Raw genomic sequence first — 56308 nt, forward strand, 5'->3', positions numbered from 1 at the left:
GGGGGGGGGGGGGGGGGGGGGGGGGGGGGGCCCCCCCCCCCCCCCCGCCCGGTGACCGGACGTGTGCGTGACGTGTGCGTCAGGCCCAGAGCTGGCCGTGCAGGGCCTCGACCGCGGCCTCGGTGGACTCGGCGGTGTAGATGCCGGTCGACAGGTACTTCCAGCCGCCGTCGGCGACGACGAAGACGACGTCCGCGGGCTCCCCCGCGGCCTGCGCCTTGCGGGCCACGCCGATGGCCGCGTGCAGGGCCGCGCCGGTGGAGACGCCCGCGAAGATGCCTTCCTGCTGCAGGAGTTCACGGGTACGGGTCACGGCGTCCTGCGAGCCGACGGAGAACCGGGTGGTGAGGACCGACTCGTCGTACAGCTCGGGGACGAAGCCCTCGTCGAGGTTGCGCAGGCCGTAGACCAGGTCGTCGTAGCGCGGCTCGGCGGCGACGATCTTGACGTCGGGCTTCTGTTCGCGGAGGTAGCGGCCGACGCCCATGAGGGTGCCGGTGGTGCCGAGGCCCGCGACGAAGTGGGTGATGGACGGCAGGTCGGCGAAGATCTCGGGGCCCGTGCCGGCGTAGTGGGCGCCCGCGTTGTCCGGGTTGCCGTACTGGTAGAGCATCACCCAGTCCGGGTGCTCGGCGGAGAGCTCCTTGGCGACGCGTACGGCCGTGTTGGAGCCGCCGGCGGCGGGGCTGGAGATGATCTCCGCGCCCCACATGGCGAGCAGTTCGCGGCGCTCGGACGAGGTGTTCTCGGGCATGACGCAGACGATGCGGTAGCCCTTGAGCTTGGCGGCCATCGCAAGGGAGATGCCGGTGTTGCCGCTGGTGGGCTCCAGGATGGTGCAGCCGGGCGTCAGCCGGCCGTCCTTCTCGGCCTGTTCGATCATGTGGAGCGCGGGGCGGTCCTTGACCGAGCCGGTCGGGTTGCGGTCCTCCAGCTTGGCCCAGATGCGGACGTCGTCGGAGGGCGAGAGCCTGGGCAGCCGTACGAGCGGGGTGTTGCCGACGGCGGCCAGAGGCGAGTCGTACCGCATATCAGACCATTCCGCCCGCGACGGCGGGGAGGATCGTGATGCTGTCGCCGTCGGCGAGCTTGGTGTTGATGCCGTCGAGGAAGCGGACGTCCTCGTCGTTCAGATATACGTTCACGAAGCGGCGCAGCTCGCCGCCGGCAGCCTGGTCGACCAGTCGGTCCTGGATGCCCGAGTGGCGGGACTCAAGGTCGGTGAAGAGCGCGGCGAGCGTGTCTCCGTTGCCCTCGACGGCCTTCGCGCCGTCGGTGTACTGGCGGAGGATGGTGGGGATGCGGACCTCGATGGCCATGGCTGTGGGCTCCTGTCGAAGGAAGTCAGGTCGGTGGGCGCGCGGCGGTACGCGCAAGAGCGGGGGTGGTGCGTGGTGCGCTGGAGAGCGCCGCGGCCCGCGGCCGTGCGGCGGCAGGGTTCAGCGGGGACAGATGGCGCTGTCGATCCTGCACAGGTCGACGTGAAGGCGCGCCACGAGCAGCATGCCCGGCGTCTTGTCGTTCACGTCGTGGAAAACCATGCGGTCATCGTATCGATTCCCGGTCCGGGTTCTGGAATGTGATCTCAGATACTGGATGAATTGCGTCCGGCGACTGGACACACCCCGCCCGTCCCGCGCTCAGTAGGCCGTGACGACCTTGACTTCTTCCTCGGTGACCACGCTGTCCACGATCCGGTACGAGCGGAACTGGAAGTCGCCGAGACCGTCGGCGTCGGCCGTGGAGACCAGGACGTAGTGGGCGCCGGGTTCGTTCGCGTACGAGAGGTCGGTGCGGGAGGGGTAGGCCTCGGTGGCGGTGTGCGAGTGGTAGATGATCACGGGCTCCTCGTCCCGGTCGTCCATCTCGCGGTACAGCTTCAGCAGGTCGCCCGAGTCGAACTCGTAGAAGGTGGGCGAGCGGGCGGCGTTGAGCATCGGGATGAAGCGCTCGGGCCGGCCTTCGCCGACCGGGCCGGCGACCACGCCGCACGCCTCGTCGGGGTGGTCCTCGCGCGCGTGGGCGACGATCTGGTCGTACAGGGCCTGGGTGAGGGTCAGCATGCCGATGAGGATAGGCAGATGGGCCGCGGATCCGAGATCCACGGCCCATCTGGTGAGACAGGGGCTGAGACGGACGCGGGGGGCCGTCGGCCGGTCAGCTGTTGCTGTTCTCCGGGATCGTCCCGGCGGTGCGCTTGCGGCGCTGGATGCCGAGGTAGCCGAGGCCGAGGATCAGACCCCAGACCGGGGCCGCGTACAGCGAGATCCGGGCGTCCGGGTCCAGGGCCATGAGCACGATCACCAGGCCGATGAAGGCGAGCGCGAACATGCTCGTGTACGGGGCGCCGGGGGCCTTGAAGCTGGACTGCGGGACTTCGCCGCGGTCGGCCCTGCGGCGGTAGCGGATGTGGCTGATCAGGATCATGATCCAGGCCCACATGCCGGAGATGGTGGCGAAGGAGACGACGAGCTCGAACGCCCTGCCCGGGTCCATGTAGTTGATCACGACGCCGAACAGCATCAACCCGGCGGAGACGCTGGTGCCGATGAGCGGCAGGCCGTTCCGGGTCAGCTTGGTGAAGACCTTCGGGCCCTGGCCGTTGAGCGCGAGCTGGCGCAGCATGCGGCCGGTGGAGTACATGCCGGAGTTGCAGGAGGAGAGCGCGGCGGTGAGGACCACGAAGTTCACGATCGCGGCGCCGACGGCGAGGCCCATCTTCTCGAAGGCGGCGACGAACGGGCTGACGCCGGGCTGGAAGTGCGTCCACGGCACGACCGAGAGGATCATGATGAGGGAGCCGATGTAGAAGACGGCGATGCGCCACGGCACGGTGTTGATGGCCTTCGGCAGGACCTTCTTCGGGTCCTTGGACTCGCCCGCGGTGACGCCGACCAGCTCGACGGCGAGGAAGGCGAACATGACCATCTGCAGGGTCATGAGGGTGGAGCCGATGCCGTTGGGGAAGAAGCCGCCCTGGTCCCAGAGCATCGTCACGGAGGCGGTGTCGCCGGCGTCGGAGAAGCCGATGGTGAGAATGCCGGCGCAGATCAGGATCATGCCGACGATCGCGGTGACCTTGATCATCGAGAACCAGAACTCCAGCTCACCGAAGAGCTTCACGGAGATCAGGTTGGCGCAGAAGAGGATCACGGTGAATATGAGGGCGAAGACCCATTGCGGCTGATTGAGCCAGCCGTCGGCGTTCTTCGTCCAGAACTGCATGTACTGGGCCGCGGCGGTCACCTCGGTCATACCGGTGATGACCCAGAAGAGCCAGTACGTCCAGCCGGTCACGAAACCCGCGAAGGGGCCGATGAACTCGCGGGCGTACTCGGAGAAGGAGCCCGAGACCGGGCGGTACATGAGGAGCTCGCCGAGCGCCCGCATGATGAAGAAGATGACCAGGCCCGCGAGGGCGTAGGCCAGGATCAGGCTCGGGCCCGCCTTGTGGATGCCCTTGCCCGCGCCGAGGAACAGGCCGGTGCCGATGGCACCGCCGATCGCGATCATCTGGATCTGCCGGGCGCCGAGCCCGCGCTGGTACCCCTCGCCGCCCTCGGGCGATTCGCCGCTCTGCACGGCCTCAGTGCCGTCGTACTGCTGGTCGACCTGCAGTGAGGTCATGGTGTGCGCCTTTCTCCATGCCGATCCGTGCCGTACGACGTACGTGGCCCGGATCGGGTCCCGATCCCCCCGGATGTGCTGGAGCTGTGCCTGTCGACGTTCGGCCGACGGGGCGCCCTCGCGGCGCATGGGTGGCGCACCGCGAGCGATCGTGAAGATTTACCACGTCGGACGACGGCGCCCTTTTCACCTCAAGTGACCGGCGTCACAGGCATTTCGGGGCAATCCGTATGCGCGGCCCGCAATGCCGACCTGGCGCTTAACGGGATCGTTATCCGGTCTTGAGGGTCCGTTGAGCGAACACCGGGCGGGGGCGGGCGCGGGCGCGCGGACGGGCCCGCGCCCACCGACAGAGGTGAGCACGGGCCCGTACGAGGAGCGGCCGGGTCAGCCCGTCAGCGCGCCCACCGAGGCGGGAGCCTTGGGCTCGGGCTCGGGCTCGTCGTCCTCACCGTTCTTCCGGCGCTTCACGAAGGCCAGGAACGAGTTCAGCTCCCGCTTCACGACCGGGGCCAGGAGGTAGAGGCCGACGATGTTGATGACGGCGAGCGTGAACAGGAACGCGTCGGCCATGCTGATCAGCGTCTGCAGCGTCAGCAGGGCGCCGGCGACGGAGAACACGGTGTAGAGGATCTTGTACGTGATCTCGCTGCCCCGGCTGCGCCCGAAGAGGTACGTCCACGCCTTGAGACCGTAGTAGCCCCAGGTGAGCACGGTCGAGATGGCGAAGAGCAGCACAGCGACGGTCAGGACGTACGGGAACCAGGGCAGCACCGTCTCGAAGGCGTCGGAGGTGATGGTGACGCCCTGGACGTCGCCGCTGCCGACCTTCCAGCTGTCGGGGCTGGCGATCACGATGGTCAGGGCGGTCATGGTGCACACGATGACCGTGTCGATGAACGGCTCAAGAAGCGCTACCAGGCCCTCGCTCGCGGGGTGCTTGGTCTTCACCGCGGAGTGCGCGATCGGCGCGGAGCCGAGGCCGGCCTCGTTGGAGAACGCGGCCCGCTTGAAGCCGATGATCAGCGCGCCGAGCACACCGCCGGCGACGCCCTCCGGGTTGAAGGCGCCCTCGATGATGGTGCCGATGGCGGCCGGGACGGCGGAGATGTTGGCCAGGATCACGACGAGGCAGGCCACGATGTAGAGGCCCGCCATGGCCGGGACGAGGCGGCTGGTGACCGAGGCGATGGAGCGGATGCCGCCGATCAGCACGATGCCGACGAGCGCGGCGATCAGCAGACCGAAGAAGAGCGCGCCGCCCGAGGAGCCGAGCACGCCGCTCTCGCCGCCGGTCACGGAGACCAGCTGGGCGTAGCCCTGGTTGACCTGGAAGAGGTTGCCGCCGAAGAGGCCGAAGAACAGGATCAGGACCGAGGCGAACACGGCGAGCACCTTGCCGAGCACCTTGCCGCCGCTGCCGAACCGCTCGGCGAGGCCCTTGGGCAGGTAGTGCATCGGGCCGCCGGAGACGGTGCCGTCGGCGTGCACCTCGCGGTACTTCACGCCGAGGGTGACCTCGACGAACTTGGTGGCCATGCCGAGCAGACCGCAGAGGATCATCCAGAACGTGGCGCCGGCGCCGCCGATGCTGACGGCCACGGCCACACCGGCGATGTTGCCGAGGCCGACGGTGCCGGAGACGGCCGCCGTCAGCGCCTGGAAGTGGTTGACCTCACCGGCCGAGCCCTTCTCGTCGTACTTCCCGCGCACCACGTCGACGGCGAGTCTGAACTTGCGCAGCTGTATGAAGCCGAACCAGGCCGAGAAGACCAGTCCGGCGACGGCCAGCCAGGCCACGATGAGCGGCAGTTCGGTGCCGGCTACGGGCACCGAGTAGAAGACGACCTCGCCGAGCCAGGTGGCGACGGGCTCGAAGAATCCGCTGACAGCCTTGTCTACGGAGTCGGTCATGGAATCGAGTGACATGCAATACCTCGATGGCGCGGGCTGCCGCACGGCGGAGAGCCGGCAGCAGGGCAGGTGTGCGGGCTTGAGCGAACGCCGTTGTCCGATCGGCGACTTGGGGCGTTCCTGGTCCGGACCGAAACAGGTGGTGCCTTGGTCGTGCTCACGCCGCACGCATGCACGAGGGCATGCGGCGTACGCGTTACGTGCGTCATGCGGGGCTGGCGGTGCGCCAGGTCTCCAGGCCGGCCAGGGGTGGGGCCGAAAAGGAGTTGCGAATTCCTACCACGGCTTGGCCGAATATCTACGTGACGCAGATCACACGCAAAACGGAGGAAACACCCCACCAGTCAGGGATGGGTGCGCGCGTGACGGGATCGTTATTCGGACATCGCGTCCGGTAATCGATGCATCACCGTAGGCGATACGGACACGCCCTCCCGGAACCTGACGACTCCGTCTGTTTCGACGCGGAATCCGTGCATCTGCCACGTATGCCGGAACGTCGTCCGGGGAGCGGTCGGAGCGCCGCCCCGGAGCGGTCGGAGCGCCGCTCGGGAGCGGGAGTCGAGGTCAGGCCATCAGCGTCTCGACGAGGGTCTCCTGCAGACCGCCGAGCCAGAGGTACGCCATCACCATCGGCTTGCGCGGATCGCTGTCCGGGAGGCGGTAGAGCAGGTCGGTGTCCTCGTCGGCGATCACGTCGAGGCGGGCGGCGAGGGCGAGGCGCAGGTCGTTGAGCGAGCCGAGCCACTGCCGGGACTCGTCCACGGACAGCTTGAGCACGGCGTCGGTGTCGCCGCCGGCGGTGAGCACGTCCAGGGAGCGGACCATCGCGAGGGCGTTCTCACGCTTGCCCGCGCGCAGGTCGTTCTCCGTGAACCGCCTGAACTCGGCGGAGTACTCCTTGAGTTGGTCGTCGGGGACGGCCTCCGGGTCGCCGTACGCGTCGGGGAAGAGGCGCTGCAGGACCGGGTCGGTCGGGGGTTCGCTCGGGCCCTCCGCGAAGAGGTCGGCGAGCGGGTCCTCCGCGCCGTCGGCGCCGCCGGGGCCGGGACCGATCAGTTCGAGGAGCTGCACGGCGAGGGAGCGCAGGATGGAGATCTCGACCTCATCGAGCGCGACGGCGGCGCCGCCGCCCGGGACCGGTTCGAACTGGCCGGCCATCAGGTGCGGTCCTGACTCATCGTCGCCCACAGTCCGTAGCCGTGCATGGCCTGGACGTCCCGCTCCATCTCCTCGCGGGTGCCGCTGGAGACCACGGCGCGGCCTTTGTGGTGGACGTCGAGCATCAGTTTGTGCGCCTTGTCCTTCGAGTAGCCGAAGTACGTCTGGAAGACGTACGTCACATAGCTCATGAGGTTCACGGGGTCGTTGTGGACGATCGTGACCCAGGGAACGTCGGGCTCGGTCACGGCGGAGACCTCCTCCACCGACTCGGGCTTGACCTCTACGGGAGACACATCGGGAGCCACACTCACCTGCCCCATGCTGCCACTTGGGCCCCGCCCCCGCACAAACGCCCCTGCCGGGACGAGGTTCCGCAGCTGCCCTCGGGCGCTTCCGGCACCATCGGAGCCCAGAAATCGTCAAAGTGACGAAATGGGGGTAGCATCCCGGGCATGAACAGTGGGGCTATGAACTCTGCGGACTACCTGGGGCTGCCCGTCGACGTGCCGTCGACGGCGCTCTTCACGGACCACTACGAGCTGACGATGCTGCAGGCCGCGCTCGCCGCGGGCACCGCCGACCGGCGCTCGGTCTTCGAGGTGTTCACCCGCCGGCTGCCCGAGGGCCGGCGGTACGGAGTCGTCGCGGGCACCGGGCGCGTCCTGGACGCGGTGGAGAACTTCCGCTTCGACGACGGTGTGCTCGGCTTCCTGCGGGACCGCCGCGTCGTCGACGAGCCCACCCTCGAATGGCTCGCGAACTACCGCTTCCGCGGCGACATCTGGGGCTACCCGGAGGGCGAGGTCTACTTCCCGGGCTCGCCGGTCCTCAGGGTCGAGGGGTCCTTCGCGGAGTGCGTGCTCCTGGAGACCGTGATCCTTTCGATCCTCAACCACGACTCGGCGATCGCCGCGGCCGCCTCCCGGATGTCCGCCGCCGCGGGCGGGCGCGGCCTGATCGAGATGGGCGCCCGCCGCACGCACGAGCTGGCCGCGGTCGCCGCGTCCCGGGCGGCGTACGTCGGCGGCTTCGAGGCCACCTCGGACCTGGCCGCCGGATTCCGCTACGACATCCCCACCGTCGGCACCTCCGCGCACGCCTTCACCCTGCTGCACGACAGCGAGCGGGACGCCTTCACCGCCCAGGTGGACACGCTCGGCCGGGGCACGACGCTGCTCGTCGACACGTACGACGTGACCGAGGCCGTCCGCCTGGCCGTGGAGGTGGCCGGGACCGAGCTCGGCGCCGTCCGGATCGACTCCGGCGACCTGCTGCTCGTCGCGCACCGGGTGCGGCAGCAGCTGGACGAGCTCGGCGCGACGGACACCAGGATCGTGGTCACCTCGGACCTGGACGAGTACGCCATCGCCTCGCTCGGGGCGGCGCCCGTGGACGCGTACGGCGTGGGCACGCAGCTGGTCACCGGGTCCGGGCACCCGACCTGCTCGATGGTCTACAAGCTGGTGGCGCGGGCGCACTCGGCCGCCCCCCAGGCGCCGCTGGAACCGGTCGCGAAGAAGTCCCTCGGCTCCAAGTCCTCGCGCGGCGGCCGCAAGTGGGCCGCGCGCCGCCTGGACGAGGACGGCGTCGCCGAGGCCGAGGTCGTCGGCACCGGCCCCGTGCCCGCCGAGCTTGCCGGACGGCAGCTGCTCGTCGAGCTGATCAAGGGCGGCGAGGTGCTGGCCCGCGAGCCGCTGGACGCGGTGCGCGCCCGGCACAAGGCGGCCCGCGGCCTGCTGCCGCTCTCGGCGACCCAGCTGTCGCGCGGCGAGGCGGTCATCCCGACGGAGCACGTCTCGCTGTGAGCGCCTGCATGAACCCCCGGGGAGGGGGAATGCAAGGGCCGTCCCCTCGAAACGGCCGCGGCCCGTCGAAACGGCCGCAGGCCCCTTGAAACGGCCGCAGACCCCTCGAAGCAGCCGCAGACCCCTCGAAGCAGCAGAAGAATCCAGCCGAAGGACACCATCATGCGCCGCGCCCTGATTGTCGTGGATGTGCAGAACGACTTCTGCGAGGGCGGCAGCCTCGCGGTCGCCGGAGGTGCGGACGTCGCCGCGGCGGTCACGGACCTGATCGGCCAGGCGGCCGGTGCGGGCTACCGGCACGTGGTCGCCACCCGTGACCACCACATCGCCCCCGGCGACCACTTCTCCGACCGCCCCGACTTCGTGCACAGCTGGCCCGCGCACTGCGTGGCCGGCACGGAGGGCGTCGGCTTCCACCCGAACTTCGCCCCGGCGGTCGCCTCCGGCGCGATCGACGCGGTCTTCGACAAGGGCGCGTACACGGCCGCGTACAGCGGGTTCGAGGGGGCCGACGAGAACGGTACGCCGCTGGCGCGGTGGCTGCGGGCGCGCGAGGTGAGCGAGGTCGACGTGGTCGGGATCGCCACGGATCACTGTGTGCGGGCCACCGCGCTCGACGCGGCCCGGGAGGGGTTCCGTACGAAGGTTCTCCTCGACCTGACCGCGGGGGTCGCCGAGGCGAGTACGCAGCGTGCGCTGGAGGAGCTGCGCGAGGCAGGCGTGGAGCTGACGGGCAAGCCGGTGGTCTGATTCCCCACCCCGCCCCGCACCCCTTCCGGGGCCGGGAAGATCAGGCCGCCCGCGCCGCCCCCCGCAGCAGCGCCCCGATCGGATGCCACAGCTCGTCCGCCTCATCGGGCGCCGTGCGCCAGATGAGGCCGTCCGGGTGGTGCAGGACCGCCGTCAGCTCGTCCGGCGTCGGCGGAGCCGTATTGCCCCGCAGGTACACCGCCCGCAACCCCAGATTGCGGAGCCTGGTCAGGGCCCGCGCCCGGTTCGCGGCGTGTACGAGGACCCGTACGTGCCCCTGCTCACCCAGCGGGCTCGGCAGGGTCAGGGCCACTACGACACTGCCTCCCGGCAGCTTGCTGAAGCCTCCTCCAGCCATCGACATCACACCCCCGTGAGACGTTGCGTCAGTCGTCGCGTCAGTTGTTGCATCGGTCGTTGCATCGGTCGTTGCGTCAATAAGGAACTCACTGGACGCACCTAAACACGATCGGCCGCGACCTCGCTAGAGGCCGCGGCCGATACGTATCTGACCTGCGAAAACGAGAATCAGCTCTGCTGCGGGCCGACCTGGACCGTGATCGTCTCGCCGTTCCTCGGCTCCTTCACGATCTCGATCCGAGTGTTGGTGTCAGTGACCTTCACACTTCCCGTGGGGTTCGACGGGTCGTAGTACGACACCCAGTGGCCGTCGTCGAAGACCGAGACCCCGGCGCGCCCGGGGATCTTCTCCGCGACGCCGTCCTTGTGCAGCGTGACCGCGTCCGTGCGGTACCGGCTGAAGCTGGAGTCGAAGGACTGGATGCGGTTGCGCATCAGCGTCCCGTCGCCCCACTTCTCCGCCTTCGGGTGCGCGTCGACGGGCAGGATCAGGCCCTCGCCGGGGTGCACGCCGGTGTTGTTGTCGGCCTGCGAGGTGTCCCACTGCCAGATCATCAGGCCGTTCTGGTACGGGAAGTGCTCGACCCAGCCGGGCCGCGTCGAGGCCCAGCCGAAGTTGTACGGGCCGGACTTGAGGGTCTTGTCGTACGACACGTACTGGCGGTTCTCCGCGATGTAGTACTGCGGGTAGTCCTTGGTGAAGGACTCGCCGATGCGGTCGAAGCCCTTCTTCGTCCAGCCGTTGTCGTCCGGGCCCTCGGCGTCGTCCGCGAACAGCTGCTCGCCGTCGGCGGTCAGCGAAATGCCGTCCAGGGCAAGGCCCTTGAGGGCCACGCCGCCGTCGGTCTGGTAGCGGAAGCGCAGCTCGATCTGCTGGCCCGCGTACGCGTCGAGCGGGAAGCTCAGCTTCTTCCAGCCGTCCGAAGAGCCGTGCAGGGCGGGCTTGTCGCCGCCGTCGCGCGGGATCGGCTTGCCGTCGGCGGTGCCGTCGAGCGGGGTGTAGCTCGCGCCGCCGTCCGTGGAGACCTCGGCGTACGCGTAGTCGTAGTTCTGCTCGATGTCCCACCAGCCCGAAAGGTCAAGGGACGCCTTGGACTTGCCGGTCAGGTCGACCGTACGGGTCAGGGTGTTCTTGAGGTTGTCGCCCGAGCCGCTCCACCACTGCTTGGTGCCGTCGGCCGGCTTGGTGATGGTGGTCGTGACGGCCTTCTCGGGCAGTTCGACGACGAGGGCCTGCTTGTTCTTGGTGTTGTACTCGGCGTAGCCCAGCGTGTGCGTGGACTTGGTGCCGGCCTTGGCCGTGTCGTAGTCCAGCCAGCCCAGTTGGAGCTTGTCCCAGGCGGTCATGTCGCCGGGCAGGTCGCCGATGCTGTCCTTGCCGCGGCCGAGCCAGGAGCCGGAGGACATCAACGACCAGTAGGCGGTGGAGTTCTCGCCCTTGCCGGAGGTGTCGTAGAGGTCCGGCAGGCCGAGGTCGTGGCCGTACTCGTGGGCGAAGACGCCGAGTCCGCCGTTCTCCGGCTGCATCGTGTAGTCGCCGACCCAGATGCCGGTGTCGCCGATCTCGGTGCCGCCCGCCTTGTTCTCGGCGGGACCGGTCTGGCCCGCGTCCGAGCCGTACGCGTACCAGCGGTGCGCCCAGATCGCGTTCTCGCCCTCGGCGCCGCCGCCCGCGGACTCGTCCTCGCCGGCGTGCACGATCTGGAAGTGGTCGATGTAGCCGTCGGACTCGTTGAAGTTGCCGTCCGCGTCGAAGTCGTAGCGGTCCCACGCGTCGTACTCGGTGAGCTGGGCCTTGATCTCGGCGTCGGTCTTCCCGGCGGCCTTCTGGTCGGCGGTCCACTGGTTGACGCCGTCGCGCACCGCGTCCCAGACGTTGGCGCAGTTGGTGTCGCCGCAGTAGTTGGAGCCGTAACGGGCCTCGTTGTAGTCGACCTTGACCCAGTCGGAGACCTCGCCGTCGACCGAGTAACGGCCCGAGGACTGCTTCTCGAAGTACTTCTTCACGGACTGCTTCTTCTTGTCCTTGGAGAAGTACAGGTCCTGGAAGTGCTCGCGGTTGTAATCCGCCTGCCAGGCCGTGGAGTTGTCGTCGTCGCGGTCCGGTTCGGCGATCTCGTTGTGCAGCGGGCCCGGCTTGCCGCCGTACTTCTTGACCGGCTCCTCGGGCCCGTCCGGGCCGTCCGGGTCGTACATCGTGGTGTCGTCGACCTTGTCGCCGAACTCGACCAGGATGGTGAAGATCTTGTCGGTCTTCTCCCGGCCCAGCTCCACGTACTTGCCGTCGTCCAGCTTCACGACCTTCGAGGCGCCGCGCTTGGTCGCCTTCGCCTCTCCGGATATCAGCTGGTTGAGCGCCTCCTCGCGCTGCTGCGCCCGGCGTTCGCTGTACGGGCCCTTGAGGTCGTGCTCGTCGTGGCCCGCGTGGCCGTCGCCGGGCGCCGGGTCGTGGCGCTCGACGCCGGCTGCCCGCTGCCGGCCCGTGTCGTCGTCGGCATGGGCAACGCTGTACGCCGACGCCGTCGCGCCGGCCGCCGCGAGCGCCGTCACCACGGCCGCAGCGCGGAACGTCCGGCGTCTGCCGGACTTCGTCCTCTGGATCACTTCGTACTGTCCTCCCCCGCGGCCGCGCCTGCGGAGCCTGCGGATGGGGGGTCAAAAGGGATCCGGGCGCAGCGCCGCGTCACAAGTGACGCCATTCGACCGGAGTTACGCGCGAAAAGACAGACCTTGACTTGAACTGGTCAAGTGCGTTAAGCGGTCGGGGAGTTGTGCTATCCGGACGCTGCCCGTGCGGCGGCGGACGTACGCGTACGCCTCTCGGAGGGCGCGCATGTCCCGGCCCGTGGACGGCGCCGTGAGCCCGTGCGCCCCTCATGCTTCGGCGCCGCAACCGCCGTGCCCGAGGTCACGCTTACTCGGCTGTTCGCTCGGGAATCCAGCGGAATAGCATCAGTTGACCGCGTGCTTGCCCTAAGCGACACGTTCAGCCGCACCGCGCACCGCGCACACCGCACCGCACCCGCATATCTGCTGTCCAGAGGACGACGGAGTTCGCCATGCCCCGCCCGACCGCCGCACAGCTCGTCTACGGTTCCGCCACCGTGGTCCTCGCGACCCTCGCCATGCTGCTGCTCTCCCGGACGCGTTCGGGCATCGGCGTCGCCGTGATCGCCGTCGCCGCGCTCGCGCTCGGACTGCTCGTCGCGGTGACCGTGCCGATGCCGGGCGCCGCGCCCCGGATGCGCGCGCCGGGCCGGGCGGGCCGGGCAGGCCGGGCCGCGCTGCCGTCGGACGCGGCGCCCGTCGCCGTACGGCCGGTGCGCGGCGGCGCCGAGTCCCGCGCCACGGAGCACTCACTGCACACGTGAGCCCTCAGCCGGTGCTGACCACCACCGTCTTCGCGGCCTTGTCGTGCAGGCCCTGCTTGTACGGCTTGTCGAAGAAGCTCCAGCCGCCGCAGATCGCGGTCCAGATGCAGTAGCAGCAGAACGAGAACGGCAGCCACAGCACGGCCGCCCGCACCAGCGAGGTCCGCACACTCGGCGTCGACCCGTCGTCGAGGTTCGCGGTCCGCAGCTTCATCAGCATCTTGCCCGGCGTCTGCCCGGTCCTGGACGTGAACCAGGTGTCGTACGCCAGGTACAGGACCGCCGACAGCACCGATCGGCCGAACGTCGTGCCGTACTCGACCTCCGCGGTATCGATCTGCACCTTCGTCCAGCCGAACGCCCAGGAGAGCAGGGCGACGACGACACCGACGATGATCATGTCGAGGATTCGGGCGAGCACCCGCCGCCCGCTGTCGGCCAGCGGCGGCATCCCGGCGAGCGGATCGGCCCCGCCGTAGCCACCGCCGTACGGGTCACCGCCGTAGGGCGGTGGCGTCGAGTCGTACGGGGAGCCACCGCCGCTGCCCGCGGGCGGCTGCTGCGGCTGCTGCGGCTGCTGCGGCTGCTGCGGCTTGCTGAACGGATCGTCGTCCGGCGAAGGGCCGTTGCCGGGCGGCGGGGGCGGCGGAGTGGTCATGCGCCGAGTCGACCGCGGTCACCTGCGGTGTGCATCCGGCGGGGGGCTGAACGGGGGACTTGCCTTGCCCTGATCCGGGGCTCGTTCGTCGTCGCTGTTCGTCGTCGCTGTTCGTCGTCGCTGTTCGTCGTGGCTGAGCGCGCAGTGGCCCGCGCCCCTTTTCGGGGCACGGAAATCACCCCGCGACGAACGTCCGCGCCACCTTGTCGTGCCAGCACTGGCGCCAGGGCCGGTCCCACGTGCACCACAGCACGCCGAGGACACCGATCACCAGGATGCCGGGCACGCTGTAGACCAGCCAGCGCTTCAGGGCCGCCGAGAACGTGGGGGCGGCGTGCTCCTCGATGTCCCTGACCTCGATCTTGAGCAGCTTCTTGCCGAGCGTGAAGCCCCACTTCGACGTGGGCAGCGCCTCGTACAGGGCGCCGAAGACGAGGAGGACGGCCAGGACGATGCCGAAGTACACGGACGTGGTGCCGTCGAGCAGCCACACCGTCCGCTCCATGCCGGACAGCTTCGCCTCCTCGATCTTGCCGTCGATGTGCTCGAACGCGCTGCTCAGCAGCGGCACGCCGACCGCGCCGGTGACCGCGCCCACGACGACCGTGTCGATCAGGCGGGCCGCGAGCCGCTTGCCGAGCGCGGCGGGCCGGGCCGCGGCCTGGGCCTGGGCGGCCGCGAGGAACGGGTCGTCGGCGACCGGCCTGAACGGAGTGACCGGACCGCCGTCCGCCTCGGGCCCCTGGGCGAGATGCTGCACCTGCTGCGGCCAGGACGCGGCGCCGCCGCCCGCCCCGGCACCGGCCGGCGCGCCGGACTGCGGCTGCGGATAGCCGTAACCGGAGCCCTGGGCGGGCGCGCCCTGCTGCGGGGAGCCGGACTGCGGGTAGCCGTAGCCGGACGGGGCGCCGGCGGGCGGGGCACCGGTCGGCGGGGCGCCTGCGGGCGGGGTGGGCTGTACCGGGTTCTGCTGGCCCGGCAGCGCGCGGATCGCCATCGTGCCCGGCTCGGGCTGCTGCCGCGGCGGGTTCCCGGCGCCCTGCGCGCCGGGCGCTCCGGGCACCCCAGGGGCTCCGGGGTTGTTCTGACCGTGGCCGGGGCTGTTCTGGCCGGGGCTGTTCTGGCCGGGGCGGACCGCGCGGACCATCATCGTGCCGTCGGCGGGCGGCTGTTGGCCGCCCTGGCCGGGCTCGGCGGCGGGCTGCCGGGGTTCGCCCTGCGGGGCGCGGCCCGGCTTGAGGGCGCGGATCGTGACGGTGCCGTCGGTGCGGGCGGGCGGAGTGGGCTGCTGCTGTTCCTCGGCGGTGGGCTGTGTGGCGGGCTGCGCGGCGGGCAGTGCGGGCTGCTGCTGCGGGGCCTCCACCTCGGGCCGACCGCCCCAGGAGACGCGGGACTGCCCGTCGCCGAAGCCGGTCTGCCGGGAGGCGTCGGCCCCCCAGGCGGAGGCGGGCTCGGGCTGCTCGGGCCGGTCGGCGCCGACGCCGGGCGCCCCGCCGAGGCCGGGCGCGGTCCCCTCGTCGAGGAACATCGGGCCGGTCTCCTCGGCCGGGGCGACCTGCTGCTCGGGGACTACGCCGGGCGCGGGCTCGACGCCGCCGGGCGGGGTCGGCATCGGCTCGCCCTCGGCGGGTGCGGGGCGGCTGGTGCCGGGCACCCAGGCCGCACCGTTCCAGTACCGGATATATCCGGGGATGGAGGGGTCCGGGTAGTACCCACTCGTGGGGCTGCTGTCGCCGGGTGCCGGGGTGGGGGCGCTCATGGTCCGTCCGTGTCCCGTATCTCTGGAGGGTCTTGGTGAAGGTCCACATCTATCAGACCGCCCGGGGGCACCGGGCGGGTCCTGCCGTTCCGTCCACTTTCCGGGCACATCCGGGGCTTGTGAAGGGTCCTCGCAAGACTCCCGCAAGACTCGCGGAAGACTCCCGCAGGACTCCCGGAACGGCCCCGGGACGGCCGCGGAAAGGCCCCGGAACGGCCCCGGGACGGCCCCGGGACGGCCGCCGGAAGACTCCCGAAAAATTCTCCGGAAAGTCGCGTAAGCAACTCCGAGCTGCGCGCTCTCTCCTCGTACGGGCCTGCTCCGGGCCCGCACTAAGCGGAAGAGAGGCACGACATGCAGCACACCATGGTGGAACGCGAGCTGGAGCTGAAGCTGGTCCTGTCGCCGGAGCGCAGCGTCCCCGTACCGGCCCGGCTCATCTACCGCACGGACGACCCGTACGCCGTGCACATCACCTTCCACGTCGGCTCCGACCAGCCGGTGAACTGGACGTTCGCCCGTGAGCTGCTCGTCGAGGGCGTCTTCAGGCCGTGCGGGCACGGGGACGTACGGGTGTGGCCGACGAAGATGGACGGGCGCAGCGTCGTCCTGATGGCGCTCAGCTCGCCCGACGGGGACGCCCTCCTGGAGGCCCCGGCGGCGGCCGTCTCGGCGTGGCTGGAGCGGACGCTGCGGGTGGTCCCGCCCGGCTCGGAGCCGGACCACCTCGGCATCGACGACGGCCTGGCCGACCTGCTCACCCCGACCCCGGCGGACGACCTGTGGCTGCGCGACCCGTGGCCCTCGGACGAGTCGAAGGACGGGGAGTGAGCCTGCGGCCCCGCGGGGGTCAGAACAGCTCGCCGGGGTTTCGGAACAGCTCGCCGGGGTTTCAGAACAACTTGCCGGGGTTGAGAAGGCCGAGCGGGTCGAAGGTCTGCTTGATGCCGCGCTGCAGCTCGACGCCGACGGGCCCGATCTCGCGCGCCAGCCACTCCTTCTTCAGGACGCCGACGCCGTGCTCGCCGGTGATGGTGCCGCCGAGTTCGAGGCCGAGCGCCATGATCTCGTCGAAGGACTCGCGGGCGCGCCGGGACTCGTCCGGGTCCGCCGCGTCGAAGCAGACGGTGGGGTGGGTGTTGCCGTCGCCCGCGTGCGCGCAGACACCGATGGTGAGGTCGTACTTCTCGGCGATACGGGCGGTGCCTTCGAGCATGTCGGCGAGGCGGGAGCGGGGCACGCAGACGTCGTCGATCATCGTGGTGCCCTTGACCGCTTCGAGCGCGGTGAGCGACAACCGCCGTGCCTGGAGCAGCAGTTCGGACTCGGCGTGGGTGTCGGCGGGCACCACTTCGGTGGCTCCGGCGGCGGCGCACAGCTCGCCGACCGCGGCCAGGTCGGCCGCCGGGTCCGCGGTGTCGAAGGCGGCGAGGAGCAGCGCCTCGGTGGTCTCCGGAAGACCCATCTGCGCCAGGTCGTTGACGGCCCTGATGGTCGTACGGTCCATGAGTTCGAGGAGCGAGGGCACGTGGCCGCCCTCCATGATCCTGCATACGGCGGCACAGGCGTCGGCCGCCGACCCGAACTCGGCGGCGAGCGCGAGCTGCCCGCGCGGCTCGGGCTTGAGGGCGAGCACGGCCCGTACGACGATGCCGAGGCTGCCCTCGGAGCCGACGAAGAGGCGGGTGAGGTCGTACCCGGCGACGCCCTTGGCGGTGCGGCGGCCGGTCCGCAGGAGGCGCCCGTCGGCGAGGACGACGTCGAGGCCGAGGACGTACTCCGCCGTCACTCCGTACTTCACGCAGCACAGGCCGCCGGAGGCCGTGCCGATGTTGCCGCCGATGGTGCACTGCTCCCAACTGCTGGGATCCGGCGGGTAGTAGAGGCCGTGCTCGTTCACGGCGCGGGAGAGCGTGGCGTTGACGACGCCCGGTTCGACGACGGCGATCCGGTCGACCGGGTTGATCTCCAGGATGGCGTCCATCCTGGTCAGGGAGAGCACGATGCAGCCCTCGGAGGCGTTGGCGGCGCCGGACAGGCCGGTGCGGGCGCCCTGCGGGACGACGGGGACGCGCAGCGCGGTCGCGGTGCGCATGACGTGCTGCACCTGTTCGACGGTGCGGGGCAGGACGACGGCGGCGGGCGCCCCGGCCTCGCAGAAGCTGGCCATGTCGTGGGCGTAGGAGGCCGTGACGTCCGGGTCGGTCAGGATCGCGTCGGCGGGGAGTTCCTCGCGCAGCCGGGCGAGGAGCCGGCCGGGCAGGTCGGGGTTGCTCTCGGGGGCACCGTTCATGATCCCCAGGGTGGCACCGGGGGCCATCGGTGTGAACCCGTCTGCGCCGCCCGGCGCACGCCGCGATGCGTTCGTCGTACAGGCCGACTTTCTGGCGCACAGTGTCCGCCATGGAGATCGATCAGGGTACGCATCAACGTGCGCGGGCGCGCGGGCGCCGGGCCTCCTCCCCGCAGCGGGCCTCCTCCCCGCGCCGGGCCTCCTCCCCGCGGCGGGTGCTGCTCGCCTCGGTCGCGGGCGCGGTGGTCCTGGCCGGCGTGGTCACGCTCGTGCCGCTGCTCGGGGGCGGCGCGCCGCCGCCCGCGCTCGGCCCGGTGGGGCGGGCGCAGGCCGCGTACGGGGCGGGTGTGCCGGCGGCGCTGCCCGATCTGGCCGCGCTGATCGGCGACCGGGAGGCGCAGGTGCGCCGCCATCCGGCCGACGAGGCGTCCTGGGCGGTGCTCGGCGCGGCCTATGTCGAACAGGGCCGCAGGACCGCCGACCTGGCGTACTACGGGAAGGCCGAAGACGCCCTGAAGCGGTCCCTCGCGGCCCGTTCCGGCAAGGCGGGCAACGTGGAGGCGCTTGCCGGGATGGCGGTCCTCGCCAACACGCGGCACGACTACCGCGCGGCGAAGAAGTACGGCGAGGCCGCGGTGGCGAAGGCCCCGGAGCGCTGGACGCTGTACCCGCAGCTGATCGAGGCGTACGGCGGGCTCGGCGACGACAAGGCGCTCGACAGAGCCCTGGAGAAGCTGCGGGAACTTGAGTCGGGCAGCGCGGTGATGGCCCGTACGGCGCAGGTGTACCGGGACCGGGGCTGGCGGACGGATTCGGCCGCGCTGCTCTCGGACGCGGCGGCGCTGGCCGAGACTCCGGCCGAACAGGCCGCGTACCAGCACCGGTTGGGGCAGCTGCTCTTCGAGCGCGGGGAGCCGGCCCAGGCGCTGAACTACTTCGAGGCGGCGCTGCGCACCGAGCCCGAGCACCACGCCTCGCTCGCAGGCAAGGGCCGCGCCCAGGCCGCGCTCGGCCGGACCTCGGAGGCGGTGATCAGCTATCAGGCGGCGATCGCGAAGCTGCCGCGCCCCCAATACGCCCTGGAGCTCGGCGAGTTGTACGAGTCGCTCGGCATGGAGCCCGCCTCGCAGGCGCAGTACGAGCTGCTGCGGGCGCTGGTCGAGGAGGAGAGCGCGGCCGGCGTGAACGACGCGCTGGTCCTCGGCCGCTTCGAGGCGGACCACGGCGACCCGGAGGCGGCGGTGCGGCGCCTCAAGGCCGAGTACAAGCGGCAGCCGGGCCGGGAGGTCGCGGACGCGCTCGGCTGGGCGCTGCACCGGGCGGGCAAGAGCGAGGAGGCCCTGCCGTACGCGACGAAGGCGATGAAGGACGGCCCGATGAGCGCGCTGTTCGCGTACCACCGGGGCGCGATCGAGCGGGAGATCGGCAAGTACGGCGCGGCCCGCCGCCATCTGCGGGAGGCGGTCCGCGTCAACCCGCACTTCTCGCCGCTGCTCGCGCCGAACGCCCGGGAGGCCCTGGACGCGCTCGGCGAGCCGCCGGAGGGCGGCCCGGCGAACATGGACGGCACCCCGGCCCCGCCACCGAAGCCTGCGCCTCCGGTGCGGCCGACCCCGGCCCCGGCCCCGGCGAAACCGAGCCCGAAGCCGAAGCCGAGCCTGAAGCCGAAACCGAGCCCGAAGCCGAAGCCGAAGCCGAAGCCGACGGCAACTCCTCGTGAGGCCGAGCCCAAATCCAGCCCGTCCGGCGCTTGAGGGCGAGGCCGGAGTCCGATCGACGGCACCCCGGACTACGTCCACTGAACGACGAGCTCAGGCCTAAAGATTGCCCCTGCGGGCCTGCTCCCGCTCGATCGCCTCGAACAGCGCCTTGAAGTTCCCCTTGCCGAAGCCCATCGATCCGTGCCGCTCGATCATCTCGAAGAACACGGTCGGCCGGTCCTGGACCGGCTTGGTGAAGATCTGCAGCAGGTAGCCGTCCTCGTCCCGGTCGACCAGGATCTTCAGCTCGCGCAGCGTCTCCACGGGCACGCGGGTCTCGCCCGCCCACTCGCCGAGGGTGTCGTAGTACGAGTCCGGGGTGTCGAGGAACTGGACGCCGCCGGCGCGCATCGTGCGTACCGTCTCGACGATGTCGTTGGTGGCGAGCGCGATGTGCTGGACGCCGGCGCCGCCGTAGAACTCCAGGTACTCGTCGATCTGCGACTTCTTCTTCGCGATCGCGGGCTCGTTGATCGGGAACTTCACCTTGAGGGTGCCGTCGGCGACGACCTTCGACATCAGCGCGCTGTACTCGGTGGCGATGTCGTCGCCCACGAACTCCTTCATGTTCGTGAAGCCCATGACCTTGTTGTAGAAGGCCACCCACTCGTTCATCTTGCCGAGCTCGACGTTGCCGACGCAGTGGTCGATGGCCTGGAAGGTCCGCTTGGCGGGCGGCTCGACGATCGGGTTCGCGGCCGCGAAGCCCGGCAGGTAGGGGCCGTCGTAGCCGGTGCGCTCGACGAGGGTGTGCCGGGTCCTGCCGTACGTGGCGATCGCGGCGCGCACGACCGTGCCGTGCTCGTCCTTGGTGTCGTACGGCTCCTCGATGCCGGTGGCTCCGTGCTCGACCGCGTACGCGTAGGCGGCGCGGGCGTCCGGGACCTCGATGGCGAGGTCGACGACGCCGTCGCCGTGCTCGGCGACGTGGGCCTCAAGGAAGCGGCCCCAGTCGGTGGCGGCCTTGATGACGGAGGTGAAGACGAACCGGGCTCCGCCGTTCTCCAGGACGTAACTGGCGGTCTCTCGGCTGCCGTTCTCGGGTCCCGAGTAGGCGACGAGCTTCATGCCGAAGGCGGTCGAGTAGTAGTGCGCGGCCTGCTTGGCGTTGCCCACGGCGAAGACGACCGCGTCCATTCCCTTGACCGGGAAGGGGTCGGCCTGCCGGGCGGTGTGGGGGGTGGCGTGCGAGGTGGTCTCAGTCATGTCCGCAGGTTCTCTCCGTTCCACAAGGTGCGCAATAGTTCGCTGATCCCCTGGTCAATGTGCATAGCCAGCGGCCAATATGTCCGGACGATCTGCGCAGGATGACCACTGGGAGTGTGATCCACGCCATGTCCGTCGGAACCCCCGCGGGAAGCCCGCCCGGAAGGCCGCTCGGAAAGCCGGTCGGCAAGCCGGTCGGCGCCACCGTCGACGAGCTGGACGGCCGCCTCATCGTGCTGCTCGCCCGTGAGCCCAGGATCGGCGTCCTGGAGGCGTCCCGCAGGCTGGGCGTGGCCCGCGGCACGGTGCAGGCGCGGCTCGACCGGCTTCAGTCGAACGGAGTCATCCGCGGCTTCGGCCCGGACGTCGACCCGGCGGCGCTCGGCTATCCGGTCACCGCGTTCGCGACCCTGGAGATCAAACAGGGCCAGGGAGCCGACGTACGAGCGCATCTGGCCACCGTGCCCGAGGTGCTCGAACTGCATACAACGACCGGCAGCGGCGATATGCTCTGCCGCCTCGTGGCCCGGTCGAACGCGGACCTCCAACGTGTGATCGACAGGGTTGTGGGCTTTGATGGCATCGTCCGGGCCGCCACGGCGATCGTCATGGAGAACCCCGTTCCCCTGCGGATCATCCCGCTGGTGGAGCAGGCGGCGTCACTGGAGCCCGGCAGCCGCTGACTCTCGTCGGCCTCACGGAAGAGCCGAGGTGCAACCGCGTGAACTTCTGGGACTACCTGGGCACCCGCCATCAGCAGCTGCTGACCGACGCCTTCCAGCACGCCAGCGCGGTCTTCCAGTGCATGGTCGTGGCCACGGTGATCGGCGTGGTCATCGGGGTCTTCACGTACCGCAGCGAGTGGGCCGGCTCGCTGGCGACGACGACGACCTCCACGATCCTGACGATCCCGTCGCTCGCCATGATCGGTCTGCTCATCCCGATCGTCGGGCTCGGCGTCGCGCCGACCGTGATCGCCCTGACCCTGTACGGGCTGCTTCCCATCGTGCGGAACTCGATCGTCGGGCTGCGCGGCGTCGACCCGTCCCTGGTGGACGCCGCCAAGGGCATCGGGATGTCGCGGACGGCGCGGCTCTTCCGGGTGGAGCTGCCGCTCGCCTGGCCGCCGATCCTGACCGGCATCCGGGTCTCCACGCAGATGCTGATGGGCATCGCCGCGATCGCCGCGTACGCCTCCGGACCCGGGCTCGGCAACGAGATCTTCCGCGGCATCGGCTCCCTGGGCAGCAAGAACGCGCTGAACCAGGTGCTCGCGGGCACGCTCGGGATCGTCGTCCTTGCGCTGCTCTTCGACGCCGCGTACGTCCTGATCGGGCGACTGACCATTCCGCGGGGCATCCGTGCCTGACCGAGGGGAATCCGTGCCTGACCGCGGGGCATCCGTGCCTGACCGAGGGGAATCCGTGTCTGAGACTGCGACGAGTGGGACGAGTGGGACGAGTGCGACGGCCGCGCCGGCCGGCGGGGCGGGCTCCGCGACCGCCACCGGCGCCACCATCGAGCTGGAGGACCTGACCAAGCGCTACCCCGGCAGCCCCAACCCCGCGGTGGACGACGTCAACATGGAGATCAAGGCGGGCGAACTCGTCATCTTCGTAGGGCCGTCGGGCTGCGGAAAATCCACCACGCTGAAGATGATCAACCGCCTGATCGAGCCGACCAGCGGCCGCATCCGGATCGGCGGCGAGGACGTCACCGACATGGACCCGGTGAAGCTGCGCCGCAAGGTCGGGTACGCGATCCAGTCCTCCGGGCTGTTCCCGCACATGACGGTCGCGCAGAACATCGCCCTGGTGCCGAAGCTGGTCGGCTGGTCCAAGTCGAGGATCAAGGACCGGGTCGAGGAGATGCTGGACCTGGTCGGCCTGGACCCGGGCGAGTTCCGCGGCCGCTATCCACGCCAGCTCTCCGGCGGTCAGCAGCAACGTGTGGGCGTGGCCCGGGCGTTGGCGGCCGACCCGCCCGTCCTGCTGATGGACGAGCCGTTCGGCGCGGTCGACCCGATCACCCGCGACCACCTCCAGGACGAGCTGATCCGGCTCCAGCACGAGCTGCACAAGACCATCGTGTTCGTCACCCACGACTTCGACGAGGCGATCAAGCTGGGCGACCGGATCGCCGTCCTCCGCGAGCGGTCGCACATCGCCCAGTTCGACACCCCGGAGGCGATCCTCACCAACCCCGCCGACGACTTCGTCTCCGGTTTCGTCGGCGCGGGCGCGGCCCTCAAGCGCCTCAACCTCACGCGCGTACGGGACGTGGAGGTGCGGGACTACCCGACGGTGACGGTCGACGACCCGCTGCAGGACATCTTCAACAAGCTCCGCCACGGCCACACCAACGAGATCCTGCTCCTGGACAAGCGCCACCGCCCGTACAAGTGGCTGCGCCGCGGCGACCTGATGCGCGCCCGCGGCTCGCTGGCCCGCGCGGGCACCCTCGTCCACGACACGGTGACCCGCGACGCCACCCTGCGCGACGCGCTGGAGGCGGTGCTCACGGACAACGCGGGCCGGGTCGCGGTGACGGGGCGGCGCGGGGCGTACGAGGGCGTCGTCGACATGGAGACGCTGATGAACTCCGTGCACGAACTCCTGGAGGCCGACCGCCTGGACGCCCTTGAGCACCAGCACGACCTGGAGGAGCAGCGCGCCGAACAGACCCACCGCGCGCAGGAAGGCGCCGACGCCACCGGGGAGGAGCGGGCGTGAACACTCCGGGCAGACCGTCGAAGTCCCCGAAGTCCTCGAAGTCTCCGAAGTCCTCGAAGGCCCCGAATCCCTCGAAATCCTCGAAGGCCCCGAAGTCCTCGAAGTCCTCGAAGTCCTCGAAGTCCTCGCTGCCCACGCGGCCGGAGGGCGAGCACGAGGTCAAGGGCGTGCCGTTCCGGGATCCCGGCGACGAGGGCGAGGCCCCCGCACCGGCCGGGCCGTCCGGTCCGGCCGGGCAGCCGCCGCGTGTCACCTGGCAGAAGCTCACGATCCTGCCGGCGGTCCTAGCGATCGTCCTGCTGACCACCTGGCTGTGGTTCCGCAACGCGGAGCTCGACTCGATCGCGGAGAACGCGCTCGCGAACGGCAATGTGTGGCTGCGCCTGCGCCAGCACATCGAACTCACCGTGATCTCCACGTTCTTCGTGCTGATCATCGCGATCCCGCTGGGCATCCTGCTGACCCGGCGCAGGCTGCGCGGCGCGGCGCCGGTCGCGATGGCCCTCGCCAACATCGGCCAGGCGACCCCGGCGATCGGTCTGCTCGCGCTGCTCGTGATCTGGATGGGCATCGGCCAGAAGGCGGCCCTGTTCGGCATCGTGATCTACGCGGTGCTTCCGGTCCTGTCGAACACGATCGCCGGCCTGAAGGCCAACGACCCCACGCTCCTGGAGGCCGCGCGCGGCATCGGCATGTCCCCGCTCGGCGTGCTCGGCAGGGTCGAACTCCCCCTGGCCGTACCGCTGATCCTCGCGGGCGTGCGGACGGCGCTCGTCCTGAACGTCGGCACGGCGACGCTCGCCACGTTCGGCGGGGGCGGCGGGCTCGGCGACCTGATCACCACGGGCATCACCAACCAGCGCATGTCGGTCCTCGTACTCGGCTCGATCCTCACGGTGGCGCTCGCCCTGCTCGTGGACTGGCTGGCGTCCCTTGCCGAGCTGTTGCTGCGGCCGCGGGGTCTGGAGGTGCGCTCATGAGGCGGCTTACGACTGCCGTTGCCCTGGCGGCTTCGGTGGCCCTGCTCGCCGGGTGCGGGCTGACCAGCGGCTCGCCCATGGTGGACGACGTCCGGCCGGGCATCGTCGGCCAGGGCCGGCCGCTGGAGGGCGCCGATCTCACGGTCACGTCGAAGGAGTTCACCGAGCAGCTGATCCTCGGCCAGATCACCGGGATCGCCCTGGAGGCGGCCGGCGCGAACGTCCTGGACCGCACCGGCATCCAGGGCTCGATCGGCGCGCGCGAGGCGGTCAAGAGCGGCGAGGCGGACCTGATGTACGAGTACACGGGCACCGCCTGGATCACGTACCAGGGCAACACCGAGCCCATCGACGACCCGCAGAAGCAGTGGGAGGCGGTGCGGGACGCGGACAAGGCGAACGGCATCACCTGGCTGCCGCCGTCCGACCTCAACAACACCTACGCCCTCGCCCTCAACCAGGCCAACGCGAAGAAGTACGGCACGAAGACGCTCTCCGACGTGGCGGCGCTCGCGAAGTCCGACCCGCAGGCGGTCACGCTGTGCGTGGAGAGCGAGTTCGCCTCCCGCAACGACGGCCTGCCGGGCATGCAGAAGGAGTACGGGATGAACGTCCCGCCCGCCAACATCACCAAGATGGACACCGGCATCATCTACACGCAGGCCGCGAAGGGCACGTGCACGTACGGCGAGGTGTTCACCACCGACGGCCGCATCAAGGCGATGGACCTGACGGTGATGGAGGACGACAAGCGCTTCTTCCCCAACTACAACGCCGCCCCGGAGATCAACAGCAAGTCCCTCGCGCAACACCCGGAACTGGCGGAGGTCCTGGCCCCGATCACCGCCAGGCTCAACAACGACGTGGCCCGCGAACTGAACGCCCGGGTGGACGTGGACGGCGAGGATCCGCATTCGGTGGCTCTGGAGTGGTTGGTGACTGAGGGGCTCGTCAGGGAGGGGTGAGGGCCTCGCTCAGCAGCTGGTTCAGCGGCTGGTTCAGCGGCTGGTTCGGCGGCTGGTTCGGCGGCTGGTTCGGCGGCTGGTTCAGCAGCTGGTTCGGCGGCTGGTTCAGCAAGTGGGGACCTTGTCGCCCTTGTTCAGCGCGCGCAGTGCTTCCACTGTGCCGTCGAGGGTGGTGACCGGGATCAGGCGGAGCCCGTCGGGGAGTTCCGCCTTCGCGTCGGCGCACTCCGCCTCCGGGACCAGGAAGACGCTCGCGCCGTCCCGGCCCGCCGCCTGGGTCTTCAGGGCGACGCCGCCGACCGGGCCGACCTTGCCGTCGGCGGTGATCGTTCCCGTACCGGCAATGGTGCGGCCGCCCGTGAGGTCGCCGCCGCTGCCGTCGCCGTCCAGCTTGTCGATGATGCCGAGTGTGAAGAGCAGTCCGGCGCTCGGGCCGCCGACGTCCTCCATCTGCAGCTCGACCCGTACGTCCTGCGGGCTCTCGTCCAGGTAGTTCAGGGCCGCGGCGACCGCGGCGTCCTGGGACCGCTTCATCTCGCCGAGGTTGTGCTTCTTGATCTCCTCGGTGGAGTCGCCGGTCGGGTACACCGCCTCGCGCGGCATCACGGCGCGGTCGGTGCGGAACCAGCCGTCGATCACGTCGCCGAGGCCGACCTCCACGTCCGGGCCCGTCGCCGCGATCGTCGTCATCAGGAGCTTGCCCTTGGTGGACCGCGCGGTCGTGCCCTCGACCGTGATCACCTGCTCGCCCTTGTGCTCGCCGAGCACGTCCTCGGTCGAGCCCGGCTGGGCCACGGCGTACGGCAGCGGCGCGAAGGCGGTCACGCCGAGGAGGGCCAGTACGGGGACGGCGCTGAGGGCGAGAGCGGTACGGCGGGGGAGGGCGGCGAGGCGAGAGAGCACGGGGTCCAACTTAATGCGTGCCGTTGAGGGCCCGCTCACCCCCTCGCTGTCCGGTCAGCGCCGGGTCGTGCCCTGCGGCCTGTTCGTGGCCGGTCGCGCAGTTCCCCGCGCCCCTGACAGCGCTCGCCCCCTCCTTGCCGCAGCGCGTCCGCCCTTACCGCAGCGCGTCCGCGACCTCCTTGGCCGCGTCGAGGACCCGCTCCCCCACCCGCTCAGGCACCGAGTCCGCCAGCATGACGACGCCGACGCTGCCCTCGATGCCCGTCACCCCGAGCAGCGGGGCCGCGGCGCCGCTCGCGCCGGCCTCCAGCTCGCCGTGGGTGAGGGTGTAGCCGGGGTCGTTGAGCAGGCCCTGGCGGGCGGTGAGTATCGCCTTGCCTGCGGCGCCCCGGTCGAGCGGGTGCCTGAAGCCCGTGCGGTACGCCACGTGGTAGTCGGTCCAGGTCGGCTCGACCACCGCCACCGCGAGCGCCTCCGCGCCGTCGACCATCGTCAGGTGCGCCGTGGCCCCGATGTCCTCGGCGAGGGCGCGCAGCGCGGGCAGCGCGGCCTCGCGGACCAGCGGGTGCACCTGTCGGCCGAGGCGCAGCACGCCGAGGCCGACGCGGGCGCGGCCGCCCAGGTCGCGGCGGACCAGCGTGTGCTGCTCAAGGGTGGCGAGCAGCCGGTAGACCACGGTGCGGTTGACGCCGAGCTTGTGGGACAGCTCGGTGACGGTCAGGCCGTGGTCGGTGTCGGCGAGCAGTTTGAGGACCCGCAGGCCTCGGTCGAGCGTCTGGGAAGTCTCCGCGGTCACGACGCCCTCTCCTTAGAGGTGAGTCGAATCAGAGGTGAGTCGAAACAGATGAGTCGAATCAGGTGAGTCGAAACAGGTGAGTGGACACAGGTGGGTCGAGGCGGCGTCCGGGGCGTCGCTCGCCCCGGGTGCCGTCCCGGCACCGGCTGCGCTCCGCGGCGGCGCTGCCACGGGGCGTGTGCATTTCCCGGGGACAGTAGCGAGCCCGTCCCGCTGAGCGGAAGACTTTGTCCAGAATCCGGGCACCTTCGTCGACGGATCGGCGTCGATCGGTTGCGGTATGCCCCTTTGGGGGCTTTGCGGACCTTGGGCTTCCGGTCTCGCGCCCGTTTCGGGACCTCCGGCGCGCGGCCGGGGACCTTTGCGGCCGCCGCAGGTGCCGTACGCACATTACGTTGGCGCTCAGCCGTCCACGACCGGTGTTCACGTCCTGGACTGCCCGGTGCGCGCGCCGCCCCTCGAAGCCGCGCCGCGCCGGGCCGTCCACCGCCAGCAAAGGCCGCCGCACATGAAGCTCCGCCGTTCCGCCCCCTGGGCCGCCGTCGCCGCCGCCACCGGCGCGCTCCTCTGCGCGGCGCCCGCCGCGCACGCCTCGGCCGCCTCCGGCCCGCTCGCCCCGGCCCCGGCCGCGCCGGTGACGGTCGCGGTGGTCGCGGCCCGCAGCGGTCCGGCCGAGCCGCTGCCGCCCGAGCAGGACTCCGGTACGGCGTGGATCGTCGGGGCGGGTGCGCTGACCCTCGCCGTGGGCGCGGGCATGGTCGCGGTGGGCCACCACCGGCCGGGCCGACGGGCCTGAAAGCCCACAGGCTGAAAGCCGACGAGGCTGAAAGCCGACGAGGCTGAAAGCCGACGAGGCTGAACGGGCCGGGAGACAGGGGCCGCCGAGCAGCCCAGGAGGCGGGAGGAGACAGGGCCGAACGAACCCGGCAGGGCCCAACTGCCCCTCCCCCGGCCTCACTTCATCCGGGTGGCCCACTCCTGCACCTTGGCGATGCGCTGCCGGATCTGGCCGGCCGTGGCCTCGGCGCTCGGCGGGCCGCCGCACACCCGGCGCAGCTCGGTGTGGATCACGCCGTGCGGTTTGCCGGACTGGTGGACGTACGCGCCGACCATCGTGTTGAGCTGCTTCCTGAGTTCGAGCAGCTCCTTGTGGGAGACCACGGGGCGGCGCTCGGCGGGCAGTTCGAGGAGGTCGGCGTCCTCGTCGGGCTTCTTGCGGCTGTGTGCGATCTGCCGGGCCTGCCGCTTCTGCAGCAGCATCTGCACCTGGTCGGGTTCGAGGAGTCCGGGGATGCCGAGGTAGTCCTGCTCCTCCTCGCTGCCGGGGTGGGCCTGCATGCCGAACTCGGCGCCGTCGTAGAGGACCCGGTCGAAGACGGCCTCGGACTCCAGCGCCTCGAAGGAGAACTGCTCCTGCTCGCCGGTGTCCTCGTCCTCCTGCCGGTTCGCCTCGTCCATCTCCTTCTCGGACTCGGCGTACGGGTCCTCCTCGCCGTCCTTCTTCGGCTTGTCGAGGACGTGGTCGCGCTCGACCTCCATCTCGTTGGCGAAGCCGAGCAGGTCGGGGATGGTCGGCAGGAACACGGACGCGGTCTCGCCGCGCCTGCGGGACCGTACGAAACGGCCGACGGCCTGGGCGAAGAACAGCGGCGTGGAGATGGTGGTCGCGTACACGCCGACCGCGAGGCGGGGCACGTCGACGCCTTCGGACACCATGCGGACGGCGACCATCCACCGGGAGTCGCCGCCGCTGAACTCGTCGATCCTCTTCGAGGCGCCGGTGTCGTCGGAGAGGACGACGGTCGCCTTCGTGCCGGTGATCTCGCGGATCAGCTTGGCGTAGGCGCGGGCCGAGTCCTGGTCGGAGGCGATGACGAGGCCGCCCGCGTCCGGGATGCCCTTGCGGACCTCGCTGAGGCGCTGGTCGGCGGCCTTGAGGACGTTCGGCATCCAGTCGCCGCGCGGGTCGAGCGCGGTGCGCCAGGCCTGCGAGACGGCGTCCTTGGTCATCGGCTCGCCGAGCCGCGCCGCGATCTCGTCCCCGGCCTTGGTGCGCCAGCGCATGTTGCCGCTGTAGGAGAGGAAGATGACGGGGCGCACGACGCCGTCGCCGAGGGCGTTGCCGTAGCCGTAGGTGTAGTCGGCGGAGGAGCGCCGGATGCCGTCGTTGCCCTCTTCGTAGGTGACGAAGGGGATCGGGTTGGTGTCCGAGCGGAACGGGGTGCCGGTGAGGGCGAGGCGGCGGGTGGCGGGCTCGAAGGCCTCCAGGCAGGCCTCGCCCCAGGACTTGGAGTCTCCGGCGTGGTGGATCTCGTCGAGGATGACGAGGGTCTTGCGCTGCTCGCTGCGGTTGCGGTGCAGCATCGGGCGTACGCCGACGCCCGCGTACGTGACAGCGACGCCCTGGTACTCCTTGCTGAGCGGGCCGGCGCTGTACTCCGGGTCGAGCTTGATCCCGATCCGGGCCGCGGCCTCCGCCCACTGCTTCTTCAGGTGCTCGGTCGGGGCGACGACGGTGACCTGCTGCACGACGTGGTGGTGCAGGAGCCAGGAGGCGAGGGTCAGCGCGAAGGTCGTCTTGCCTGCGCCGGGTGTCGCTACGGCGAGGAAGTCCCGCGGCTGCTCCTGGATGTACCGGTCCATGGCCCCCTGCTGCCAGGCGCGCAGCTTGTTGGCGGTGCCCCAGGGGGCGCGGCCGGGGAAGGCGGGGGAGAGGTGGTGGGAGGAGGTGGCGGCGGTCGAAGTAGTCACGGTCTCCGTCGGGGTTCCTGCGCGCTGCGCTCGGCTACGTATGACAACCGGGCCACCTTACCGGTGCGGGTTCACGGATCGGGGTGCCCTCCGCCGGGCCGACCGCGGTTGGGACTGGAGTCACATGGACGGGGTGGGAGGGTCGGGAGTGTCCGACGGGGCGTCCTCCGCGTCAGGCCTCGTCCATGGGGTGCTGCCAACGGAGGCCGGGGAAACGGGCGAATCCGCGGTCCGCGCTGTAGAGCGTCGCACCGGACTCGATGGCCAGGGCCGCGAGATGGGCGTCCGGGACCAGGTTTCCGCGCGCGGAGACCTTGCGGCACAGCCGCCCGAAGATCTCCCAGTGGCGCTCGCCCTCGCGCAGCGGAACGGCAGCCGGAGCCTGGCGCAGCGCCTCCACGAACTCCAGCGCCGCCGCCACCGGCGCGGGGTCCGGGAAGATCCTCGGGTGCGTGACGATGCGCACGAACCCACTCGCCACCACCGAGCTGATCGCCACCGGCTCCTCGCCGTTGAGCCGCTCCGTCAGCCACCTGTTGTACGCATCGTGCTCCTCCGCGTCCTTGCGGAAGGCGTGCACGAGGACGTTCGCATCGCAGAAGATCACTCGACGCCGTCCATGAGGTCGAGCAGCGAGCTGTTGTCACTGAGGTCCACTCCGGGGCGGACTCCGCCGGAACCGTACGTGGGCAGCTTGACGATGTTCTGCGCGGCGGCGGCATCGCGCGCGAACGCGGCACGCATCGCGTCCTCTATGACCGCACTCACCGAGACACGTCTGCGCGCCGCCCGATGCTTGGCTTCCTGGATCACGTCCTCGGGAAGATCAACCGTCGTCCTCATGCATCAAAGCGTACTTCTGACGCATCATGATGCGCAAGGGATGAGTGGTGATGCGACTACGCGGCGTTCCTGGGCCGCTCCCGCAGCCGCCCCGCCACGAACACCCCCGCCAGCGCCACCACCACCGACAGCGCGAAGACCGCCACGAACGCGCCGGGGTTCGACCCCGCCCCCGCCCCGTGGCCCGCCGCCCCCACCGTTCCCCCGCCAAGCGCAGCGAACGCCGCGCCGCCGGCCGCGAGGAGGAGGATGTTGGACAGGCCGTCGGAGATCTGCAGGGCGGCCGAGTTGCTGCCCGCCTCGCTCGGCGCGGAGAGCTTGAGCAGCAGCACGCTCGTCGACGAGAGCGTCAGGCCCATCCCGAAGCAGCCCCAGGCCCAGGCGACGGCCACGATCCACACGGGTACGGAGTCGACGAGCACCGTCGGCGCCGCCGCGATGGCCAGGGCGACGAGCAGCATGCCGAGCCGGACCAGCGGCTCGCGGTGCGGTTCGAGGCGCGGCCGGGACTGCACCCAGGACCCGAGCGCCCAGGTCGCACCGCCGACCGCGAGCGAGAACCCGGCCATCGTCGGCGAGAGCCCGCGCTGGGTGACGAGCATCAGCGGTACGAAGGACTCCGCGGCGATGAACGACCCGGCCGCGATCCCGCGCAGCAGCACCACCGCGGGCAGCCCGCGCGCGGCCCGGAACGTCCCGCGCGGCAGCAGCCCGAGCGCCGACGGCACCAGCAGCGCGGCCCCCGCGACGGCCGGCAGCAGCGACCAGGCGCTGAGGTCCTGCCCCGCGTACTGCAGCAGCGCGGCGCCGCCGGAGATGCCGAGGGCGAGGCGGATGCGGCGCGGGTCGAAGGCGGCGGGCCGGCCGTCGGGCGGGCCCGCGGCCATGCGGCGGATCGCGGGCAGCGCGAGCGCCAGCGGGACCACGACCAGGGCGGGGATGCCGAGGAACACCCAGCGCCAGCCGAGCTGTTCGGTGACCGTGCCGGAGGCGAGCGGTCCCACGATCGACGGCACGATCCAGCTCGCCGCGAACGCCGCCATGATCGCCGGACGCAGCCGTTCCGGGTAGGCCCGGCTGACCACCACGTACAGCGCGACGATCACCAGGCCGCCGCCGAGGCCCTGCACGGCGCGGCCGAGGACGAACAGCCACATGGCGCCCGCGGTGCCGCAGAGCAGCAGGCCCGCGGCGAACGCGCCGATCCCGGCGGTCAGCGGGCCGAGCGGGCCGCGCCGGTCGGCCCACTGACCGGCGAGGACCATGCCGAAGAGGCTGGTCGTGAAGTATCCGCTGAAGGCGAAGGCGTAGAGCGCGACGCCGTCCAGCTCCCGTGCGGCGACCGGCATCGCGGTGCCGACGGCGGTCGCCTCGAACGCGATGAGGAGGACGACGGAGACGATGCCGATGCTCAGCGCGCGGTACGGGCGACGCAGCACCCCGCCCTCGCGCTTCGCCTCCCGCAGGATGCGTGTGTCCCGTTCGGTCGTGGTCATGCGCGCCAGCGTAAGGGGCAACTCCCTTACTGGGACCTGACGTTGGGCGGGCGGAGACTGGTCCCTTGGTCGTACGTCCCGCCGCTCGCTCGCAGGACTACGACTCCTCCTCCGACTACGGCTCCTCCTCTGACTACGGCCTCTCCTCAGGGACGCGTCACTTGCCGTCCGCCGCGTCCGTCAGCGCCTGGACGTCCAGCTTGCCCATGCCCAGCATCGCCTTCATCGCGCGGGCGGCGCGGGCGGGGTCCGGGTCGGCGAGGAGTTCGTCCAGGGCGCGCGGCACGATCTGCCAGGACAAGCCGTACTTGTCCTTGAGCCAGCCGCACGGGCCCTCCGCGCCGCCGTCCGCGGTGAGTGCGGACCAGAGCCGGTCGACCTCCTTCTGGTCCTCGCAGTCGACGGCGACCGAGCAGGCCTCGCTGAACGTGAACTCGGGGCCGCCGTTCAGGCCCATGAACGGGGTCCCGGCGAGCTCGAAGAGGACCACCATGACGCTGCCGGGCTCCCCCGGGCCGGCCTCGCCGTAGCGCTGCACCTCCGTCACGCGGGAGTCGTCGAACAGCGATGTGTAGAACTCGGCGGCCTCCTGGGCCCGGCCGTCGTACCAGAGGCAGGTCTTGATCTTCTGTGGCGTGGCCATGAGAGCTTCCCTTCCGTCGGGCGCGGGGCACACGCGGCTCCTGGGCGGACCGCGGGGCACGCGCGACTCACCTGGGTAGACCGCTCCCGGCCCCGGAACTCATCGTGTGTGCTCCCAGACCTGGAGGGTGTAGGTGCGCCCCTTCTGGGTGCCCGTGGTCGGCGGTACGTCGGTCCGCAGCCGGTAGCCCGCCGCGCGGGCCACCCCGGTGCTGGCCGCGTTGTCCGGCTCGATCTGCAGCCTGATCCGGTGCAGGCCGAGGGTGGTGTGGGCGTACGCCGTGAGCAGCCGGGTCGCGCGCAGGGCGAGGCGGCGGCCGCGGTGGGCGGCGCCGATCGCGTACCCGAGCGTGACCGCGCCGGCCGGCCGCTCCGCGCCCAGCGAGCCGAGCAGCACCTCGCCGAGCGGTGTCGCGCCGTCCTCGGTGACGGCGAGCTGGAGCCGGGTGCCGTCGGCCCGGGTGGCGCGGGCCCGGTCGAGGTAGGCGCGGGCGGCCTGCGCGTCGAAGGGCGAGGCGAGCGGGGTGCGGTGGGCGATGCCGGGCTCGTCGAAGAGCTCCGCCATCGCAGGCAGGTCGTCCTCGGTCCACTCGCGCAGGACGAGCCCGTCTCCGCGGATGACGACGGGGGCGGCGGGGAGGGCCGGTACGGGGTCGGGGTCCTCCTCGGCCGCAGCCCTCTCTCGTACGTACAACTCCCCCTGTGCGAGCTCCTGTCGCGCACCTTCCACAGCATCTCCACCTTCGGTGTGCATGAAGCTCATCCGCCCCTTCCGGCCTGCGTTTACTCTGCACAGGCTGCTCGCACCCCAGGTAACGGGAAACCCCTCCCGTCTCTCCTGCGACAGCGCTTCGCCCGCCTCGCCCCGAATCGTCGCGTGCGGGCCGGGACACCGCCACACCGGGGGTGCCGGAGGCTTGCGGCATGATGTGGGCATGGCAAGCACGGGGGATCTCATCGCGGGCCGGTACCGCATCGCGGCCAGGCTCGGCCGCGGCGGCATGGGCACCGTCTGGCGTGCGCAGGACGAGCTGCTCGGCCGCGCCGTCGCCGTCAAGGAACTCCACGTCGACGACGGACTGCCGTCCATGGACGCGGAGATGCAGCGCGAGCGGACGCTGCGCGAGGCCCGCTCGGTGGCGCAGGTGCGGCACCCCAACATCATGGTGCTGCACGACATCGTCGAGCACGACGCCCAGCCGTGGATCGTGATGGAACTGATCGACGGCCGCTCCCTCGCCGACCGCATCGCCCTCGAAGGACCGGTCGCCCCCGCCGAGGCCGCCCGCGTCGGACTCGCCCTGCTCGACGCCCTGCGCGCGGCGCACGCCTCGGGCGTCCAGCACCGCGACCTCAAGCCGGCCAACGTCCTCATCGAGGCGCGCACCGGCCGCGTGGTCCTCTCCGACTTCGGCATCGCGCAGGTCGCGGGCCAGACGACGCTCACCGAGACCGGCTCGTTCGTCGGCTCGCCCGAGTACACGGCGCCCGAGCGCATGTCGAACCGCCACACCGGCCCCGAGTCCGACCTGTGGTCGCTGGGGGTGCTGCTGTGCGCGGCGGTCGACGGCGAGTCCCCGTTCCACCGCGACTCGGTCGCCGGGGTGCTGCACGCCGTCGTGATGGACGAGATCCGCATCCCGGCCGCCGCGGGCCCGCTCACCCCGGTCGTACGCGGGCTCCTGGAGCGGGACGTGGCGCACCGGCTCGACGTCGACGAGGCGGAGCGGCTGCTGTGGCCGTTGGCCGAGGACGCGGTGACGGCCCCGCTGGCCACGGCAGGCGCCCGCGTCGCCGCCGCTGCCGCCGCCGCCGCTGCGCCCGCCGACCCGCGCGTCGCCCACGCCGCGGCGCCCGTGGCCGCCCCTCCCCCGCGCCGCGCGGCCGGACAGGCGTCCCGTGCGCCCGGCACCCCGCAGACCGTGCCCGAGCAGGCCGGCTCGCCCGCTGGGCCTGCTGGGCCTGCTGGGCCTGCTGAGCCCGCCGAGCCCGCCGAGCCGCTGGTCGCCTCGACCCGGCCCGCGCCGCCGCCCTCGCGCCGCCCCCGGGTGCGTACCGCCGTCCTCGCGGGCGCCCTCGCCCTGGCGCTCGCGGGGGGCGGCACCGGCTTCGGCCTCTGGTACGCGGGCCGCGACGGGGCCTCCGAGGCCGGGGGAGAAGCCGGGCAGGTCGAGGTCGGCCCGACCCCGACGGCGGACCGCCCCCGGGGCGACCGCGTCCCGGACGCGTCCCCGAACCCCACCGCCTCCGACCGCGCGAAGCCCACCGCGCCCACCGAGAAGGAGCGGCCCGGCAACGGCGACGGCGGCAACGCGGCCGACACCCCGGCCGACGACGGCTCCGAGACGCCCGCCGCCGACCCGGCGCCCGCCGGGTACCGCACGGTCACCGACCCGCTGGGCTTCAAGGTCGCGGTCCCCGACGGCTTCACCCGCTCCTACGAGGCCCCGCGCGTGTACTACTACTCCCCCGGCAAGAAGTTCCGCCTCGGCTTCCACCCGCAACCCCAGGACCCCCAGGGCCCGTTGGCGGTCATGCGGCAGGCCCACGAGGACGGCCCGGACGACTACCCCGGCTACCGCAACGGCTCCGTCACCGAGACCACCCACAACGGCCACGCCGCCGCGCTCTGGACGTTCACCTGGGACGGCACGGCGGCGGACGGCGGGCCCCGGAAGACGTACGACCTGAGCTGGGACGAGAACGGCAGGATGTACGACCTGTGGATCTCGGGCCCGAGCCCCCAACAGGCCACGGCCAAGCGGCACTTCGACGTGGCGCTGGAATCGTTCACGGCCGGGGGATAGGAGGCGGGGAGGGGAAAAGTCCGGGCGGATCTTGCAAGGACCCCCGCCCCGAACCCGCCGCTCTATAAACTCCCCGCGTGGCGATCATGCGCGAGTTATCCGCTGGTGAAGATGCAGATGCAAACACGCACCTCCGATTCGCTCTCCTCGGCCCCCTCCAGGCCTGGCGCGGCCCCACCCCCGTAGACCTCGGCCCGGTCCGCGAGCAGGCCCTCCTCACCGCCCTCCTCCTCCGCCCCGACCGCACCGTCACCCGACAGCAACTCCTCGACGGCGTCTGGGGAACCGAGCCGCCCGGCACCGGCGCCAAGGTGATCCCGGTCTACGTCCACCGCCTGCGCCGGCGCCTCGACGCTCCCGGACGCGGCGCCGCCGGTTCCGTGCTGGGCACCGCCCGCGGCGGCTACCGCTTCACGCCCGCGAACGCCGAGGGCGCGGTCGAGGTGGACGTGGACCGCTGCGAGCAGCTGGCCGCCGAGGGGCGCGCGGCACGGGACGCCGGGGACCTGGACGCCGCGGCCGCGGCCTGGTCCACCGCACTCGGCCTGTTCCGCGGCGAGCCCCTGGCCTCCGTGCCCGGCCCCTTCGCGGCGGGCGAGCGGCTCCGCCTCACCGAGCAACGGCTGTCCCTGGCCCAGGACTTGGCGGCGGCACGGCTGCGGCTCGGGCGGCACGCGGAGGCGGTGGGCGAGCTGTACGCGCTGGCCGCGGAGCACCCGTACAACGAGGCGCTGGCCGCGCTCCTGATGCGGGCCCTGTACGCCGCGAACCGGCAGGCCGACGCGCTCGACGTGTACGCCGCCGTGCGCCGCCGCCTCGTCGACGAGCAGGGCGTGGACCCCGGCCCCGAGCTGCGGCAGGCGCACGAGGCGGTGCTGCGCGGCGAGGCCGGGGCGCAGGCGCAGGCCCAGGCGCAGGCCCAGGCGCAGACCCAGACCCACGGGCCCGCGCCCATACCCGCACCCCCGCCCTCGTACCAGAAGTCCCCTCGCCGTCAGGAACTCCCCGTGGACATAGGGAAGTTCACCGGCCGCGAGCGCGAGCTCGGCCTCCTCGTCGCGGACGCCGACGCGGGCGTCGTCACCGTACGGGCCGTGGACGGCATGGCCGGGATCGGGAAGACCGCGCTCGCCGTGCACGCGGCGCGGGCCCTGTCGGCCGGCTACCCCGACGGCTGTCTGTTCGTGGAGCTGCACGGGCACCGCGAGGAGCACCCGGCGGCGGGGAGGCAGCGCGTCCTGCGCCGCCTCCTGCGGTCGGTGGGCGCGGGCGAGGGCGAGGACTCCGAGGACCTGGACGAGCTGGCCGCGTCCTGGCGCGCGGCGACGGCCTCCCTGCGCCTCCTTCTCGTACTGGACGACGCCTCCGCCGCCGAACAGGTGCGCCCGCTGCTGCCCGCCGGGCCCGGCAGCATGGTCCTGGTGACCAGCCGGCAGCGCCTGACCGGCCTGGACGCGGACCGCCGCATCTCCCTCGCGCCGCTCGGCCTCGACGAGGCGGCGGGCCTGCTGACCCGTATCGTCGGCGGCGCGGGCTCCGCGCGCGAGCGGGCCGCCGTACACGAAGCCGTACATGAACTGGCCGCGCTCTGCGGCCGGTTGCCGCTCGCCCTTCGGATCGTCGGGGCCCGGATCCAGGACCGCCCGCTGTGGGCGGTCGAGGCGCTGGCGGCCCGCCTCGGCGACGACGAGCGCCGCCTCGACGAACTCGCCGTCGAGGACCGCAGCGTCGAGGTCGCCTTCAAGGTCTCGTACGGGCAGCTCCCGCCCGGCGAGCAGCGCGCGTTCCGGGCCCTCGGGCTCTCGCCGACCGTGCAGTTCGACCGGCTCACGCTCGCCGCACTGCTCGGCGTCCCGCCCGCGGCGGCCGAGCAGGCCCTGGAGCACCTGGCCGACGCGAGCCTCGTGCAGCAGGTCACCGCCGACCGCTACCGGCTGCACGACCTGGTGGCCGCCTACGCCCGCCGGGTCGCCGCGACCCGCCCGAAGGAGGCGGCGGCCGCGCGCGGCGGGGTGTTCCGGCTGTACGTGACGGCCGCCCGCGCCGCCAGTGACTGGGGCACGTCCGTCCCCGGCGCCGACGCCCGCGACACCGGCCCGTTCGCCGACTGGGAGGAGGCCGCGGCCTGGCTGGACGCCGCGGGCACCGAACTCGTCGACGTGATCGGGCGGTCCGTCGCCGCGGGCCATGTCGACGACGCCTGCCGGCTCGCCGAAGGGCTCGTCGACTACCTCACCCGCCAGGGCCGCTTCCACGAGTGCCGCACCGCCCTGGAGACCGCCCTGCCGCTGGCCGACCGCGCCTCGGAGCCGCGCCTCGCCTCCGCTCTGCGTACCGGCATGGGCATCATGTACGGCCTCCAGGGGCACTACGGGGAGGCCCGCCGCTGGCTCACGGAGGCGCTGGACCTCAGCCGCCGCGCCGACGACCCGCACGAGCGGGCCCGCGCCTCCGCCGGGCTCGGCACCTTCGCCAACCTGGAGGGCGACGCCGCCGAGTCCATGACCCACTTCGCCGAAGTCGCCCGCCTGGTCGGCGAGTTGGAGCACGACGACTGGCTGATCGGCTCGGTGATGACCCGCGTAGGCGACATCCACCACCAGCTCGGCGAGCACGACAAGGCGTACGACCGCTACACCGACGCCATCACCCTCGCCGAGCGGTCCGGCAGCCCCCGGCTCCTCGGCAAGACCCTGCTCCGCCTCGGCCGCCTCCAGCTCGACCTGGGCCGGCCCGCCGAGGCCGCGGGCGCGCTCGGCAAGGCCGAGGACCTGGCGCGCCGCCTCGGCGACGTCCCCCTGCACTCCGCGGTCCTCGACCGCCTCGCCACCGCCGAGACCCACCTCGGCAACCCCTCGGCCGCGGCGGACCTGCGCCGCCGGGCCCGCGCCCTCCTCGACGAGCAGACCGGCACGGACTCGGAGATCGTCATCCGCCACCAGCTCGTCTGGTACGGAGCCGCCGCCGAGGACCTGACCGGCGCCCGCGACTTCTTCGCCCGCGCCACGAACCTGCCGGGCACGGAGGAGGGGCGGGCGCGGGTCAGGCGGGTGCTGGACGCGCTGGGGCGGGAAGCTTTGGGGCGGGACGCTTTGGGGCGGGACACTTTGGGGCGGGACGCTTTGGGGCGACGGGGGCGGCCGGACAGTGGTGCGTGACGTCCGACGCCCCCGTCGGTCCTGCATGGGTCAGGGACGGGGAGCCGGGTTCCCCTGGTCGTCCCGCCACTGGATGCCGGGGGCGCTCTCCTGAGTGAGGGTCTGCTCGATGACGTTGCCGGGCTTCGGGTAGTTGCCGTGCTTGAAGTAGTACCCGGGCGCGTTCAGCAGGCTGGCGTCGCAGATCGGGTCGCCGTTGATGCAGTACCGGGTGACCGGGATGCCGTTGAAGTCGGTCGGCCCGGCGCCGGGCGCGGTGAAGAACCCGGGGATGCCGAAGCCCCGCGGAGCCTGCGCGCCGAGGCCGGTCCCGGGCTGCATCGGGTCGGCGTACAGCTTGCCGGTGACCAGCTCGCGCGGAATGCTCGTCTCGCCGCGGGCGATCTTCTGCAGGATCTCGTCGGCGGCGTGCGCGCCCTGCGAGTACCCGGCGATCGTGAGCTGCGCCTCCGGGTGCTTCTGGTGCGTCTCCTCCGCGACGCGCAGCCCCTCCTCGATGCCCTTGCGCACGCTGGCGTCGTACGTCGGCGCGGTGAGGGCCTCCGGGTGCACGCCCTTGTCGTCGACGAGCGGCCCGCCGGGACCGATGAACGGGCCGGCCGAAGCCGGGTAGCACACCGGGATCGCCCGGTCCCCGAGCTGGTGCTTCGCGTTGGCCGCGTCGTACGAGTACGTACAGTGCGGCGCGCCCGGGGTGGCGCCGGTGCCGCCGATCTGAATGTAGTACCGATCTTCTTCAGCGGCCTGCGCGGCGCCCGGAAGCGCGACGACGGACCCGACCGCCATCGCCACCGTCGCGGCAGCGGCACCGAGAACCCGCCTCACCCTGCTCCTGCTGCTCGTCCTGACCATGAGCTGATCTCCCCCTAGGAGTCTGGAACGTACGCCGCTCGAATCGAGCAACTCACAACCTAGGGAGGAGAGTTGGCATCGCGATGACATGACGATGACTTGGCTGGTGAGGAGGCGGGCGAGCCGGGCGCAGGGGCCGAGACCGACCGGCCCGGTCACTCGGGCGGGTGACGTCACCCAACTTGCCTTGCGCATATGCCAGTTGCCGCACCAGGCTCCCGACCATGAACGAGCACACGAACGACCAGCACACGAACGACCACTGCATGAGCGACCACTGCATGAGCGAGGAGTACATGAGCGAGGAGTACATGAGCGATCAGCCGGGCGAGGAGTTCACCGTCCTCAGCGATGACCTGCTCCAGCACCCCGAGCTCTCCGCCACCGCGATCGGGATCTCCGCGTACATCCAGTCGCTGCCCGAAGGGTCCGACGTCAGCATCAGGGCGCTGGCCGGGCGGTTCACCGAAGGGGAGGTACGGATCGCCTCCGCCCTGCGCGAGCTGGAGGCCCACGGCTACCTCGCCCGCACCCGGGTCCGGCTCCCCTCCGGGCGGATCGTCACGCAGACCGTCTCGTACAACGTCCCGCTCGCGACGCACGCCGCCCCACAGATCCCGGGGCAGCGCCGGCCTCAGCCGTAGGGCGCGGAACGGCGGCGGAGCGTGGGGGCCGGATCACCGGACCACTACCCCCTGCGGCCGGATCGGCAGCCGGTTCACCGGGCGTCCCGTGGCGGCCCGCACCGCGCCCGCCACCGCCGCCGGGGACGTGACCACCGGGGCCGCCGAGGCGGGCTTCGCGCCGAACGGGGCGACCACGTCGCGTTCCTCGACCAGCTTGACGATGCGGATGTCGGGGGCGTCCAGGGCCGTCGGCAGGGCGTATCCCGTCAGGTCGGGGTGGCGGATCAGGCCCTTCGGGGTGCGGAGGTTCTCCGTGAGGGCCGCGCCGACGCCCTGAGTGACACCGGCCTCGATACGGGCCTTCAGCTGGGCCGGATTGAGGACGCGGCCGACGTCCTGGGCCACCGCCAGCTCGACCACCCGCACCGAGCCCATCTCCACGTCCACGTCGACCACCGCGCGGATCGCGCAGAACGCGAGGCCCACGAACGCGTCGCCCTGGCCGGTGTCGTCCAGCGGCTCCGTGGGGTGCGGGCGGCACTGGGCCGTGGCCCAGAGTTCCTTGCCGTCCATGGCCTCCGTGACCGTCGTGGACAGGACTCCGTCGTACGAGGTGATCTTGCCGTCGGTGATCTGGAGCAGCTCCGTGGACATGCCGAACTTGGCCGCCAGGGGCTGCAGGAGCTGGGTGCGGACCATCTTCGCGGCTCGCTCGACCGCCCCGCCGGACACCCAGGTGTGGCGGCCTCGGCAGGCCGGGCCCGCCGGGGGCTGGTCCGTGTCCACCGAGGCCACGTGGACCTCGTCGATGCCCAGGGTCTCCTGGACGATCTGCCGGGCGAGCGTGGAGAAGCCCTGGCCCGTGTCGACCGCCGCGCAGATCACCGTGGCCACGCCGTCCTGCACCTTGACGGTGGCCGTGGAGACCTCGTCGGCGCCCTCCGCGCCCAGCATGTGCACCATGCCGAGCGCGTAGCCGACGCCCCGGCGGATCGCGCCGGGCTCGCCCGCGCCCTCCGGGCCGCCGGGCAGCAGCCACTCCTCCTCCGGCAGGTCCTTGGGGAGCGGGGGGAGGGGGAAGTCCCGTACGGAGCGCAGGAGTTCGGCGACCGGGGCCGGGCAGGTGACCGTCTGGCCGGTGGGCAGGATGTCGCCCGTGGCGAGGACGTTGCGCAGCCGCAGCTCGGCCGGGTCGAGGCCCAGCTTCCCCGCCAGCTTGTCCATCTGCGCCTCGTAGGCCGCGCACACCTGCATCGCGCCCTCGCCGCGCACATGGCCCGACGGCGGGTTGTTCGTACGGACCGCCCAGCCCTCGATGAAGGCGTGCGGGACGACGTACGGGCCGCAGGCGAACGACACGGCCGCGGCCAGGGACTCCGATGACGCGTCCGCGTACGCGCCCGCGTCGAGCAGGATCTGCGCCTCGACCTTGACCAGGCGGCCCTCGGCGTCGGCGTGGTGGCGGTAGCGGAGCAGGGTGGGGTGGCGGTGGGCGTGGCCGAGGAAGGACTCCTCGCGGGTCGCCGTCAGCTTGACCGGGCAGCCGGTCTTCAACGCCAGGAGTCCGAGCGGGAGTTGGAAGCCGGGGTCCTCGCGGTCGGCGGTCGCGCCGGGCACGCCGGTGACGACGACCTTCACGCGGTCCGGGTCCAGGCCGTAGCAGGCGGCGGCCAGGTCGCGGTCGGTGTGCGGGTCGGTGGAGGCGACGTACAGCTCGACGCCGCCGTCGGGGCGCGGCACCGCGAGGCCCGCCTCGGCGCCGATGGGGGCCGGGTCCTGGCGGCCGATGCGGTACAGGCCCTCCACCACGACCTCGCCCGCGGCCTCCAGGTCGCCGTAGCGCAGCGGGATGTGCCGGATCAGGTTGCCGTCGGGGTGCAGGGGCTCGGCGGCGAAGGCCTGCTCGGGGTCGGTGACCGGGTCCAGGACCTCGTACTCGACCTGGATCGCGGCCGCGGCCATCCGGGCCGTGTCGGGGTGGTCCGCGGCCACGGCGGCGATCGGCTCGCCGTGGTGGCGGACCAGGTCGGCGGCGAAGACCGGGCGGTCGTGGACGCGGCGGCCGTGCGCGGCGTCGCCGGGGATGTCGGCGGCGGTGACTACGGCTCGTACGCCGGGCATCGCGTGTGCTTCCGTGGTGTCGACGGAGACGATGCGGGCGTGCGGGTGCGGCGACCGGAGGAGCGCGGCCCACAGCAGGCCCTCGGCCCACAGGTCCGCCGCGTACGGGAACGTGCCCTCCGTCTTGGCCTGCGCGTCGGCGGGCTGCAGCGACGCGCCGATGCCGTGCTCGGGCTGCGGCGCGTCGGCGGCGGGCGCTTCGGTGCTCACGCCGGTCCTCCGTCCTGCGGGTAGTCCTGGGGGGCGCCCTGCGGGTAGTCCTCAGGGGTGCCCTGCGGGTAGTGCTGCGGGTGGACTCCGCCGGCGCCGGGCGGGGCCTGGTTCGGGATGCGGAGCGCGGCCGCGCCGTCCGCCGACTCCGCCTCGCCGTGCGGGAGTTCGCCTGCCGTTGCCGCGGCCACAGCCGCCTCTGCCTCCGCTTCCGCCCCTGCCTCCGCCTCCGCTTCCGCTTCCGCCTCGGCCGAGGCCCGGCGCTCGGCCACGACGTCGCGCACCGCGTCCAGGACGCCGCGGTAGCCGGAGCAGCGGCAGAGGTTGCCGCAGAGCGCCTGCCGGGTCTCGCGCTCGCTCGGGTCGGGGTTGCCCTCAAGCAGGTCGTGCACGGTCATCGCCATGCCCGGTACGCAGAATCCGCACTGCACGGCGCTGCCGCACGCCAACGCCCGCTGTACGTCCGAGGGTTGACCGCCGGCGGCGAGCCCCTCGACCGTACGGACCTCGCTGCCCGCGGTGGTCGCGCCGGGCACCAGGCAGGACGCGACGAGCCGCCCGTCCACCTGCACCGCGCACGCCCCGCACTCGCCCTGCGAGCAGCCGTCCTTGGCCCCGGCGAGCCCGAGCCGCTCACGCAGCACGTAGAGCAGCGACTCCCCGATCCAGGCGTCCGTGACGGGCCGGTCGACCCCGTTCACCCGCAGGACGTACGAGGCGAGCGGGTGCTCGTCGTGCGGTACGGCGGGCTGCTCCTGGGTGGTGCTTACGGCGGGGGTCGTCCCGGGTTCCGGTACGGGCTGGGCTTCGGCAGTCGGTACGGGTTCGGGCTGGGGGGCGGACTCGGGCTCGGCGTCCGCCTCGGGTTCAGCGACTTCATCGCGTTCATAGCGTTCATCGCGTTCATCGCGTTCATCGACGACGGATTCGACGGGCTCGACGGATTCGACGGGCTCGACGGACTCGACGGACTCGACGGACTCGTCAGCGGTCTCGGGCTCCGGCTCGGGCTCGCGCTCCGGCTCCTGCTCCGTGGCCGTCAACTCGGCTTCGTCGACCGGGACTTCGTCCCTCGCTGGCGCCTCGACCGGAGGTACGTCCCGTACGATCCCCAGCTCGGCGGTCATCTCGGCGGGAGACTCCACGAGCTCGGAGACGGGCTCGGAGACGGGCTCGGAGACGGGCTCGGGGAGGGGCTCGGAGACGGGCTCGGAGACGGGCTCGGGGAGGGGCTCGGAGACGGGCTCGGGAACAAGCTCGGGCTCGGGCTCGGGCTCGCGCTCCGGCACGCTCGTCGCCCAGGGCGCCGCCGCACCCCCCGGCAGGGTCGCCGGGGCCTCGCCGCCCCACTGCTCGATCAGCGAGGACTGCGTGAACTCGCCCGACTCGTCCGGGAGTTCACCCTGCGCGAGCGGAATCGACCACTGCCCGGTGACATCGGCCTGACCGGTGAGGTCCGGCTGCCCGGCCGCCGGGTCCGCGTACGCCGGAGGGGCCACCTGGTCCTGCGGGAGCGGGTCGTACCCGGTGTAGCCCTGGTCGGGGTACGCGTACCCGGAAGGGTCCTGATAGGCCGCCGGGTCCTGGCCGACCTCGTACCCGCCCCCTCCCCCGCCCTCGTACCCGTACCCGTACCCGCCGAAGTCACCCTGCCCGTACCCGTCCTGGCCGTACCCGCCCTGGCCGTACATGTCCTGGCCGTACATGTCCTGGCCGTACGGCTGCTGGGGTGCGTTCGGCTCGGGCCAGTGGACCTCTTCGGGGGCGGGCTGTGCCGGGTCGGCGCCCATCGTGGGGACGACGAACGCGCTGGTCGCGGCCGGGTCGGTGGCCGCGCCGCCGGTCACGGAGATCTGCGGCGGCACGTAACCGCCGGGTGCGGCGAGCGGCGTGGTCGTGCCGCCCTCCTCGAAGTCGGCGAGGCCGAACCCCTCGGGGATCTGCACGAAGGCCGTGGCGTCGGCGTCGTACTCGCCCTGCGGGATGGGCTCCCAGCCGCCGTTCCCGTGCTCGACACCGCCCCCGGTGTTGCCGTTGGCGTCGCTCACGACAGCGCCCTCCCCAGTGCTCGTCGGGCCAGTACGGCGACGGTGCGCCGCAGGTGCAGTACGGCGGGCGGCAGCTGTTCCTGCGTGCCGTCCGGTGCCTGGTCGGGGATGCACGCGGCGGCGACGTAGTCACCGAAGGCGTGCAGGGCCTGCGGGTCGAGGGCGCGTTCGGCGTCCCAGTCGATCAGCGACGCCACCCACTCCTCGGCCTCCAGGGGGCGCAGCGGCATCGGTGCGATGGCGCCGACCGCGCAGCGCACGCCGCGCCGCGCCGGGTCGAGGACGAGGGCGACGGAGGCGGTGGCACGGCCGGGGCCGGTGCGTCCGGTGGCCTTGAGGAAGACCTGCGGGGCGTGCAGCAGCGGTACGCGCACAAAGCCGATCAGCTCGCCCGCGCGCAGCATGTCCATGCCCGCGAGCAGGTGCGACACGGGCACTTCGCGGCGGGCGCCGCCCGGTCCCGCGATGACCAACGTGGCTTCGAGCGCGGCGAGTACGGGCAGCGAGTCGCCGGTCGGCGCGGCCGAGGCGATGTTGCCGCCGAGGGTGCCTGCGTTGCGTACCGTGGGCGGTCCGGCGGCGCGGGCGGCGGCGGCGAGCGCGGGCATGAGCGCGGCGAAGTCGGGGCGGCCCATGCGGGCGTGGGTGAGTCCGGCGCCGAGCAGGGCGTGCCCGTCCTGGTACTGCCAGCCGCGGATCTCGCTGATCCGGCCGAGGCCCACGAGGGCGGCGGGCCTGAGGAGTCCGGAGTTGACCGAGGCCATCAGATCGGTGCCGCCCGCCACCGGCACTGCGGCGGGCATGGCGGCGAGCGCCGCCACCGCCTCGTCCAGCGTGGCAGGCAACTTCACCGCATGTGCAGCCTGTGCCGCCTGCGGCGACTGCGGTGCGTGCGTGGTCAAACCGGCTGCCCCTTCCCTACGACCGAGCAAGTGAGCCAGGGTGTGCCTACTGCGCCGTACGGTACGTGCTCACAGGCCGGACGTGGCAACTCTGGCACATCTTCCGGGTCGCCCGACGCGGGGGTCCGCTAGGAGTGGTCCGTCCCGTGACGACGGGATACGTCCGGTTTCCCATGTCCTCACCGTTTACTGCCCGTTGCAGCCGTTCGACGGGGCTTGGGCCGTTGTTCCCCGCACGTTTTCCGACACGTTTTCCGACACGTTTCCGACAGGTATTCCGCCACGTATTCCGACAGGTATTCCGCCACGTACGAGAGGTGCGCGACCGAGAGGTGCGCGACGGTGTACGTACGGGCACCCACGCTCCCAGGGCCGCACCCCCGGGGCGTGCGGGTTGGCGGTGGCCTCACACGTTCGGGGGCGCTCCCTCGATCGGGCGTCCGAGCACGCCGGGGCGCCGCTGCCACGGGTGAGGTCCGGAGGGCGGCCGGTAGTCGACGCCGAGGGCGTCGAGCCGGGCCAGGTGGGCGGTCATGCGGCGCTCGAAGTCCGCGAAGTCCCGCTCGGCGGCGGGCGGCAGGGCGCTCCAGGCGACCTCGGCGAAGGCGAGGAGGCGCGGGAAGACCTGGTAGTCGAGGCGCTGGCGGGTCTCCATCACCTCGGTCCAGGCGTTGGCCTGCGTGCCGAGCACATGCCGGGCCTCGGCCTCGGTGAGCTGCGGCGGTACGGGGTCGAAGCGGTAGACGTCCTCCAGGGTGCGGACGTACCCGATGGGGACCGGCTCGTCCTCGCCGCCGTGCTGCCGGTGGTCCAGGTAGACCTGCTGTTCGGGGCACATGACGACGTCGTGGCCCGCGCGTGCGGCCGCGATGCCGCCCGCGTAGCCGCGCCAGGAGGAGACGGCCGCTCCGGGCGCGAGGCCGCCCTCCAGGATCTCGTCCCAGCCGATGAGGCGGCGGCCGCGCCCGCTGAGCCAGCCGTCGAAGTGCCGGATGAACCAGGACTGCAGCTCGTCCTCGTCGGCGAGGCCCAGCTCCTTGATGCGGGCCTGCGCGGCGGGCGACTGCCGCCACTGGTCCTTGGGGCACTCGTCGCCGCCGATGTGCACGAACGGCGAGGTGTCGGGCGGGAAGAGTTCCAGGATCTCCTCAAGGACACCTTCGTAGAACCGGAGTACGGCGTCGGTGGGGGCGAGGACATTGGGGGTGATGCCCCAGGTGTCCCAGACGCCGAGTGCGGCGGTGTCGACGACGTCGGTGTTGCCGAGCTCCGGGTACGCGGCGATCGCGGCCTGCGAGTGGCCGGGGATGTCCACCTCGGGGACGACACGGATGTGCCGCTCGCGGGCGTACGCGACGATCTCGCGGATGTCGTCCTGGGTGTAGAAGCCGCCGTGCGGCCGGTCCTCCCAGAGCGGGGACGCGCGGTGGCCGTACTTGGTGCGGGGGCGCCAGGAGGCGGTCTCGGTGAGCTTCGGGTGGCGCTTGATCTCGATGCGCCAGCCCTGGTCGTCGGTGAGGTGGAAATGGAAGACGTTCAGCTTGTGCGCGGCGAGCAGGTCGAGTTGGCGCAGGACGTCGTCCTTGGGCCGGAAGTGCCGGGCCACGTCCAGCATCATGCCGCGCCAGCCGAAGCGGGGCGCGTCCTCGACGACGGCGCCGGGCAGGGTCCAGCGGCGGTCCGGGTCGAGGGGTGCGCGGCGGAAGGCGTCGGGGCCGAGGAGCTGGCGCAGGGTCTGGGCGGCCCAGAAGACCCCGGCGGCGTCGGCGCCGGTGAGGGTGACGGCCTCGGCGTCGATGCGGAGGCGGTGGGCCTCGGGTACGCCCCCGAGTTCCGCGGGTGCGATACGCAGCCGGATCGCGGGGCCGTCGGCGCCCGGGGCGAGCGGGAGTGCGGTGGCGGCGCCGAGGGTGGAGCGCAGCCAGCGGGCGGTGCGTTCGGTGCCGGGGGCGGCCTCGATGACGGTCGAGGTGTCGAGGACGAAGGTGTCGTCGGTGGGGTGGGCGGTGGCGGGTGCCGGAATGAGATCCGCGAGTGTCATGCGGTCCTGCGTAGCACGGATCGGGTGCCGTCGTACGTGACTCGGGAACCTGGGGCTGCCGCCCCAGACCCCGCTCCCTCTTCGGCCTGCCTTCGACCTGCGGCCTCGTCCTCAGCCTCCCCCGGCTACCACTGGGAGGTGCCCTCAGGAGGACGGGCTACTTGTTGTCCTTGCCGCCCTTGTCCTTGTCGCCACCCGCGCCCATGGACTCGTAGATCTCCTTGCACATGGGGCACACCGGGTACTTCTTCGGGTCGCGGCCCGGGACCCAGACCTTGCCGCAGAGTGCGACGACGGGTGTTCCGTCGAGCGCGCTCGCCATGATCTTGTCCTTCTGGACGTAGTGGGCGTAGCGCTCGTGGTCGCCGTCGCCGTGCGACACCTGCGGTGTCGGCTCTACGAGGGTCCCCGTACCTGCCCCGCGCTCGGGCTCTTGAGTGCTCATAACTGCCAAGGGTACCCAGGCTCCGCGGGTGCGCGGCAGCACCCGCACACGGCCGCCCGCCGGTCAGTTGAGCGACGGATCGTCCGGGTACGTGGCCACCATCGCGAGTTCGCTGCGCTGCCGTCGCAGGACCGCCCGCCACAGCCGCTCGGGCACCGGCGACGACACGTCCCCCGGCTCGGACTCCACGACGTACCACGCCCCGTCCGCCAGCTCGTCCTCCAGCTGGCCCGGGCCCCAGCCCGCGTACCCGGCGAAGATGCGCAGGGAGCCGAGGGCGGCGGCGAGGAGTTCCGGCGGGGTCTCCAGGTCGACCAGGCCGATCGCGCCGTGCACGCGGCGGAAGCCGAGCGGGTCCCGGCTGCCGGTGCGGGGCGCGCCGCCGGACGGGGTCTCCTCCTCGCCGGGGATCACGCCGACACCGAGCGCCGAGTCGAGGGAGACGGGCCCGCCCTGGAAGACGACGCCGGGTTCGCCGGCGAGGCCGGCCCAGCCCTCCAGGATGTCGCCGACGCCGACGGGGGTGGGGCGGTTCAGGACCACGCCGAGGGAGCCCTCGTCGTCGTGGTCGAGCACGAGCACGACGGCGCGGTCGAAATTCGGGTCCGCCAGGGCCGGTGTGGCGACGAGCAGCCGCCCTGTGAGCGAGGACACCTCGGTCATGGCTGACATGATCCCGCATCTTCGCCCTCGGTGGGGAGCGGACGGCGGTACGCAGGCCGTCGCAGCTCACAGCGCAGGGATGCACACCCCGCGCACGGCTCGGGCACATGTCGTAAGCATCCGTTTTTGGTGACCGTATGCGCAGGAAAAGGCACGGTTCGTGTTGTGGCGAAGTCATGACGTACGAGACCCCCCTCGGCCTTACGGGAAGGGGTCTGGGGCCCATTACCCTGTCTCTTCGGCCCCTGCCCACCTCATCGGAACGCGAGATAGATGACCGTCAACGGCAATGACGACGTACTGCTTGTCCACGGCGGAACCCCGCTGGAGGGCGAGATCCGTGTCCGCGGCGCCAAGAACCTGGTGCCCAAGGCCATGGTCGCCGCGCTGCTCGGCAGCGGTCCGAGCCGCCTGCGCAATGTCCCGGACATCCGCGACGTGCGGGTCGTGCGCGGCCTGCTGCAGCTGCACGGGGTGACCGTGCGCCCAGGCGACGAACCGGGCGAGCTGGTGCTCGACCCGTCACACGTGGAGTCCGCCAACGTCGCGGACATCGACGCGCACGCGGGTTCGTCCCGCATTCCGATCCTGCTGTGCGGCCCGCTCCTTCACCGCCTGGGCCACGCGTTCATCCCGGGGCTCGGCGGCTGCGACATCGGCGGCCGGCCGGTCGACTTCCACTTCGAGGTGCTGCGGCAGTTCGGCGCGACGATCGAGAAGCGGGACGACGGCCAGTACCTGACGGCCCCGCAGCGGCTGCGCGGCACGAAGATCCGGCTGCCGTACCCGTCGGTGGGCGCGACCGAGCAGGTGCTGCTTACCGCCGTCCTGGCGGAGGGTGTCACGGAGCTGTCCAACGCGGCCGTGGAGCCGGAGATCGAGGACCTCATCTGCGTGCTGCAGAAGATGGGCGCGATCATCGCCATGGACACCGACCGGACGATCCGGGTCACGGGTGTCGACAAGCTCGGCGGCTACAACCACCGCGCGCTCTCGGACCGCCTGGAGGCCGCGTCCTGGGCCTCGGCGGCGCTCGCGACCGAGGGCAACATCTACGTACGGGGCGCCCAGCAGCGCTCGATGATGACGTTCCTCAACACGTACCGCAAGGTCGGCGGCGCCTTCGAGATCGACGACGAGGGCATCCGCTTCTGGCACCCGGGCGGCCAGCTGAAGTCCATCGCGCTGGAGACGGACGTCCACCCCGGCTTCCAGACGGACTGGCAGCAGCCGCTCGTCGTGGCGCTCACGCAGGCCACGGGCCTGTCCATCGTCCACGAGACGGTGTACGAGTCGCGGCTCGGCTTCACGTCCGCGCTGAACCAGATGGGCGCGCACATCCAGCTGTACCGCGAGTGCCTCGGCGGCTCCGACTGCCGCTTCGGCCAGCGCAACTTCCTGCACTCGGCGGTGGTTTCGGGCCCGACGAAGCTGCAGGGTGCGGATCTGGTCATCCCCGACCTGCGGGGCGGCTTCTCGTACCTGATCGCCGCGCTTGCCGCGCAGGGGACGTCCCGGGTGCACGGGATCGACCTGATCAACCGGGGCTACGAGAACTTCATGGAGAAGCTGGTGGAGCTCGGCGCGAAGGTGGAGCTGCCGGGCGGCGCGCTGGTCTGATCACTCCGACCGTACGTCGACGGAGCGGCACCCTGGTCGGGGGTGCCGCTCCGTTGCGTTTTCCCCTCCCCGCCCCTTCCCGAAATCCTGCGGAGCTTCGGGGGCTCCGCCCCCGGACCCCCGCTCCTCAATCGCCGGAGGGGCTGAAAATTCAGCCCCTCCGGCGATTGAGGAGGCCCGTCCGGCAGGACTTTCGGGAAGGGGCGGGGAGGGGAAGAAGCAACTAGCCGACCGGCACCGCACGTTCCGCCACCAGCACCGGCTTCTCGTGCGGCCGGACCGTGCAAGAAGCCCCGGGCGTCAGCCCGTTCGCCTCCCAGCTGGGAACATCCACCTTCACCGCGAGCCCCGACGCAGTCGCAACGTGCAGCCGGGTCGTCGCGCCGAGGAACGTCGCCACCCGGACCACCGCGTCCCCGCCCGGCGCCACGCCGAACCCCTCCGGCCGGAGCAGTACGTCGACCTCCGTACCCGCACCGAGGACGGCGTCCCCGTGCACCGGCAGCCGCCGTCCGAACACCTCCACGACGGACCCGTCCCGCACCACCCCCGGCACCCGGTTCATCGTGCCGACGAACTCCGCGACGAACGGCGTGGCCGGGCGGTCGTACAGCTCCGAGGGGGCCGCGCACTGTTCGAGGCGGCCGTCCCGCATCACGGCGACCCGGTCCGCCATGGACAGGGCCTCCTCCTGGTCGTGCGTGACGAAGACCGTGGTGATGCCGAGCTCCAGCTGAATGCGGCGGATCTCCTCACGGAGCGTCAGCCGCACCTTGGCGTCCAGCGCCGACAGCGGCTCGTCGAGGAGCAGGACGCGCGGGCGGATCGCGAGGGCCCGGGCGAGCGCGACGCGCTGCTGCTGGCCGCCGGAGAGCTGGTGCGGGTAGTGCCCGCCGCGCCCGGGCAGGCCGACCAGGTCCAGCAACTCCGCGGCCCGCGCGGCCCGTTCACCGGACGAGACGCCCCGCACCCGAAGCCCGTACGCGACGTTCTCGGCGGCCGTCATGTTCGGGAACAGGGAGTACGACTGGAAGACCATGCCGATGTCGCGGCGGTGCGCGGGCACGGACGTGACGTCCTGGCCATCCATCAGGAGCTCGCCGCCGTCCGCCGACTCGAAGCCCGCGATGATGCGCAGCGCCGTCGTCTTGCCGCAGCCGGACGGGCCGAGCAGGGCGACGAGTTCGCCGGGCGCGATGTCCAGGTCGAGGCCGTCCAGGGCCACCGTGGACCCGAACTCCCGGCGCAGTTGCTTGAGTTGCACGGGGACGGTCATGCGGTCTTCCTTTGCTTGCGGGAGCGGGAGCGGGAGCGGGAGCGGGAGCTGGAGCGGGAGCTGGAGCGGGTACGGCCGCCGGCCAGCGCCGTGAGCAGGAGCAGCAGCCCCCAGGTGAAGAGCAGGCTCAGCATCGCGGCGGCGACGGAGAGCTGGGCCTCGCTGTCGCCGACGTTCACCATCCACACGGCGAACGGCTCGAAGCCGAGGACGGACGCGACCGAGTACTCGCCGAGCACCATGGCGAGGCTGAGCACCGCGCCGCCCATGACGGCCTGGCGCAGGTTGGGCGCGATCACCTGGAGCAGGGTCTGCGTACGGGAGGCGCCGAGGCTGCGGGCGGCCTCGACGAGGGTGCGCAGGTCGACGGAGCGCAGACCCGCGTCGAGGGAGCGGTACAGGAACGGCAGCGACATCACCGTGTAGACGATGACGAGGATGAGCGGGAAGTCGCGGTTGATCAGCGCCTGGAAGGTGCCGTAGAGGGGGGTGGCGGCGAGGTCCTGCTGCCAGGAGAGGACCGTGGCGACGCCCGCGACCAGCGCGATCGGCGGGACGACCAGCGGCATCATGCAGAGGATCTCGACGACCCGGCGCAGCTTCGGCAGGCGCAGCGCGACGGCGACGACGGTCGGCACCATCAGCAGCAGGCCGAGCGCCACGGTGGCGAGGCCGATGGAGACGGACCGCAGCAGGCTCGTGGTGAGGCCGTCCGAGCCGAGGCCCTTGGCGTACACCTCGAAGCCGATGCCGTCCGCGCCGGCGATCGTGAACCACAGCGAGGCCGCGACCGGTACGAGGAAGTAGAGCGCGGCGATCCCGAGGACCGGTCCGCGCGACGTCATCCGAGCCATCGGGCACTCCTGCGCTGCAGCGGGATCTGTACGGCCATGACGAGCAGCGCGACCACGACCATGTTGAGGCTCATCGCGAGCGCCAGGTTCTCCTGCCCGGCGAGGACGTTGCCGTTGAGGGCGTTGGCGATCTGAATGGTGATCAACTGCACGGAGCCGCCCACGAGTACGGCCGCGGTGGCGTGCGACGCGAAGGCCGTGCCGAACATCAGGACCGCCCCGCCGAGCAGCGACGGCGTGAGCACCGGAAGGCCGACGTGCCGCCAGAACTGCCCGCGCGTCGCCCCGCAGGACGCGGCGGCCTCCCGCCACTGGACACGCAGCCCGTCGAAGGCCGGCAGGACGGTGACGACCATCAGCGGCACCATGAAGTACAGGTACGCGAGGACGAGCCCGGTGAAGGTGTAGACGCTGAAGCCGGTGGACTCCAGGGACAGCATCCGGGTGAGCGTGCCGGTGGTGCCGAGGGTGGCGATGAACGCGAACGCGAGCGGCGCGCCGGAGAAGTTGGCGAACACGCCGCAGGCCGCCACCACGGCCCGGCGCAGCGCGGGCCGGCCGGAGGCGACCAGGGCCTGGGCGATCACCGCGCCGACGACGGTCGCCAGCAGCGCCGTGGTCAGGGAGAGCCGGACGCTGCCGGCCAGGCCCTCCGCGTACACGCCGGAGAGCGCGCCGGTGACGTTGTCGGTGGTGAAGCGGGTCGCTCCGGTCGCCGGGTCGGTCGCGGTGAACGCGCCGTACGCCATGGTCCCGGCGGGCAGGCCGAAGGCGACCGCGAGGAACGCGAAGAACGGGACGACGGCGAGCCACCGGGCCCGGCCGCGCCCCGGGCCCCGGCCCCGGCGCGCGGGCTTTCGCGGCGCGGGGTCGTCCGCGCGTACGGCGGGTTTTTCGAGTACGTGCTCCGTCATGCTCAGCCGACCGCCTTGCCCCAGCCCTGGACGACCTTCTCCTTGGCCGCGGCCTCCTGCTCGGGGCTCGCGGACTTCGGCGCGCCGGTGACTTCGGGGAGCTTGGCGGCGGCGGCCTTGTCGGCGGTGCCGTCCTGCTTCATCCGGTCCAGGAGGGCGGGGCGCGAGTAGCCCTTGAGCCAGATGTTCTGGCCCTCCTCGCTGTAGACGAACTCCAGCCAGAGGCGGGCGGCGGCCGGGTGCGGGGCGTACTTGTTGACGCCCTGGTTGTAGTACAGCGAGTACTGGCCGTCCTCGGGGACGGTGACCTGCCAGTCGACGCCCTTCGGCTTGAGCTTGTCGCCGTAGCCGAGGTTGAGGTAGTCCCAGTCGATGGAGATCGGCGTCTCGCCCTTCTGGATGGTGGCGAGGGTGGACTCGGCGGGGACGTAATTGCCCTTCTGCTTCAGCTTCTTGAAGAAGTCGAGGCCGGGCTGGATGTCGTCGAGCGAGCCGCCGTTCGCGAGGGACGCGGCGAACACCGCGGAGAGCGCGGAGCTGGACTCGGTGGGGTTGCCGTTGAGGGCGACCTTGTTCCGGTACTCCGGCTTGAGCAGGTCCTTGAAGGTCTCCGGGCACTTCTTGACGGCGTTGGCGTCGCAGCCGATGGAGATGTAGCCGCCGTAGTTGTCCGCGAAGGACCCGTCGGCCTCCTTCTGCGCCTTCGGCAGCGCGTCCCAGCCCTCGACCTTGTACGGGGCGAGCAAGTCCTTGGCCTTGGCGTTCTGCATGTACGCGGTGCCGAGGTCCAGGGCGTCGACGGCGCGGGGCTGGCCCTTGCGCTTGGCGGCGGCGTTGAGGGCCTGCTGGCTGCTGCCGCCCGGGTTCTCGTTGTGGACCTCGATCCCGTACTTCTTCTCGAAGGCCTTGATCATCTCGCCGTAGTTCGCCCAGTCGGGCGCGAGGGCGTAGACGTTCAGCTCGCCCTCCTTCTTCGCGGCGGCGACCAGCTTGTCCATGCCGCCGAGGTCGGCCGCCGAACGGGCCTTGCCCGCCTTGCTGTTCTGCGCGTCCGCGCTCGGCGCGGCACCGCAGCCGGTGGCGGCGACGGCGGTGACGAGTGCGCAGGCGGCGACGGTCACGGCGCGCCTCGCACCACGGGGACGGTATGCCTTCACGATGGGTACTCCCGGGTCTTTGGCCCGCCACCTGTCTGGACAAGCCACCGTCAGTAAGCCGGACGAAGATAACCGCCAAGTGACTGCCCAGTAAAGCTCTCGGTGAAGAAAAACCGCAGGTCAAAAGCGTTATGAAGAGAAGTGTTTAGCTACGCGGCGAACGGTTAGAAGCAGGGTCCCACTCACCTCTCCTGTGCACATCTGCGCACAGTACGGGGGTGCGCACGGCGGGTCCGGATGACATGATCGAGCCCTCTCCGCCAGCACGACCCGTCCAAGGAGACAAGTGACCCGACGGCACGAGGAAATCGCCGACGAGCTGCGCCGCGCCATCGCCGAAGGCGAGTATCCGGTGGGCGCCGCCCTGCCCTCGGAGTCCGAACTCGCCGCCGCCCACGGGGTGTCGCGCGGCACGCTGCGCCAGGCCTTCGGCACGCTCCAGTCGGAGGGCCTGATCGGCTCCCGGCAGGGCGCCCGGCGCGTGGTGCTCGCGGCCACGCCCAGCCAGAGCTTCACCGAGCTGCGCAGCTTCGCCCAGTGGGCCCGCGCGGGCGGCCGCACCCCGGGCGGCCGGGTCCTGTCCGCGCGCCGCGGCAGGGCCACCGAGGCTGAGGCGGCCCAGCTCCAACTCGCCCCGGACGATGAGGTGTTGCACGTCCGGCGCCTGCGCACCCTGGACGGCGAGCCGGTCCTGTTGGAGCGCACGGTGTACGCGGGCTGGTGCGCCGAGGCCGTCGCATCCCTGCCGGACGACTGCGAGTCGGTGACGCAGAGCCTGTACGACGCGGTCGGCCTGGTGATGTCGCACGGCGAGCACCACCTGGACGCGGTCCCGGCCGGCACGGTCGACGCCCGCGAGCTCTCCGTCCGCCGCGGCTCCCCGCTGCTTCGCGTACGCCGCACCACGACCACCGCCGAGGGCCGCCCGGTGGAGACCTCCGACGACCGCTACCGGCCCGGCACGGTCGTCTTCACCGTCCGCAACTCCGTGCAGGCCAACCCCCTGGCCCGCACGTCCCCTTGACCCTTGAGGAACCCGCAGTTGAATAGCCCCGCCCCCGCACTCCCCCTCGCCCTGCCCCGCCCCGCCGCGCTGCTCTGCGACATGGACGGCACCCTCGTCGACACCGAGCACGCCTGGCTCGACGCGGTCGCGGAGTTCCTGCACGCGCAGGGCTCCCCGTCGAGCGGCCCGACCCTGGCCCCGTTCGCGGGCGCGGCGGTGGCCGACGCCGCGGACCATCTCGTACGACATGAGCTGACGGCCCTGACCGCGGCGGAGTGCGCCGAGATCCTGGACCGGGCGTTCACCGCCCGGGTGGCGGCGGGCGTGACCGTGCAGCCGGGCGCGCTGCGGCTGCTCGACGGCGCGCGGGCGCTCGGCGTCCCGACGGCGCTGGTGACGGCCTCGGAGCGGCACGTGGCCGACCTGGTCCTCGACACCCTGGGGCGGCACCGCTTCGACACCTCGGTCACGTCGGGCGAGACGGTACGCGGCAAGCCGCACCCGGAGCCGTACCTGACGGCGGCGGCGGCGCTCGGCGTGAACCCGGCGGACTGCCTGGCCGTGGAGGACACGCCGACGGGCGCGGCAGCGGCCCTGGCGGCGGGCTGCCACCTCCTGGCGGTGCCTTCGGTGCCGGGGATCGTGCCGGGGCCGCGGACGACGCTGGTGCGGACGCTGGACGAGGTGGCCCTTTAGCAGAAGAGGTGGCCCTTTGGCAGAGGGGCCCCTTTGGCAGAGGGGCACCTCTGCCAAAGGGGCACCGGCCCGCGGCACGCAGAGAGGGGGGGGGCCGGCGCGGGGCGGGGGGGCGCCGCCCCGCCCGGGAGGGGGGG

51 protein-coding genes are annotated in these 56308 nt (G+C 71.9%); 17 read left to right on the top strand and 34 right to left on the bottom strand.

From position 1 onward, the window contains the following. Positions 1 to 79: 79 nt before the first annotated feature. The 8 genes from QIS99_RS27525 to clpS form a co-directional block, all read right to left on the bottom strand. Positions 80 to 1030: a PLP-dependent cysteine synthase family protein gene (locus tag QIS99_RS27525; RefSeq protein ID WP_282516387.1), complete on the bottom strand. Its 951-nt coding sequence runs from the start codon at positions 1028 to 1030 to the stop codon at positions 80 to 82. Position 1031: 1 nt separating this feature from the next. Continuing rightward, a complete protein-coding gene (locus QIS99_RS27530) occupies positions 1032 to 1319 on the bottom strand; it encodes a MoaD/ThiS family protein (RefSeq protein ID WP_282516388.1) in 288 nt (95 codons plus the stop codon). A 120-nt stretch (positions 1320 to 1439) separates the two neighbouring features. Then, positions 1440 to 1541, bottom strand: coding sequence for a putative leader peptide (locus tag QIS99_RS32235; protein WP_349017333.1), 102 nt, complete (start codon positions 1539 to 1541; stop codon positions 1440 to 1442). A 99-nt stretch (positions 1542 to 1640) separates the two neighbouring features. Next, positions 1641 to 2063, bottom strand: a complete 423-nt coding sequence (locus QIS99_RS27535; protein ID WP_282516389.1) for a M67 family metallopeptidase — start codon at positions 2061 to 2063, stop codon at positions 1641 to 1643. A 94-nt stretch (positions 2064 to 2157) separates the two neighbouring features. Next, positions 2158 to 3627 (bottom strand): amino acid permease, encoded by a 1470-nt coding sequence (locus QIS99_RS27540; protein WP_282516390.1) that lies wholly within the window; start codon positions 3625 to 3627, stop codon positions 2158 to 2160. Positions 3628 to 4014: 387 nt separating this feature from the next. Then, positions 4015 to 5556 (bottom strand): alanine/glycine:cation symporter family protein, encoded by a 1542-nt coding sequence (locus QIS99_RS27545; RefSeq protein ID WP_282516391.1) that lies wholly within the window; start codon positions 5554 to 5556, stop codon positions 4015 to 4017. 552 nt (positions 5557 to 6108) lie between these two features. After that, positions 6109 to 6702: a DUF2017 domain-containing protein gene (locus QIS99_RS27550; protein ID WP_282516392.1), complete on the bottom strand. Its 594-nt coding sequence runs from the start codon at positions 6700 to 6702 to the stop codon at positions 6109 to 6111. Continuing rightward, complete coding sequence (gene clpS, locus QIS99_RS27555) at positions 6702 to 7025, bottom strand: ATP-dependent Clp protease adapter ClpS (protein WP_282516394.1); 324 nt, start codon at positions 7023 to 7025, stop codon at positions 6702 to 6704. Before clpS ends, QIS99_RS27550 begins: the two co-directional genes overlap by 1 nt. Before the next feature lie 147 nt (positions 7026 to 7172). On the opposite strand from clpS, the gene QIS99_RS27560 reads away from it, so the two are divergent. Further along, the gene (locus tag QIS99_RS27560) at positions 7173 to 8510 is read left to right on the top strand and encodes a nicotinate phosphoribosyltransferase (RefSeq protein WP_282516435.1); all 1338 of its coding nucleotides are present in this window, start codon (positions 7173 to 7175) and stop codon (positions 8508 to 8510) included. A gap of 162 nt (positions 8511 to 8672) precedes the next feature. Continuing rightward, the gene (locus QIS99_RS27565; protein ID WP_282516395.1) at positions 8673 to 9260 is read left to right on the top strand and encodes an isochorismatase family protein; all 588 of its coding nucleotides are present in this window, start codon (positions 8673 to 8675) and stop codon (positions 9258 to 9260) included. A 40-nt stretch (positions 9261 to 9300) separates the two neighbouring features. On the opposite strand, the gene QIS99_RS27570 is transcribed toward QIS99_RS27565, so the two are convergent. Together QIS99_RS27570 and QIS99_RS27575 are read right to left on the bottom strand one after the other, a co-directional pair. Continuing rightward, positions 9301 to 9618, bottom strand: coding sequence for a hypothetical protein (locus QIS99_RS27570; RefSeq protein WP_282516397.1), 318 nt, complete (start codon positions 9616 to 9618; stop codon positions 9301 to 9303). A gap of 170 nt (positions 9619 to 9788) precedes the next feature. Beyond that, complete coding sequence (locus QIS99_RS27575) at positions 9789 to 12224, bottom strand: immune inhibitor A domain-containing protein (RefSeq protein WP_282516398.1); 2436 nt, start codon at positions 12222 to 12224, stop codon at positions 9789 to 9791. 455 nt (positions 12225 to 12679) lie between these two features. Here QIS99_RS27575 and QIS99_RS27580 point away from each other — a divergent pair, with 455 nt between their 5' ends. Then, complete coding sequence (locus tag QIS99_RS27580) at positions 12680 to 12991, top strand: hypothetical protein (protein WP_282516399.1); 312 nt, start codon at positions 12680 to 12682, stop codon at positions 12989 to 12991. Between the two features lie 4 nt (positions 12992 to 12995). On the opposite strand, the gene QIS99_RS27585 is transcribed toward QIS99_RS27580, so the two are convergent. Continuing rightward, on the bottom strand, positions 12996 to 13649 hold the full coding sequence (locus QIS99_RS27585) for an RDD family protein (RefSeq protein WP_282516400.1): 654 nt from the start codon (positions 13647 to 13649) through the stop codon (positions 12996 to 12998). A gap of 175 nt (positions 13650 to 13824) precedes the next feature. After that, a complete protein-coding gene (locus tag QIS99_RS27590) occupies positions 13825 to 15408 on the bottom strand; it encodes an RDD family protein (RefSeq protein WP_282516401.1) in 1584 nt (527 codons plus the stop codon). 354 nt (positions 15409 to 15762) lie between these two features. On the opposite strand from QIS99_RS27590, the gene QIS99_RS27595 reads away from it, so the two are divergent. Next, the gene (locus QIS99_RS27595; RefSeq protein WP_282516402.1) at positions 15763 to 16239 is read left to right on the top strand and encodes an SsgA family sporulation/cell division regulator; all 477 of its coding nucleotides are present in this window, start codon (positions 15763 to 15765) and stop codon (positions 16237 to 16239) included. A gap of 61 nt (positions 16240 to 16300) precedes the next feature. On the opposite strand, the gene QIS99_RS27600 is transcribed toward QIS99_RS27595, so the two are convergent. Then, positions 16301 to 17701, bottom strand: coding sequence for an FAD-binding oxidoreductase (locus tag QIS99_RS27600; RefSeq protein WP_282516403.1), 1401 nt, complete (start codon positions 17699 to 17701; stop codon positions 16301 to 16303). A gap of 110 nt (positions 17702 to 17811) precedes the next feature. Between QIS99_RS27600 and QIS99_RS27605 the strand changes: the two genes are divergently transcribed. Further along, the gene (locus QIS99_RS27605) at positions 17812 to 19455 is read left to right on the top strand and encodes a tetratricopeptide repeat protein (RefSeq protein ID WP_282516404.1); all 1644 of its coding nucleotides are present in this window, start codon (positions 17812 to 17814) and stop codon (positions 19453 to 19455) included. 63 nt (positions 19456 to 19518) lie between these two features. Here the strand turns inward: QIS99_RS27605 and hppD are convergent, their stop codons facing one another. After that, the gene (hppD, locus tag QIS99_RS27610; protein WP_282516405.1) at positions 19519 to 20667 is read right to left on the bottom strand and encodes a 4-hydroxyphenylpyruvate dioxygenase; all 1149 of its coding nucleotides are present in this window, start codon (positions 20665 to 20667) and stop codon (positions 19519 to 19521) included. Positions 20668 to 20795: 128 nt separating this feature from the next. Between hppD and QIS99_RS27615 the strand changes: the two genes are divergently transcribed. The 5 genes from QIS99_RS27615 (at position 20796) to QIS99_RS27635 (ending at position 25344) form a co-directional block, all read left to right on the top strand. After that, a complete protein-coding gene (locus QIS99_RS27615; protein WP_282516406.1) occupies positions 20796 to 21350 on the top strand; it encodes an Lrp/AsnC family transcriptional regulator in 555 nt (184 codons plus the stop codon). Between the two features lie 38 nt (positions 21351 to 21388). Then, the gene (locus tag QIS99_RS27620; RefSeq protein ID WP_282516407.1) at positions 21389 to 22036 is read left to right on the top strand and encodes an ABC transporter permease; all 648 of its coding nucleotides are present in this window, start codon (positions 21389 to 21391) and stop codon (positions 22034 to 22036) included. A 55-nt stretch (positions 22037 to 22091) separates the two neighbouring features. Next, complete coding sequence (locus QIS99_RS27625) at positions 22092 to 23399, top strand: betaine/proline/choline family ABC transporter ATP-binding protein (protein WP_408909651.1); 1308 nt, start codon at positions 22092 to 22094, stop codon at positions 23397 to 23399. Positions 23400 to 23527: 128 nt separating this feature from the next. After that, positions 23528 to 24379 carry an ABC transporter permease gene (locus tag QIS99_RS27630; protein WP_282516438.1) on the top strand — a complete coding sequence of 284 codons (852 nt, stop codon included), beginning with the start codon at positions 23528 to 23530 and terminating at the stop codon, positions 24377 to 24379. Beyond that, complete coding sequence (locus QIS99_RS27635) at positions 24376 to 25344, top strand: glycine betaine ABC transporter substrate-binding protein (protein WP_282516408.1); 969 nt, start codon at positions 24376 to 24378, stop codon at positions 25342 to 25344. Before QIS99_RS27630 ends, QIS99_RS27635 begins: the two co-directional genes overlap by 4 nt. Here QIS99_RS27635 and QIS99_RS27640 read toward each other — a convergent pair. From QIS99_RS27640 to QIS99_RS27650, 3 genes are all read right to left on the bottom strand, one after another. Beyond that, complete coding sequence (locus QIS99_RS27640; protein ID WP_282516409.1) at positions 25331 to 25456, bottom strand: hypothetical protein; 126 nt, start codon at positions 25454 to 25456, stop codon at positions 25331 to 25333. The two genes, QIS99_RS27635 and QIS99_RS27640, sit on opposite strands and share 14 nt — an antisense overlap. Continuing rightward, complete coding sequence (locus QIS99_RS27645; RefSeq protein WP_282516411.1) at positions 25450 to 26247, bottom strand: S16 family serine protease; 798 nt, start codon at positions 26245 to 26247, stop codon at positions 25450 to 25452. Before QIS99_RS27645 ends, QIS99_RS27640 begins: the two co-directional genes overlap by 7 nt. A gap of 154 nt (positions 26248 to 26401) precedes the next feature. After that, positions 26402 to 27043, bottom strand: coding sequence for an IclR family transcriptional regulator (locus QIS99_RS27650; RefSeq protein WP_282516412.1), 642 nt, complete (start codon positions 27041 to 27043; stop codon positions 26402 to 26404). A gap of 508 nt (positions 27044 to 27551) precedes the next feature. Between QIS99_RS27650 and QIS99_RS27655 the strand changes: the two genes are divergently transcribed. Beyond that, positions 27552 to 27839 (top strand): hypothetical protein, encoded by a 288-nt coding sequence (locus tag QIS99_RS27655; protein WP_282516413.1) that lies wholly within the window; start codon positions 27552 to 27554, stop codon positions 27837 to 27839. 158 nt (positions 27840 to 27997) lie between these two features. On the opposite strand, the gene QIS99_RS27660 is transcribed toward QIS99_RS27655, so the two are convergent. From QIS99_RS27660 to QIS99_RS27685, 6 genes are all read right to left on the bottom strand, one after another. Next, entirely contained in the window at positions 27998 to 29794 is a 1797-nt protein-coding gene (locus QIS99_RS27660; RefSeq protein ID WP_282516414.1) for a DEAD/DEAH box helicase, read from the bottom strand. A 172-nt stretch (positions 29795 to 29966) separates the two neighbouring features. After that, a complete protein-coding gene (locus QIS99_RS27665; protein WP_282516415.1) occupies positions 29967 to 30401 on the bottom strand; it encodes a type II toxin-antitoxin system VapC family toxin in 435 nt (144 codons plus the stop codon). Further along, positions 30398 to 30637, bottom strand: a complete 240-nt coding sequence (locus QIS99_RS27670; protein WP_282516416.1) for a ribbon-helix-helix protein, CopG family — start codon at positions 30635 to 30637, stop codon at positions 30398 to 30400. Before QIS99_RS27670 ends, QIS99_RS27665 begins: the two co-directional genes overlap by 4 nt. Positions 30638 to 30693: 56 nt before the next feature. After that, positions 30694 to 32133 (bottom strand): MFS transporter, encoded by a 1440-nt coding sequence (locus QIS99_RS27675; protein ID WP_282516417.1) that lies wholly within the window; start codon positions 32131 to 32133, stop codon positions 30694 to 30696. Between the two features lie 157 nt (positions 32134 to 32290). Beyond that, complete coding sequence (locus QIS99_RS27680) at positions 32291 to 32776, bottom strand: VOC family protein (protein WP_282516418.1); 486 nt, start codon at positions 32774 to 32776, stop codon at positions 32291 to 32293. Positions 32777 to 32875: 99 nt separating this feature from the next. Next, positions 32876 to 33505, bottom strand: coding sequence for a GNAT family N-acetyltransferase (locus tag QIS99_RS27685; protein ID WP_282516419.1), 630 nt, complete (start codon positions 33503 to 33505; stop codon positions 32876 to 32878). Positions 33506 to 33710: 205 nt separating this feature from the next. Here QIS99_RS27685 and QIS99_RS27690 point away from each other — a divergent pair, with 205 nt between their 5' ends. Together QIS99_RS27690 and QIS99_RS27695 are read left to right on the top strand one after the other, a co-directional pair. Continuing rightward, complete coding sequence (locus QIS99_RS27690; RefSeq protein WP_282516420.1) at positions 33711 to 35582, top strand: serine/threonine-protein kinase; 1872 nt, start codon at positions 33711 to 33713, stop codon at positions 35580 to 35582. A gap of 86 nt (positions 35583 to 35668) precedes the next feature. Next, entirely contained in the window at positions 35669 to 38740 is a 3072-nt protein-coding gene (locus tag QIS99_RS27695; RefSeq protein ID WP_282516439.1) for an AfsR/SARP family transcriptional regulator, read from the top strand. A 30-nt stretch (positions 38741 to 38770) separates the two neighbouring features. Here the strand turns inward: QIS99_RS27695 and QIS99_RS27700 are convergent, their stop codons facing one another. Beyond that, positions 38771 to 39565, bottom strand: a complete 795-nt coding sequence (locus QIS99_RS27700) for a cutinase family protein (RefSeq protein WP_282516421.1) — start codon at positions 39563 to 39565, stop codon at positions 38771 to 38773. Between the two features lie 251 nt (positions 39566 to 39816). Here QIS99_RS27700 and QIS99_RS32240 point away from each other — a divergent pair, with 251 nt between their 5' ends. Beyond that, the gene (locus QIS99_RS32240) at positions 39817 to 40236 is read left to right on the top strand and encodes a hypothetical protein (protein WP_349017334.1); all 420 of its coding nucleotides are present in this window, start codon (positions 39817 to 39819) and stop codon (positions 40234 to 40236) included. A 33-nt stretch (positions 40237 to 40269) separates the two neighbouring features. Here QIS99_RS32240 and QIS99_RS27710 read toward each other — a convergent pair whose 3' ends face one another. From QIS99_RS27710 to QIS99_RS27735, 6 genes are all read right to left on the bottom strand, one after another. Continuing rightward, positions 40270 to 42549: a xanthine dehydrogenase family protein molybdopterin-binding subunit gene (locus tag QIS99_RS27710; protein WP_282516422.1), complete on the bottom strand. Its 2280-nt coding sequence runs from the start codon at positions 42547 to 42549 to the stop codon at positions 40270 to 40272. Then, complete coding sequence (locus tag QIS99_RS27715; RefSeq protein ID WP_282516423.1) at positions 42546 to 44597, bottom strand: (2Fe-2S)-binding protein; 2052 nt, start codon at positions 44595 to 44597, stop codon at positions 42546 to 42548. Before QIS99_RS27715 ends, QIS99_RS27710 begins: the two co-directional genes overlap by 4 nt. After that, on the bottom strand, positions 44594 to 45499 hold the full coding sequence (locus QIS99_RS27720; RefSeq protein WP_282516424.1) for an FAD binding domain-containing protein: 906 nt from the start codon (positions 45497 to 45499) through the stop codon (positions 44594 to 44596). The genes QIS99_RS27715 and QIS99_RS27720 overlap by 4 nt, the downstream gene beginning before the upstream one ends. 406 nt (positions 45500 to 45905) lie before the next feature. Beyond that, complete coding sequence (locus QIS99_RS27725; protein WP_282516425.1) at positions 45906 to 47540, bottom strand: beta-N-acetylhexosaminidase; 1635 nt, start codon at positions 47538 to 47540, stop codon at positions 45906 to 45908. A gap of 157 nt (positions 47541 to 47697) precedes the next feature. Beyond that, complete coding sequence (locus QIS99_RS27730; RefSeq protein ID WP_282516426.1) at positions 47698 to 47985, bottom strand: DUF3039 domain-containing protein; 288 nt, start codon at positions 47983 to 47985, stop codon at positions 47698 to 47700. 63 nt (positions 47986 to 48048) lie between these two features. Continuing rightward, positions 48049 to 48648: a YqgE/AlgH family protein gene (locus QIS99_RS27735; protein WP_282516427.1), complete on the bottom strand. Its 600-nt coding sequence runs from the start codon at positions 48646 to 48648 to the stop codon at positions 48049 to 48051. A gap of 273 nt (positions 48649 to 48921) precedes the next feature. Here QIS99_RS27735 and murA point away from each other — a divergent pair, with 273 nt between their 5' ends. After that, complete coding sequence (gene murA / locus QIS99_RS27740; protein WP_282516428.1) at positions 48922 to 50268, top strand: UDP-N-acetylglucosamine 1-carboxyvinyltransferase; 1347 nt, start codon at positions 48922 to 48924, stop codon at positions 50266 to 50268. A gap of 223 nt (positions 50269 to 50491) precedes the next feature. Here the strand turns inward: murA and QIS99_RS27745 are convergent, their stop codons facing one another. Genes QIS99_RS27745 through QIS99_RS27760 form a run of 4 tightly spaced genes read right to left on the bottom strand, consistent with a single transcriptional unit; the run spans position 50492 to position 54433 of the window. Then, entirely contained in the window at positions 50492 to 51544 is a 1053-nt protein-coding gene (locus QIS99_RS27745) for an ABC transporter ATP-binding protein (protein ID WP_282516429.1), read from the bottom strand. Next, positions 51541 to 52398, bottom strand: coding sequence for an ABC transporter permease (locus QIS99_RS27750; protein WP_282516430.1), 858 nt, complete (start codon positions 52396 to 52398; stop codon positions 51541 to 51543). Before QIS99_RS27750 ends, QIS99_RS27745 begins: the two co-directional genes overlap by 4 nt. Continuing rightward, positions 52386 to 53312 carry an ABC transporter permease gene (locus tag QIS99_RS27755; protein ID WP_282516431.1) on the bottom strand — a complete coding sequence of 309 codons (927 nt, stop codon included), beginning with the start codon at positions 53310 to 53312 and terminating at the stop codon, positions 52386 to 52388. The genes QIS99_RS27750 and QIS99_RS27755 overlap by 13 nt, the downstream gene beginning before the upstream one ends. 2 nt (positions 53313 to 53314) lie before the next feature. Beyond that, the gene (locus QIS99_RS27760) at positions 53315 to 54433 is read right to left on the bottom strand and encodes an extracellular solute-binding protein (RefSeq protein ID WP_282516432.1); all 1119 of its coding nucleotides are present in this window, start codon (positions 54431 to 54433) and stop codon (positions 53315 to 53317) included. Between the two features lie 322 nt (positions 54434 to 54755). On the opposite strand from QIS99_RS27760, the gene QIS99_RS27765 reads away from it, so the two are divergent. Both QIS99_RS27765 and QIS99_RS27770 read left to right on the top strand, forming a co-directional pair. Then, a complete protein-coding gene (locus QIS99_RS27765) occupies positions 54756 to 55493 on the top strand; it encodes a GntR family transcriptional regulator (RefSeq protein ID WP_282516433.1) in 738 nt (245 codons plus the stop codon). Between the two features lie 18 nt (positions 55494 to 55511). Next, positions 55512 to 56171: an HAD family hydrolase gene (locus QIS99_RS27770; protein ID WP_282516434.1), complete on the top strand. Its 660-nt coding sequence runs from the start codon at positions 55512 to 55514 to the stop codon at positions 56169 to 56171. The last annotated feature ends 137 nt before the right edge of the window (positions 56172 to 56308 follow it).

It is taken from the genome of Streptomyces solicavernae (genome assembly GCF_029968095.1).
Taxonomy (GTDB): Bacteria; Actinomycetota; Actinomycetes; order Streptomycetales; family Streptomycetaceae; genus Streptomyces; species Streptomyces solicavernae.

Bases quoted from the DNA above. Each gene is read 5' to 3' on its own strand.
- QIS99_RS27615 (WP_282516406.1), top strand. From the start codon at position 20,796: ATGTCCGTCGGAACCCCCGCGGGAAGCCCGCCCGGAAGGCCGCTCGGA.
- QIS99_RS27585 (WP_282516400.1), bottom strand. From the start codon at position 13,649: ATGACCACTCCGCCGCCCCCGCCGCCCGGCAACGGCCCTTCGCCGGAC.
- QIS99_RS27670 (WP_282516416.1), bottom strand. From the start codon at position 30,637: ATGAGGACGACGGTTGATCTTCCCGAGGACGTGATCCAGGAAGCCAAG.
- QIS99_RS27545 (WP_282516391.1), bottom strand. From the start codon at position 5,556: ATGTCACTCGATTCCATGACCGACTCCGTAGACAAGGCTGTCAGCGGA.
- QIS99_RS27745 (WP_282516429.1), bottom strand. From the start codon at position 51,544: ATGACCGTCCCCGTGCAACTCAAGCAACTGCGCCGGGAGTTCGGGTCC.
- QIS99_RS27730 (WP_282516426.1), bottom strand. From the start codon at position 47,985: ATGAGCACTCAAGAGCCCGAGCGCGGGGCAGGTACGGGGACCCTCGTA.
- QIS99_RS27590 (WP_282516401.1), bottom strand. From the start codon at position 15,408: ATGAGCGCCCCCACCCCGGCACCCGGCGACAGCAGCCCCACGAGTGGG.
- QIS99_RS27535 (WP_282516389.1), bottom strand. From the start codon at position 2,063: ATGCTGACCCTCACCCAGGCCCTGTACGACCAGATCGTCGCCCACGCG.
- murA (WP_282516428.1), top strand. From the start codon at position 48,922: ATGACCGTCAACGGCAATGACGACGTACTGCTTGTCCACGGCGGAACC.
- QIS99_RS27680 (WP_282516418.1), bottom strand. From the start codon at position 32,776: ATGGCCACGCCACAGAAGATCAAGACCTGCCTCTGGTACGACGGCCGG.
- QIS99_RS27600 (WP_282516403.1), bottom strand. From the start codon at position 17,701: ATGAACGGTGCCCCCGAGAGCAACCCCGACCTGCCCGGCCGGCTCCTC.
- QIS99_RS27635 (WP_282516408.1), top strand. From the start codon at position 24,376: ATGAGGCGGCTTACGACTGCCGTTGCCCTGGCGGCTTCGGTGGCCCTG.
- QIS99_RS27560 (WP_282516435.1), top strand. From the start codon at position 7,173: ATGAACTCTGCGGACTACCTGGGGCTGCCCGTCGACGTGCCGTCGACG.
- clpS (WP_282516394.1), bottom strand. From the start codon at position 7,025: ATGGGGCAGGTGAGTGTGGCTCCCGATGTGTCTCCCGTAGAGGTCAAG.
- QIS99_RS27565 (WP_282516395.1), top strand. From the start codon at position 8,673: ATGCGCCGCGCCCTGATTGTCGTGGATGTGCAGAACGACTTCTGCGAG.
- QIS99_RS27750 (WP_282516430.1), bottom strand. From the start codon at position 52,398: ATGGCTCGGATGACGTCGCGCGGACCGGTCCTCGGGATCGCCGCGCTC.
- QIS99_RS27695 (WP_282516439.1), top strand. From the start codon at position 35,669: ATGCGCGAGTTATCCGCTGGTGAAGATGCAGATGCAAACACGCACCTC.
- QIS99_RS27725 (WP_282516425.1), bottom strand. From the start codon at position 47,540: ATGACACTCGCGGATCTCATTCCGGCACCCGCCACCGCCCACCCCACC.
- hppD (WP_282516405.1), bottom strand. From the start codon at position 20,667: ATGACTGAGACCACCTCGCACGCCACCCCCCACACCGCCCGGCAGGCC.
- QIS99_RS27580 (WP_282516399.1), top strand. From the start codon at position 12,680: ATGCCCCGCCCGACCGCCGCACAGCTCGTCTACGGTTCCGCCACCGTG.
- QIS99_RS27530 (WP_282516388.1), bottom strand. From the start codon at position 1,319: ATGGCCATCGAGGTCCGCATCCCCACCATCCTCCGCCAGTACACCGAC.
- QIS99_RS27605 (WP_282516404.1), top strand. From the start codon at position 17,812: ATGGAGATCGATCAGGGTACGCATCAACGTGCGCGGGCGCGCGGGCGC.
- QIS99_RS32235 (WP_349017333.1), bottom strand. From the start codon at position 1,541: ATGGTTTTCCACGACGTGAACGACAAGACGCCGGGCATGCTGCTCGTG.
- QIS99_RS27755 (WP_282516431.1), bottom strand. From the start codon at position 53,312: ATGACGGAGCACGTACTCGAAAAACCCGCCGTACGCGCGGACGACCCC.
- QIS99_RS32240 (WP_349017334.1), top strand. From the start codon at position 39,817: ATGAACGAGCACACGAACGACCAGCACACGAACGACCACTGCATGAGC.
- QIS99_RS27525 (WP_282516387.1), bottom strand. From the start codon at position 1,030: ATGCGGTACGACTCGCCTCTGGCCGCCGTCGGCAACACCCCGCTCGTA.
- QIS99_RS27550 (WP_282516392.1), bottom strand. From the start codon at position 6,702: ATGGCCGGCCAGTTCGAACCGGTCCCGGGCGGCGGCGCCGCCGTCGCG.
- QIS99_RS27595 (WP_282516402.1), top strand. From the start codon at position 15,763: ATGCAGCACACCATGGTGGAACGCGAGCTGGAGCTGAAGCTGGTCCTG.
- QIS99_RS27735 (WP_282516427.1), bottom strand. From the start codon at position 48,648: ATGACCGAGGTGTCCTCGCTCACAGGGCGGCTGCTCGTCGCCACACCG.
- QIS99_RS27540 (WP_282516390.1), bottom strand. From the start codon at position 3,627: ATGACCTCACTGCAGGTCGACCAGCAGTACGACGGCACTGAGGCCGTG.
- QIS99_RS27690 (WP_282516420.1), top strand. From the start codon at position 33,711: ATGGCAAGCACGGGGGATCTCATCGCGGGCCGGTACCGCATCGCGGCC.
- QIS99_RS27675 (WP_282516417.1), bottom strand. From the start codon at position 32,133: ATGACCACGACCGAACGGGACACACGCATCCTGCGGGAGGCGAAGCGC.
- QIS99_RS27570 (WP_282516397.1), bottom strand. From the start codon at position 9,618: ATGGCTGGAGGAGGCTTCAGCAAGCTGCCGGGAGGCAGTGTCGTAGTG.
- QIS99_RS27655 (WP_282516413.1), top strand. From the start codon at position 27,552: ATGAAGCTCCGCCGTTCCGCCCCCTGGGCCGCCGTCGCCGCCGCCACC.